This is a genomic window from Vibrio sp. HENC-03 (assembly GCF_000305755.2).
GTDB classification, from domain to species: Bacteria; Pseudomonadota; Gammaproteobacteria; order Enterobacterales; family Vibrionaceae; genus Vibrio; species Vibrio owensii.
Map to the genome: position 1 here is coordinate 1 of NZ_JH976079.1, position 57,671 is coordinate 57,671.

Annotated in this window: 41 protein-coding genes and 2 pseudogenes (1 of these 43 running past the window's edge); 38 read left to right on the forward strand and 5 right to left on the reverse strand. The window is 44.0% G+C overall.

Translation table 11 applies throughout. The features are described from left to right. From VCHENC03_RS27750 to VCHENC03_RS18320, 4 genes and pseudogenes are all read left to right on the forward strand, one after another. Positions 1-1,033 (forward strand): annotated as a pseudogene (locus tag VCHENC03_RS27750) (tandem large repeat); the annotation flags it as partial. A gap of 760 nt (positions 1,034-1,793) precedes the next feature. After that, the gene (locus VCHENC03_RS18330) at positions 1,794-3,512 is read left to right on the forward strand and encodes a hypothetical protein (protein ID WP_009705229.1); all 1,719 of its coding nucleotides are present in this window, start codon (positions 1,794-1,796) and stop codon (positions 3,510-3,512) included. Between the two features lies 1 nt (position 3,513). Further along, positions 3,514-4,749, forward strand: a complete 1,236-nt coding sequence (locus VCHENC03_RS18325; RefSeq protein WP_009705230.1) for a TolB family protein — start codon at positions 3,514-3,516, stop codon at positions 4,747-4,749. Beyond that, on the forward strand, positions 4,742-9,433 hold the full coding sequence (locus VCHENC03_RS18320) for an OmpA family protein (protein WP_009705231.1): 4,692 nt from the start codon (positions 4,742-4,744) through the stop codon (positions 9,431-9,433). The genes VCHENC03_RS18325 and VCHENC03_RS18320 overlap by 8 nt, the downstream gene beginning before the upstream one ends. 133 nt (positions 9,434-9,566) lie before the next feature. Here the strand turns inward: VCHENC03_RS18320 and VCHENC03_RS18315 are convergent, their stop codons facing one another. Next, a complete protein-coding gene (locus tag VCHENC03_RS18315; RefSeq protein WP_009705232.1) occupies positions 9,567-11,195 on the reverse strand; it encodes a sigma-54-dependent Fis family transcriptional regulator in 1,629 nt (542 codons plus the stop codon). Beyond that, positions 11,182-13,860, reverse strand: coding sequence for a type VI secretion system ATPase TssH (gene tssH, locus VCHENC03_RS18310; RefSeq protein ID WP_009705233.1), 2,679 nt, complete (start codon positions 13,858-13,860; stop codon positions 11,182-11,184). Before tssH ends, VCHENC03_RS18315 begins: the two co-directional genes overlap by 14 nt. Positions 13,861-14,315: 455 nt before the next feature. Between tssH and VCHENC03_RS18305 the strand changes: the two genes are divergently transcribed. The 13 genes from VCHENC03_RS18305 (at position 14,316) to tssG (ending at position 29,813) form a co-directional block, all read left to right on the forward strand. Next, complete coding sequence (locus VCHENC03_RS18305) at positions 14,316-14,834, forward strand: Hcp family type VI secretion system effector (RefSeq protein WP_009705234.1); 519 nt, start codon at positions 14,316-14,318, stop codon at positions 14,832-14,834. Between the two features lie 72 nt (positions 14,835-14,906). Next, positions 14,907-16,985 carry a type VI secretion system Vgr family protein gene (tssI, locus tag VCHENC03_RS18300; protein WP_009705235.1) on the forward strand — a complete coding sequence of 693 codons (2,079 nt, stop codon included), beginning with the start codon at positions 14,907-14,909 and terminating at the stop codon, positions 16,983-16,985. Beyond that, the gene (locus tag VCHENC03_RS18295) at positions 16,985-17,470 is read left to right on the forward strand and encodes a hypothetical protein (RefSeq protein ID WP_009705236.1); all 486 of its coding nucleotides are present in this window, start codon (positions 16,985-16,987) and stop codon (positions 17,468-17,470) included. The genes tssI and VCHENC03_RS18295 overlap by 1 nt, the downstream gene beginning before the upstream one ends. A 57-nt stretch (positions 17,471-17,527) precedes the next feature. Next, positions 17,528-18,847, forward strand: coding sequence for a hypothetical protein (locus VCHENC03_RS18290; protein ID WP_009705237.1), 1,320 nt, complete (start codon positions 17,528-17,530; stop codon positions 18,845-18,847). Continuing rightward, positions 18,828-19,820 carry a DUF2169 family type VI secretion system accessory protein gene (locus VCHENC03_RS18285; protein ID WP_009705238.1) on the forward strand — a complete coding sequence of 331 codons (993 nt, stop codon included), beginning with the start codon at positions 18,828-18,830 and terminating at the stop codon, positions 19,818-19,820. The genes VCHENC03_RS18290 and VCHENC03_RS18285 overlap by 20 nt, the downstream gene beginning before the upstream one ends. Continuing rightward, positions 19,813-20,757, forward strand: coding sequence for a hypothetical protein (locus VCHENC03_RS18280; protein WP_009705239.1), 945 nt, complete (start codon positions 19,813-19,815; stop codon positions 20,755-20,757). Before VCHENC03_RS18285 ends, VCHENC03_RS18280 begins: the two co-directional genes overlap by 8 nt. Positions 20,758-20,992: 235 nt before the next feature. After that, entirely contained in the window at positions 20,993-22,996 is a 2,004-nt protein-coding gene (locus tag VCHENC03_RS18275; protein WP_009705240.1) for a serine/threonine protein kinase, read from the forward strand. Beyond that, entirely contained in the window at positions 22,996-24,570 is a 1,575-nt protein-coding gene (gene tssA / locus VCHENC03_RS18270; protein WP_009705241.1) for a type VI secretion system protein TssA, read from the forward strand. Before VCHENC03_RS18275 ends, tssA begins: the two co-directional genes overlap by 1 nt. A gap of 26 nt (positions 24,571-24,596) precedes the next feature. After that, positions 24,597-25,103, forward strand: coding sequence for a type VI secretion system contractile sheath small subunit (gene tssB / locus VCHENC03_RS18265; RefSeq protein WP_005437995.1), 507 nt, complete (start codon positions 24,597-24,599; stop codon positions 25,101-25,103). Positions 25,104-25,111: 8 nt separating this feature from the next. Next, complete coding sequence (tssC, locus tag VCHENC03_RS18260; RefSeq protein WP_005437988.1) at positions 25,112-26,587, forward strand: type VI secretion system contractile sheath large subunit; 1,476 nt, start codon at positions 25,112-25,114, stop codon at positions 26,585-26,587. A 61-nt stretch (positions 26,588-26,648) separates the two neighbouring features. Next, positions 26,649-27,059 carry a type VI secretion system baseplate subunit TssE gene (tssE, locus tag VCHENC03_RS18255; RefSeq protein WP_009705242.1) on the forward strand — a complete coding sequence of 137 codons (411 nt, stop codon included), beginning with the start codon at positions 26,649-26,651 and terminating at the stop codon, positions 27,057-27,059. 10 nt (positions 27,060-27,069) lie between these two features. Further along, positions 27,070-28,818, forward strand: coding sequence for a type VI secretion system baseplate subunit TssF (gene tssF, locus VCHENC03_RS18250; RefSeq protein WP_009705243.1), 1,749 nt, complete (start codon positions 27,070-27,072; stop codon positions 28,816-28,818). After that, positions 28,815-29,813, forward strand: a complete 999-nt coding sequence (gene tssG / locus VCHENC03_RS18245; protein ID WP_009705244.1) for a type VI secretion system baseplate subunit TssG — start codon at positions 28,815-28,817, stop codon at positions 29,811-29,813. Before tssF ends, tssG begins: the two co-directional genes overlap by 4 nt. A gap of 136 nt (positions 29,814-29,949) precedes the next feature. Here tssG and VCHENC03_RS18240 read toward each other — a convergent pair whose 3' ends face one another. From VCHENC03_RS18240 to VCHENC03_RS18230, 3 genes are read right to left on the reverse strand one after another with little or no spacing between them, the layout of a single operon-like run. Next, positions 29,950-30,402 (reverse strand): Lrp/AsnC family transcriptional regulator, encoded by a 453-nt coding sequence (locus VCHENC03_RS18240; RefSeq protein WP_009705245.1) that lies wholly within the window; start codon positions 30,400-30,402, stop codon positions 29,950-29,952. Positions 30,403-30,434: 32 nt separating this feature from the next. Further along, on the reverse strand, positions 30,435-33,824 hold the full coding sequence (tssM, locus tag VCHENC03_RS18235) for a type VI secretion system membrane subunit TssM (protein WP_009705246.1): 3,390 nt from the start codon (positions 33,822-33,824) through the stop codon (positions 30,435-30,437). A gap of 27 nt (positions 33,825-33,851) precedes the next feature. Continuing rightward, positions 33,852-35,156 carry a type VI secretion system ImpA family N-terminal domain-containing protein gene (locus VCHENC03_RS18230; protein WP_009705247.1) on the reverse strand — a complete coding sequence of 435 codons (1,305 nt, stop codon included), beginning with the start codon at positions 35,154-35,156 and terminating at the stop codon, positions 33,852-33,854. 619 nt (positions 35,157-35,775) lie between these two features. Here VCHENC03_RS18230 and VCHENC03_RS18225 point away from each other — a divergent pair. The 21 genes and pseudogenes from VCHENC03_RS18225 to VCHENC03_RS18145 form a co-directional block, all read left to right on the forward strand. Next, entirely contained in the window at positions 35,776-36,375 is a 600-nt protein-coding gene (locus VCHENC03_RS18225) for a hypothetical protein (RefSeq protein ID WP_009705248.1), read from the forward strand. A gap of 9 nt (positions 36,376-36,384) precedes the next feature. Beyond that, complete coding sequence (locus tag VCHENC03_RS18220; RefSeq protein WP_032802365.1) at positions 36,385-37,917, forward strand: type VI secretion system-associated FHA domain protein; 1,533 nt, start codon at positions 36,385-36,387, stop codon at positions 37,915-37,917. Beyond that, complete coding sequence (gene tssJ, locus VCHENC03_RS18215) at positions 37,910-38,410, forward strand: type VI secretion system lipoprotein TssJ (RefSeq protein ID WP_020195819.1); 501 nt, start codon at positions 37,910-37,912, stop codon at positions 38,408-38,410. Before VCHENC03_RS18220 ends, tssJ begins: the two co-directional genes overlap by 8 nt. A gap of 11 nt (positions 38,411-38,421) precedes the next feature. Continuing rightward, positions 38,422-39,747, forward strand: coding sequence for a type VI secretion system baseplate subunit TssK (gene tssK, locus VCHENC03_RS18210; protein ID WP_009705250.1), 1,326 nt, complete (start codon positions 38,422-38,424; stop codon positions 39,745-39,747). Continuing rightward, positions 39,744-40,535: a type IVB secretion system protein IcmH/DotU gene (icmH, locus tag VCHENC03_RS18205; protein ID WP_005449458.1), complete on the forward strand. Its 792-nt coding sequence runs from the start codon at positions 39,744-39,746 to the stop codon at positions 40,533-40,535. Before tssK ends, icmH begins: the two co-directional genes overlap by 4 nt. A 149-nt stretch (positions 40,536-40,684) precedes the next feature. After that, positions 40,685-42,202 (forward strand): PAAR-like domain-containing protein, encoded by a 1,518-nt coding sequence (locus tag VCHENC03_RS18200; protein ID WP_083481814.1) that lies wholly within the window; start codon positions 40,685-40,687, stop codon positions 42,200-42,202. Next, a complete protein-coding gene (locus VCHENC03_RS18195) occupies positions 42,202-42,984 on the forward strand; it encodes an AHH domain-containing protein (protein WP_009696480.1) in 783 nt (260 codons plus the stop codon). The genes VCHENC03_RS18200 and VCHENC03_RS18195 overlap by 1 nt, the downstream gene beginning before the upstream one ends. Then, positions 42,974-43,501 carry a hypothetical protein gene (locus VCHENC03_RS0125500; RefSeq protein WP_032802366.1) on the forward strand — a complete coding sequence of 176 codons (528 nt, stop codon included), beginning with the start codon at positions 42,974-42,976 and terminating at the stop codon, positions 43,499-43,501. Before VCHENC03_RS18195 ends, VCHENC03_RS0125500 begins: the two co-directional genes overlap by 11 nt. Beyond that, positions 43,498-43,851, forward strand: a complete 354-nt coding sequence (locus tag VCHENC03_RS0125505) for a hypothetical protein (protein WP_032802367.1) — start codon at positions 43,498-43,500, stop codon at positions 43,849-43,851. Before VCHENC03_RS0125500 ends, VCHENC03_RS0125505 begins: the two co-directional genes overlap by 4 nt. A 78-nt stretch (positions 43,852-43,929) precedes the next feature. Next, positions 43,930-44,496: a hypothetical protein gene (locus tag VCHENC03_RS18190; RefSeq protein ID WP_157621066.1), complete on the forward strand. Its 567-nt coding sequence runs from the start codon at positions 43,930-43,932 to the stop codon at positions 44,494-44,496. A gap of 21 nt (positions 44,497-44,517) precedes the next feature. Then, a pseudogene (locus VCHENC03_RS0125510) lies at positions 44,518-44,998 on the forward strand (hypothetical protein). Between the two features lie 170 nt (positions 44,999-45,168). Continuing rightward, complete coding sequence (locus tag VCHENC03_RS0125515; protein ID WP_032802368.1) at positions 45,169-45,744, forward strand: imm11 family protein; 576 nt, start codon at positions 45,169-45,171, stop codon at positions 45,742-45,744. Positions 45,745-45,752: 8 nt separating this feature from the next. Continuing rightward, entirely contained in the window at positions 45,753-46,244 is a 492-nt protein-coding gene (locus VCHENC03_RS18185) for a hypothetical protein (RefSeq protein WP_009705255.1), read from the forward strand. Between the two features lie 99 nt (positions 46,245-46,343). Further along, positions 46,344-46,754 (forward strand): hypothetical protein, encoded by a 411-nt coding sequence (locus VCHENC03_RS18180; RefSeq protein ID WP_009705256.1) that lies wholly within the window; start codon positions 46,344-46,346, stop codon positions 46,752-46,754. A gap of 236 nt (positions 46,755-46,990) precedes the next feature. Beyond that, positions 46,991-49,147, forward strand: coding sequence for a TonB-dependent receptor plug domain-containing protein (locus VCHENC03_RS18175; RefSeq protein ID WP_083481815.1), 2,157 nt, complete (start codon positions 46,991-46,993; stop codon positions 49,145-49,147). Next, positions 49,141-49,680 carry a YfiR family protein gene (locus VCHENC03_RS18170; RefSeq protein ID WP_032802370.1) on the forward strand — a complete coding sequence of 180 codons (540 nt, stop codon included), beginning with the start codon at positions 49,141-49,143 and terminating at the stop codon, positions 49,678-49,680. The genes VCHENC03_RS18175 and VCHENC03_RS18170 overlap by 7 nt, the downstream gene beginning before the upstream one ends. Beyond that, on the forward strand, positions 49,677-51,602 hold the full coding sequence (locus VCHENC03_RS18165; protein WP_009705259.1) for a diguanylate cyclase domain-containing protein: 1,926 nt from the start codon (positions 49,677-49,679) through the stop codon (positions 51,600-51,602). The genes VCHENC03_RS18170 and VCHENC03_RS18165 overlap by 4 nt, the downstream gene beginning before the upstream one ends. Positions 51,603-51,905: 303 nt before the next feature. After that, positions 51,906-55,556 (forward strand): ATP-binding protein, encoded by a 3,651-nt coding sequence (locus tag VCHENC03_RS18160; RefSeq protein ID WP_009705260.1) that lies wholly within the window; start codon positions 51,906-51,908, stop codon positions 55,554-55,556. Further along, positions 55,549-56,703 carry an EAL domain-containing response regulator gene (locus VCHENC03_RS18155; protein ID WP_009705261.1) on the forward strand — a complete coding sequence of 385 codons (1,155 nt, stop codon included), beginning with the start codon at positions 55,549-55,551 and terminating at the stop codon, positions 56,701-56,703. Before VCHENC03_RS18160 ends, VCHENC03_RS18155 begins: the two co-directional genes overlap by 8 nt. A gap of 4 nt (positions 56,704-56,707) precedes the next feature. Further along, entirely contained in the window at positions 56,708-57,307 is a 600-nt protein-coding gene (locus VCHENC03_RS18150) for a response regulator transcription factor (RefSeq protein WP_032802371.1), read from the forward strand. Positions 57,308-57,318: 11 nt separating this feature from the next. Further along, positions 57,319-57,671, forward strand: the 5' portion of a protein-coding gene (locus VCHENC03_RS18145) for a GGDEF domain-containing protein (protein ID WP_009705263.1). Its footprint extends 1,009 nt past the window's final position; 353 of the gene's 1,362 nt are visible here — the first part of the coding sequence; it begins with the start codon at positions 57,319-57,321; its stop codon lies beyond the right edge, outside the window.

Below are 57,671 nucleotides of genomic sequence, written 5' to 3' on the forward strand. Positions count from 1 at the left end.
AACGTTGCAAGGCTTTAGTGATGCAACGGGCAATGCTGGTGAGGCATTCACTTCTAGCAAAGAGCTAGTGATGACCCCAACCTTAACCGTTGAAAATATCGGTGATGTTAACGAAACGGGTGCTGCAAGCGTTGCCATCAGTGGGGATAGTACTCGTTTTGAGAGCACGGATAGCTTGACTATCAAGGCTACGGACAGCGAAGGGACCGAGGCGAGCGCAAACGTAAACCCAAATGCTGGCGGTGCTTGGAGTTCAACACTCGATGTCTCGGGTCTTAAAGACGGTACCATTACAGTAACCGTAAATGGTACTAACGACTTGGGTGCACCAGCAAAAGAAGTGGGTACGATATTTACGTTGACGCAAACCAAGCCAACGGTGGACGACGGTCAAACGTCGATTAACCCAACGTACGCAGCGGCGGGTGAGATCGTGACCGTTACCGCCACGTTCGACAAAGGCGTCACCACACCGACGGGTTCAACTCTGGGTACAGCGGCGATCAACTGGACAGCACAAGCAGGTACTCAAACCCAATGGGTGGGTACAGCAGAAGTCGCGTCGGTTGCGGATTCGGTGAAGAGTGTGGCGTTAACGTTACAAGGCTTTAGTGATGCAACGGGCAATGCCGGTGAGTCATTCACTTCTAGCAAAGTGTTAGCTATGACTCCTACTATCTCTTTTGAAACAGTAAACGATGTTACGGGTGCAACTACAGTAACTATCAATGGAACAAGTACTCGCTTTAAAGAGGGTGAAGTAATAGAAATCAGAGCTGTTGATGCTGATGATAAGCCAACTACTGGTAATGCATCTGTGCTCAGTGATGGAACATGGACCGTTGATCTTGATTTGTCTTCTTTGAAAGAGGGCACAATTACCGTCTATGCAAATGGCACCAATTCGCTATCTGCAAGTGCTACTGAGGTCAACACGACTTTTAATTATTCGAGCACTATCGTTAAAGTGCGTTCCGTCTCTGATTATCTATATAGAGATAAGGAAGATATAGCCTTGAAAAAGGTTGCGTAATACAAAGCGAGCATTTAGCTCGCTTTCTTTTTACTTGGTGTTAAGTGATCTAAGTCAAATGATTAGCTTTTTCTAATAATTGCGACAGATGATTTGATGGTCTTTATACAAGGTCAAATATCTAGAATGACTATATCTATTTTGTTTTTAGATGGTATTGGTGTGATTGTGGTGGTTAATTCCAGAATGTGGTGGTGAATATGCCACGTTGAGAATATGTCGCAATATTATATAGTTACATCCATCGCTATACCCCAAGTATAGGGTTCTGCATAAGGTAGGGTACTACCTGACAGTTGTGTAATCGTAATGAAGTGACACCAGCCTAGCATCACTTCAAAGCGGTTACGCGTTTTTGTGGGTGTGACACGCACTCACCTTTTTTATTCATACTTCCTCAGTAGCAATTCTATTATTTATTGTTACTGAGGAAGGTCATTGCTTTAGAGCCTTTCTTCGCCCCCCTTATTGTCTGTATCGAAACTGTTAACTTCTGCCCAAAAATAAAAAAATTCCTTTTATTTTAATCCTTCTTTTTGATTTCAATGTCTAGTTGTTTTGTCTTTATCTGTAGTTAAAGTGACTTATTTGCTAGCTAATGTGTCTTTTGGTTGGCTTTCAGCTTATTTGTCGATTTTTCTATGTGATTGAATGTTATAAGTTAAATTAGTAGCATTAGCGCACCAAATCGTACTTGTAAGCCTTATCAGCTTAAATGTCACCGCAACCATATTTACGATGTTGGTTGTGGAGAATTCAAATGCATTTAGTTTGCAAATTTATACCTAGCTCGAAGCTATCCTCCAGCGAGCTATCTTATGTTCTTACACCAGACGAGTGTATAGGGCAGCTTTCGCGTTTGCGAAATTCAGATGACATCCTTAGAAACCTCCCTAAAGAGTTTGCGCAAAAGATTTCTCTTTCTTCTAAAAAAACGACCAGCGGATTGCTAGCAGCGATCAGAGCCGAACTTGGGAAAGGCAGTTGGGTCTCATTGTCTTCCTTTGCTCGTAGGTCGCCACTAACAGACTCTCAGTTGCAAAGTTTTCCTAGACTTAAAACACTCGTTGACTCTGTATCTGCTTCGAATGAAAGCAAAGTTTTTAAAGCGGGTTACAAGCAGGTTACTGACGATGTTGCTCTAGTTCGCAGTTACACGCATGTACCTTCTGAGCCAAGCCCAGATCAAAAAATTGTTGTCGAGTTTGCAGGACAGTGGTCTAGTAATGCGGCATGTTTGATGTTGGGTAAAACGGACGCTCAAAAAGAAAAAGTCACAATAGGAAAGGCTGATACAGAAAACAAACACCGCAGCCTCGCGACATTTAAAGATCTCGAAGCTGAGGGCAAAACGCTCTATATCAAAATCCCTTGTTCAGACCAGCCTCAGCCAATCTTGCTTAAACTCGCCGAAGACCTGCAACCCGTTGATAAAGAGACGCAGATGGATGAGTGGGATAACGTGTTGGTGCCGTTAGTTCCAGTTCATAAGAGTGATTCAGGGTATGTATCTATCGATCGCGGTTACATTTATGTCGTTTGGCAATCAGAAGTTTGGCGAGAAATCCAAGTTCAAAACGACGGACGCTTTTCTGATGTCGATCTATCACTCTACCAAAGCACGAAGTCCTCGCCTCAAAGATCGGTCGATATCAGCTTATATGATGAAGACTCCGAAGCATTTCTGTCAGGGGAAGCGTTTCAGCTGTACCAAGACGGTAAAAAAGTCTATGAGGGTGTGTTGGACGAATATGCTTGCGCCCGTGTTTTTGGTCTTACTGCAGAAGAAGTTGAGGTAGTGGTCGCTGGTTGGCCTAACGAAGGCGAAACATACACAGAATTACTTCAAACCGAATTGAGTCCATTTAAGGCTGGAAGTAAAACAAAGAGAGAGCCACTTGGTGTTCCTTTGCCTCATATTTGGCTTCCATACAAAATAAACGGTAGCGCACAAAGTGATGTTGCTCTCTATTATTCTCGGACTCAACTCAATACTCAGCAACTCAATGAATTAAAGAGCGGGAATAATGAAAAAGCGGTTGAAGTAGACCTCTGTGATTATTCTTCTGCTCACAACTTTGATGCGAGCTCCGAACCTGTGATTTCACTGCCGAATCTAGATACTCAAGTGCCAAGCAAATCAGATTACAATATTGTCAGTCAAAAAGAGCAGGGTGTTACTGCCGTTGTTGTTAACTCCCCAAGTGAAGGCATTGTAATCACGTATAAAAGTAACCCTCAGTGCGATCAACCGGATGATTATTTCCAACTGACGTGTGTTGATGAAACATGGAACCAAAAGATTTTTTTGCGCGAGGCTGAGTTTGTGGATCAGTACTGTAAAGAAATTGTATTTAGTGGTTGGTTACCAGAAGTTAAAAGGGTCAATCTAACCCGTCATTGTCGGTCTCATAACTCAGATAAAACGGTCTTAATGTCAGTAATTTATCAAGACATTGAACTCACGGAACTATTATAAAATGAAACGAACAACGTTAAGTATCACGCTTCTTTCGACAGTTATGTTATTAACAGGCTGTGGTGAAGAAAGTAATCAAACTTCGAATACTGCAACAACACAATCCGTAGAAAAAGAACCCGCTCAAAAGGCTTGTTACAATGTTGGTGAAACAACGTCATTCGAACGCAAAGATGTGACAGGACCACGCTGCCAATGGCAAAGTGAGCATAACTTTATTGTTTACTCTGAAGATCTGTCTAAGCCTGAATACCCAGGTACGCTTCCTGTCAAACCAGGTTATGCCGTACGCCGAGCAAAAGAGTGGCCTCGTGAAGACTTATCTGATGCAAGCTCCTATGACAAACCTCGAATTCAGTTTTGGTGGAATAATGTTAAGTTTAACGACCCACTCGTAAATGATTACGAAAACGGCTACAAAATTTGGAGCGTGAAAATTGATGGGACAGATTTACGCTTAGTCACAGATGATATACCAAGTACAGCTTCACCACAGAACTATGTGACGAGTCGTTCACCCAATAATCGTTATGTGGCTTATGCCTATAGCTTTGGTGGGCCTTTGATAAAGGCAATCTTTGACTTAGAAACGCAACAGACCATTCAGCTGGGTAGCGCGAGTACTAAGCCATATTTGGTCTGGGCGGACGATTCTAGCTACATCTATTTCTCAGACGGTTTTAAGCGCTTTAAATACACACTCGCGACGGGAACCAAAGAAGAGGTAGATGTACCGTTGTCTGAAGATACGGTCATTGTAGATGGCAAGTTAATCAATGCTGCGGGCTTGGGGGTTGGGGTTTATGACGCCAAGACACTCAAACGCTTATACACGATTTTACCTGAAAAAGAGTTTGAAGACTCCATCGATATTGAGAAGCGCATCTACCGCCAAATTGCTATCAGCCCCAATGGTAAATATGTATGGGGCATAAACTCGTATCGTAAGGTGCTGATCAATGTTGAGGATCAAACTTGGCTTGCGTTTTCTAAGGAAGGCGATGAAAAGAACGTTTATGCGAAAGTTGTAAATATCAGTAACAACGGTAATGAAACACAGAGAGGAGCAGCAAAAATAACTATAAGACGTTATGGGGCAGATCACCGTTATGAAATGAATGGAAATGGCGCTCAGTCATGGAAGGTGATTCATTCTGGCAGAGTTGCTAAAACCCCAGTGCTTTATAATGCCGATGCTGACGGCGGGCGTTTTCTGGAGGTAGAAAACGATGAGTAATGACCTTAAGTATTTACCAACAGATGTCTATTTGTTTGGTGTCGATTTTCCTAATGTTGGGGATGCACAGAACCCTCGATATAAAGCACTCAACATCGAAAACGACCTGACTTCATTGGAAGAGTTGAAAAATATCCGCCCTATGTCACGGCTTCCTATTGCCATAAATTTAGGAGAGGAAAGCGCAGCCCTTTGGGCGACAGACGATTTAGGCCGTTTACATGTACTGGGTGATTCTACTCAGAAAAATCAAAAAACCAATATCAATCAGGTTTTGGTACTACGCTCGCCAGTACATGAGTTAGCACAGAAGACGTACAAGCTGTCCTTTCCTGAGTGGTCAATGCTTACAGAGTTAGCGATTGGTGCACAGAGTAAGGCTCGGCCAATCAAAAAGGCGTGTGCAGACCTTGTCTCTATCTTAGAAAAGCTAAAGGGGTATGACGGTGAGCAAACGCTGAACTCGCTAGAAAAAAAAGTGGAATATGCTGTCGCAGAAGTAAAACGCTCACAACTCGCGCCTAAATATGAAGCGGGCACTCAAGCACTAACGGATGAGCAAGTTACGTATAACAAATGGTATGACTCTGTTCCCGAGGATGAGTTCATTCGTGGCTTTATTGTACCCACGTTCTCATTTCTCGCAGTAGTATTTTCAACACAAGAGTATGCTGATGCAATTGTTAAAGTTACTCGTTTTGATGAGGAGAGCGGACAGCACCTCAACCTGCAAGACGAAGAAATCATAACGCAAGCACAACTTGACCGAAACAGTGATTCGCATCGTCCAATAGCTTTGTTTCCGTTGGCGTCGGAGGTTTTTACTGATGGCATGTACACCATTGAAGTGGTTTTTGATGTTGACCTCATCGATGAGATACCTGAGTTTGCACAGAATGCCACTAATGTAACCAAAGAGTATGATGAATTTGGTGATGCTACTAGAGTCAGATACGAGCTACGAGAATACATCACGCTTAGCCAAACGACACCGTTTGGTAAGATCGCGGTTGTTGCGGGCGACATGATCTCACTTGAAGAGTCTTTGATATACCAATTTCCTACGCAGTTTAAAGCTCTACAAGCCTTCCGAATGGGGGAGCTTGAAAACCTAGAGAATAGCGGAACGACTGCCAGTATGAGTGCTGCACTGTGGGAGATTGGCACAAAAGTTACACCAAGTTTGGTTAATGCTGGCATTAATATTCATCAAAACCCATCAAGTAAACATGATGTGATTGGGAGTTTAGCAAACACGTTTTGGGGGCAAGTAGACAAGGGCGCATTACCTCCAGCCATGATTTCGGCATTGGAGTTTTCATTTGGGGTATCGGCTACCGCAGCAGCTTACCAAACTCTTCAAGATTTACGCCAAGCGGCATCGGAATCCGAGCGTGCAGCACAAGTGGGCTTAAAAGCGCTTCTCAAAGAGAAAGGGTTTGATAAAAGTAAGTTCTTTATCAAGGTTATTGAACCTGCGAGAAATGGTAATGCCCACGTTGTGGCGGGGAGTGCTGCTAGAACGTGGTTGACAGGTAACGGCAGTGTCAAAAGCTTTTTGTCGCCCTTTGCTGGTGCCGGGCTCAATGCAATTAACACCTTCTATGAGATAAAAGAGATCACTGACAAAAGCGAGCAATTACGCTTAGCAGAAGAGAAAGCTAAACTCAGGAAAAGTTATTTTGAGCAGGTATCACGCGATTATCTGAACTGGGTACCAGTCTGGAAAGAAAGTCTGAAGAGCGGGGAATTACTACTTAAGCAAATCATAGATAAGTTAGGCGACAATGTAACGTTTACTGACAGCATTCCGAATGACGTTGCTGAAGACAGTGCAATGTTTGTTAAAGACCATAAAGGTGCCGGTTTACGCTTGGTTTTTCCTTTTGATAACAATCAGGTTCAAGCCCCTCACTTGTCATATTTGGCTGCTGTCGATAAAGAATTATCTAAGATTCCAAATGCCGTTGTTGAAATCGAAGGGCATGCCTGTCAAAACGGTGATTCAGAATATAACCAAAACCTTTCGCAACAGCGAGCGCAGCATGTTGCTGAGTTCTTTTCTTCAGTCAGTGACATTCGATTTTTTGGCGAACGTCGACCGATAGTCGAGGTACCAAACAACGAAATCAAACGCGAAAACGCTCAACTTAATATTAACCGACGTGTTGAGGTTCGAATCTACCTACAAGAGTTTGCGGCGAGAATTCCACCGAGTCGACTCGGCTTTAAGGCTATGGAGCAAGCGCGTTTAGCTCAGTTAAATGCGAACTTGGGAGAAGAAGCAATTGCAAAAGAGCTCAAGCTAGCTATCTTCGAGATGATCGTTGGTATGGCTTGCTATGTTCCGATAATAGGACAGGCAGCAAGAGGCTTTTTCGTTGTCAAAGAAGGCGGGAAAATGCTGATGAGTGGCGCCCAGTTGCTAGACTCTGCGCTCTTCGATTATTACTTGTCTTCCTACAACGAAGTTAGAAAAAGCATATCTGCGATTGAACAACTTAGCCATGAAACCACAGAGATTATTGATTCATTGGCTGAAATTAATATTCAATTGACCGAGATGTATTTTACGTCTTCAGATGCGTTAGTTGAGCACCTAGGAAAAGCAACGGGTGCAAAGGAGTTGATTAAGCGCTATCAACGCCGTGCACTTGCTATTAATGGTTTGGTGCTTTTGATTCAAAGAGCTTGTGCTGAGGGCGAACAAGAGTTCACAAAGCAGTGGCAAGTTTTAGCCATCGATGAATACATTCAGCGATACATCGAAACCGACAGCTGGATATTAAACACAGAGTTAAAAGAAAACTTGTGTAACTTGTGGCTCCAAGAACTCATGCGTCGTGAGGGACACAAGCAATTAGTTGAAAGTTACGGTGAAGAAATAGCTGAACAAATCATTACTCGTAACAAAGCCAACTATATTGTTCCAAAAAGAAAAGACGTTTCTGGGGCGTTTAATGTCGCGTTTCCAGTGCAAGACAAGCTCTATAATCGTGATCAACAACGAGGCTTAGTGGAGTTTGCGACACAGTTTAATGTTGAGTCTAAAAAATTATCAGAAGAGGACCTAGGGTTCGTTAGGTTATTAGTCTCTGAGCCTCATGACAAGTCTAAATGGGTCACCTTTGATGAGTGGGAGAAGGCACGATTAAAAGCAAATAAAAAGGTGCGATTATCGCCTTTCCACCGTTTGAAGTGGCAAATGGTGTTAGGCAAACAAAGTCTAAAACAGATGACGTCAAATGTGTTTCAGTGTGAGATGTCTTATCAGCGCACAGACGGTTTACTTAATACCAGTGGGCCTAAGTTTAATTTGATGTTCAAACCGATGAAACACGAGGAATTTAGTGTAGACCCCAAAGGTGAGTTGGCCGAATTTTTTGAGGCGGAAAAAGCAGATAGCAAAGTCCTTATTGGTTGTGAGTTTGAGCCGTATTTTTACTTTGGTGATGATGTCTTCGCTGGAGTGAAGCCTTTGATCGCCAAGCATGATTTAGTCGATTATAGCGGCTACTTATCTAAAGTTGCTCTCGGTCCGATTTTTGGGCAGGTGATAAAAATTGACTCCCAACAAGATGTACTCAAAGAATATGTAAACAGCGGTGGCTTCAAAAATATGACCTATGAGTTCACTCTCTCTGGAAGCAACTATAAGCTACCAGTACGAGTGGACAAGACAGTCGGACGATTTATTACGTCACCTAGACAGATTCCTGTAGGGGTTGATACAAACCATAACTATACACTCTCTGCTAAATCGGGCTTTTTGGCGAACGGAAATAGTGTGTCAGAGAAAGATTTGTTAACGCTAGATTTTGTCTTACATAGTAAAGTTCATAAAGGCCCAACAAAGCCTGTTATCGATGACATTAAGCACAGTGCGATTGCGGTCAATTACGGGAATAAACGACAGTTTATGAACGAGGACAGTATGTTCACTACTGCAGATGAGCTAAAAGGCTTTGATTGGACTTCGAATAAGTCATTCGCTATGGAAGTTATGCTCATTGGTGGCAAGCACAGAAAAGAGTCGTATCAGGGCCAAAATCTTGAATGGCAGAGTGTTCCAGTTTCACTAAAGCTCTCAACCACTTTTGATAATGAAGCCGTATTTGGATCTGAAACTACCGCTGGTCCTGAGTATCTAAGTAACCTTACTTATATTGGGATACTTAAGAAGGACAGTTCTAAATGGACGCTAGATGACAGCGATGTGGTTAACAAAAATATAGACGCAGATTTTGTCTCTGAGGCTCTATCCAACATAGATATGGATGAAGATTTCGATGGTAAGGTGGTCTATGCGTCTCGTTTCGAGTTCGCATTTAAAGCGCTGAACGGGCAAGAAATCAAGGGGCTTCGACCATTTGGACCCGTTGTCTCGACATCTGGTCGATTCCAAGAAGCAGTTCTAAAGGTGTCCTCTCTAGTACAACGTAATACAGCGGAAAAAACGCCGTTTAAACTTGGAAGCTTTGAGATGTCGTTGGGCAGGCAGTACAAAAATGTAGATGAGTTATCTTATTTTTCTGATTGTGAAGACCCAAGCTATAAAGTTGATAAAGATATGTACGTCAACTGGGCAAAACTGAAACCAGAAGAGCGTACAGAACGTTTAGTAACTTGGATTAGAGACCCATACTTGGCAACCATCATTGAAGCGTCGATTCTCAATAAATAAAAAAACCGCCTTCGGGCGGTTTTTCTTTTCTTATCAATGGAAATTGAAGTAAGATTTTCTCGCTTCTCGCTTCTCGCTTCTCGCTTCTCGCTTCTCGCTTCTCGCTTCTCGCTTCTCGCTTCTCGCTTCTCGCTTAACCAGCTGCAGAAATATCGTATTTCTTCATCTTGTGGTTGAGCGTACTCATTGGCAGCGCCAATTGCTCGGCAGCTTTCTTGGTGTGCCAATTGCAGGCATTTAAGCAATCGATGATCACTGTGCGCTCGTATTGGCTGACAACGTCCTTAAGGCCCATTGAAGCGTCTTCCAAATCCGCTTGTGCTGGCTCGTAAGCAGGTTGTTCTGGGGTAGGTGATGCTGCTTTCAATTCGACACTTGGCGTATCTTCTGGGATTTGTTCACCAAACTCAATGTGAGTAATGGTTTCAAAATCGGACAGCAGGACTGAGCGTTCGATGATGTTTTTGAGCTCACGCACGTTACCTGGGTATGCGTACGCAAGAAGCTGTTTACGGACGTTGGCACTTAACCCTGGCGCTTGCGGTAAACCTAGCGTGTTGGTGGTGTGTTGCACGAAGTGCTCTGCGAGAGGGAGGATGTCCGACTTGCGTGCTCTTAAAGGTGGCAATGTAATCGGGAAGACATTCAAACGATAGAACAAATCGGCACGGAATCCGCCATCTTTGATTTGCTGCATAAGATTACAGTGAGTAGCGGCGATAACGCGCACGTCCACTTCAATCTCTTTACTGGTGCCGATTGGGCGGACTTTACGCTCTTGTAGCACACGCAGCAATTTAGCCTGCAGTAGCATTGGCATATCACCAATCTCATCCAAGAAAAGTGTGCCGCCGTTAGCTGCTTCAAACAGGCCGACTTTGTCTTTGTCTGCGCCCGTAAATGAACCTTTCTTATGCCCAAAAAGCTCAGACTCCAATAACTGCTCTGGAATAGCCGCACAGTTTTGAACGATCAAAGGTTGTTCTGCTCGGTTAGAGTTTTCGTGAATATATTTCGCGATCACCTCTTTACCGGCACCAGTTTCACCACGCAACAGAACGTCGACAGGAAGAGATAACACCTTATCAAGACGATTCAAGACATTGAGCATTTCTTCGCTCTCTGCAATCGGGCCCTGATAGGTTTTTTGGGTACGCTTTTTCAGCTGAGTGTTCTCGCGCACTAGGGCTTGATTATCGGCACTGAGGCTTTTAATCACTTGCCCATATTGCTCCAACCAAACTGCTTGGCGAATATTACTTGCGGCCATGCGACAAAACTCAGTCAATGCAGCCTCATTGTCGATCACACTTAAGTCGAGCAAGACCAAGAGCCCAATGGTCTTACTTTCGCTATCAATCAAAGGCCAAGCCAGTAAGTTCTCGCTTTTTAGCCCTAGCGTCTGCTCAGTTTGATAGATGCTGTCACAGTCATAGCCGTTGTACTTATACAATTCGTTAATCAATACCACTTCACCATTGCGAATGGCAAAGTTAAATGGGTCGTTCTCACTAGCGGAATCAATCTGCAATGCCTCCCAAGGGTGGGAAACAATCGTTTTATCGTTATGGTGAGCGGTACTTGGAATCAACGCCTGACCAGTCTGATCCAAAACATAAATGATGCCGTGCTTTGCGAGGGTCATTTGTCTCGCAGCGGTCAACACAGCATCCAAAGTTTGAGTCAGCTGGCTGCGATCAGCCAAAGACTGACTGATCGCAAGTAGGGCGTTGCTAAGTTCGCTATGGTTAGCTGAACGCATAGGTTAGTGTTCCTTGCTCATCGACAGACACTTCGATTTGCGTATGTGAATCATCCTTGTCATGCACTAATAGCTGAGTCGAGAGCTGAGGCAGTAACTGACGGTTGATTACCGCGTCGATGTTACGCGCGCCCGTTTCAGCAAGGCGACAGTTACCTAGTACGAACTCAACCAAACTTTCTTCGTAGCTCAGAGACAGCTTGTGATGGCTCTGTAGACGCTGAGAAACTTTGTTCAACTTGTGGTGAATGATTTCTGTCATTGCTTCATCAGAAAGCGGAACAAATGGCAGTACCGACATACGTGCCAATAGCGCCGGTTTGAAGTGTTGGTTCAAAGTAGGGCGGATAGCTTCTGCGATGATATTTGCATCGATGTCTTTGGATTGATGAACTAAAGATTCGATCTCGTGCGTAGCAAGGTTACTGGTCATGATGATCAGCGTGTTCTTGAAATCGATGGTTCGGCCTTCGCCATCGTTCAGCGTACCTTTGTCGAACACTTGGTAGAACAGGTTCAACACTTCTGGGTCGGCTTTTTCTACTTCATCAAGAAGTACAACAGAGTATGGACGCTGACGTACCGCTTCTGTCAGCATGCCGCCTTCACCGTAACCTACGTAACCCGGAGGTGAACCAATTAGGCGAGATACCGTGTGCTTCTCTTGGAATTCAGACATGTTGATGGTCGTCATAAAGCGCTCACCACCAAACATTTGATCAGCGATCGCACGAGCCGTTTCGGTTTTACCCACACCACTTGGGCCAACCAGTAGGAATACGCCCGTCGGTGCGTCTGGGTTGCCTAGGCCTGCTTTTGCTGTTTGGATGCCTTCAGACAGTGCATCAATAGCGTATTCTTGGCCTTTGATGCTTTGTGTTAGGCTTTCTTTCAGTTTTAGTGTGGTTTCTGCTTCGTCTTGAAGCATCTTACCCATTGGAATACCAGTCCAGTCCGAGATCACGTGGCTGACTTCATCTGGACCCACTTCAAAGTGAACCAGTGGGTTGCCATTGCGGATTGCGTCTAACTGTTCTTGGCAGGCTGAAATTGCAATGCGAACGGTTTCTTCATCCATTTCTGCATATGGAGAAACGTCTTGCTCTTGTTCTGAATCTTCGTCTGCAACAAGCTCTTCTTCATTTGTTTCGCCAAAGACCAGCTCATGCAAGCGAGAGCGTAGAGCGATCATCTCTTGGATCTGCTCTTTTTCTTTGTGCCATTGCACTTCTTGTTCTACTAGCTCTTCTTTCGTTGTTTCCATTGCCAGTTTTAGGTCTGGAATATTAGCAAGGCTGTGCTTGTCGCCAGTTTGCTGCAGAGCATCACGCTCAAGTGCTTCTAGCTCGCGCTGTTGAGCTGCAAGTTCTTGCTGTAGAGTCTCAACAGAAGCAGGAATGGCATTAAGGCTGATGTTCACTCGTGCACACGCTGTATCTAGCACATCGATCGCTTTGTCAGGCAGTTGACGGCCAGAGATATAACGAGCAGAAAGTGCTGCAGCAGCAGTGATGGCGTCATCACGCACGTAAACATTGTGTGACTTCTCGTATGCAGGGCGAAGACCACGAATGATCAATGCTGCTTGTTCAGGAGACGGCTCGTCAAGTTTTACCAATTGGAAACGACGCGCAAGGGCAGGATCTTTCTCGAAGTACTTCTTGTATTCCGACCATGTTGTCGCAGCGATGGTTTTCACTTCGCCACGTGCTAGGGCAGGTTTTAACAAGTTTGCTGCGTCGCTGCCGCCTGCTTGGTTACCGCCACCAACAAGGGTGTGTGCTTCATCGATGAATAGGATGATTGGCGTTGGCGAGTTTTTCACTTCATCCAATACCGCGTTTAGGCGTTTTTCGAATTCACCTTTTACGCTTGCGCCTGCTTGCAGAAGACCCATGTCCAAGCCGTAAAGCTCAACACCTTTGAGGTTGTCTGGTACGTCACCTTGTACAATCTTAAGTGCCAAGCCTTCTACTACTGCGGTTTTACCAACGCCTGGTTCACCAACAGCAATAGGGTTGTTTTTACGGCGACGAGCAAGAATGTCTACGATTTGGCGGATTTCTTGGTCACGGCAGAAAACAGGATCGATTTCGCCTTTGCGTGCTTTACCAGTGAAGTCTGTCGTGAACTTGCTCAGTGCTGAACCATCTTCACGAGCTTGTGTTTTCTCAGAAGTCGCGACTTGCGCCTCAATAGAGTGGCTGGTTAGCTCTGCAAAGTTACGCTTAAGGCTGTCAGGGTTTACCGCTTCAAGGATAGAGGCGTAACCATGTTGGCCGTAACGTAGTGGGTTGCTTACAAGAGTAAGGAGTAGGGCGCCAGAGCGGATTTGTGTTTCGGATAGATCTAAAGAAGAAACCAGCCAGCTTTCTTGTAACCATTCGATTAATAAAGCAGAAAAAACAGGTTTGCTGCCATTTCCTTTGGCGTTGGTGTCGAGTGTGGATCGAACCGATTGTCTTAATAAGTTCTCAGAACAATCAAAATGACTTAATAAGACGTCAAAATCACTATTTGGCCTTTCTAATAGACTCAGTAAATAATGCTCAATTTGAACTTCGTTTGCTTTTTCAGAGACTGCAAGTGCAGCGGCGTCTTCTAATGCCACTTTTGCAATCGGGTGTAGACGCTGAATTAATGAAGAAAGGTTTATATTTATCATAGCCATTTTATTCTTTAGAGGAAAAGAGGTAGCGGATATTATACTAAAAGTGACTGTGCGGTTTTTTTATCAAGATATTTTGACTATCGTTTGTTGGTGATTTTAATGATGATATTAGTGTGAATATTTACCACTGATAAATATTCATTGTTATTCTGAATTAATTATTGGTTAATATGCCTAAATTGCCAGTGTTATTAACTTTATTCTGCCTTAAATATATGGTTATTTTCACTTTTTATAATCGAAACAATTTATTATTATTTGAATCCAACTTTTTGGTTTTTCATCCAATAAATTGTACTTAATAAATTGATAAATAAAGCTGATTTTTCTCTAAGTTGTTGTATTTAAAGGTTTATAAAAGTTGGCACGGAGTTTGATTATACCAAGTAGTCGCGGTGATAAGCGATTTGGTGATTTAAACAAAACAGATTTTAGAAAAGGAAATAACGATGCCAACTCCAGCATATATGTCTATCCAAGGTGAAACTCAAGGTCACATCACTAAAGATACTTACTCTGCAGATTCTGTAGGTAACACTTGGCAAGAAGCTCACGTCGATGAGTTCCTAGTACAAGAGCTAGACCACGTACTAACAGTGCCACGTGACCCACAAAGCGGTCAGCCAACAGGTCAACGTGTACACCGCCCACTTGTTGTAACTAAAGTTCAAGACCGTTCTTCTCCACTACTATTCAACGCACTAGTATCTGGTGAAAAACTTCCTGAGTGTGTGATTCGTTTCTACCGTACTTCAGTTCAAGGTAAGCAAGAGCACTACTACTCAATCAAACTGATTGATGCGCTACTTGTAGATATCCAAACTCGCATGAACCACTGTCAAGATGCTGCAACTGCAGACCGCGTGACAGAAGAAGTTCTTAAGCTGACTTACCGTGCAATCGAAGTAACTCACGAAAACTGTGGTACAGCTGGTAACGACGACTGGCGTGCTCCACGCGAAGCATAATTGCTTTTTGCGTAAAGATTCAGGGCCAACAATTGTTGGCCCTAATTCGATTATTTGTATCAGGTAAAAGATATGGTGAATGACGTAGAATTTAAATTTGAAGTGCCAGGGTGTGGGCACGAGTTTCGAGTAGAAAGCTTTCAAGTGAATGAAGAGCTTTCGAAGCCTTTTCACATCAGTCTCTCATTACTTTCACTTGATCCAGATATCTCTTTTGATGCTCTCATTCGTAAAGCGGGCACGCTGACTCTTTATGGGCAGGGTGTAGGTGCTGCGCGCGTATTCAACGGCGTAGTAAACGAAGTTCGTTACCTAGGTACGGGGCGTCGTTTTTCTCGCTATCAATTAGTTTTGGTTCCTCAAGCTTGGTTTTTATCTCAGCGCCAAGATTGTCGCATTTTCCAACAAAAGTCAGCGCAAGACATCATCACTGAAGTGTTAGATGATGGAGCGGTCACTGATTACCGATTTGAAGTCTCTGGTACTTACCCTCCAAAAGAGTACGTTCTGCAATATCGCGAATCTGACTTGCACTTCGTTCAACGAATGATGGCAGAGCACGGTATGTGGTATTACTTTGACCATACCGATTCAAACCACACCATGGTGATTGTTGATAGTAACGATGCCATCGCGCCTTTGGTGAGCTCGCCAATCAATGCATCATACATCGGACCGATTGTGTTTCACGCTGATGGCGGCGGTGTTGCTGATCGCGAGCACATCTCTGATCTAGAGCTTGTTAACCGCGTTCGAACTGGTCAGGTTACGTACACAGATTACAACTACGAGCAACCAAAGATCCCGCAAGAGATGACGCACGCGGGTGACCTTGACCAAGATTTGAAGCAGTTCGATTACCCAGGTCGTTATGTTGATCCTGCAATGGGGCAGGTAAGAGCGACGGAATGGATGTCTGAGCACATTGTGGACAACCAACAAGTGGAAGCAAGCAGTGACGTAATGCGTTTGGCGTCTGGTTACAGCTTCAATATCGGCGAGCATCCTCGTTCAGAAATTAACCGTGATTACATCATGCTTTCCGTCATGCACACTGGGCAAGATCCACAAGTGCATGAAGACGAAACGAGTGGGATGCCGACTACCTACTACAACCAGTTTTCTTGTATTCCACGCGATGTAGTATTCAAAGCACCAAAAATGGCAGCGCCACTAGTTGATGGCCCGCAAACCGCTGTTGTGGTTGGCCCTGCAGGCGAAGAGATCTACACCGATAAGCTTGGACGAATCAAAGTTCAGTTCCATTGGGATCGCTATGGCGATAATGATGAACATGCCAGTTGTTGGATTCGCGTTAGCCAATCTATGGCGGCTCCAACTTGGGGTGCGGTTTATTTGCCACGTATTGGCCATGAAGTTGTAGTGACCTTCCTTGAAGGGGACCCAGACCGTCCGCTAGTGACTGGCGCGGTTTATAACGGCCTGCATTTCCCTCCTTACTCGTTGCCAGAAAACAAAACGCGTACCACGTTCCGTACTCAGACGCACAAAGGCACTGGTTATAACGAGCTGAGCTTTGAGGACGAAGCGAACCAAGAAGAAGTCTACATTCATGCTCAAAAAGACATGTCGACGAAAGTACTCAACAACCGTTACCGAGATATCGGTCAGGATGAGTTCTTAAAGGTAGCGCGTCATCAAACTAACGAAGTACACGGTGATCACAAAGAAACCATTGATGGTCACAAGACAACACAAGTAAACAGCACCTTTACGGAAACCGTAGAGCAAGACGTCACTGTCACTTACAACGCTAACGAAACTCAGTATGTGAAAAACAATTCTGATTTAGAGATTGGTGATAACCGCACGACCAAGATTGGCAAGAATGATGATCTGGATGTGGGTGAAAACAGCAACTTAACCGTTGGTGCATCGAAGAGCTCAGACATTGGCGCGGACGATAACCAAACCGTTGGCGGCAACTTAACAGTATCGGTGAAAGGGAATACGTCATACAAAGCCGATGGCGCAACGCAAATCATCAGTGGTGACAAGATTGTCCTGAAAACCGGTGGTTCTTCGTTAGTGATGAATAGCGACGGTTCAATCAAACTCTCTGGTTCTTCAATCACCATTGAAGGTAGCGATAAAGTCGTCGTGAAAGGTGGTAACGTAGCGATTAACTAATGATGGAAAAACAACCTCTTATTACAGAAACCATCACGAAGCAGCAAGCCGATACACCGGCTTGCTTTTCGCGTTTTGGAACCATAGTCGCCATAAACGAATCAACGGGCAGTGTCCGCGTTGATTTTGATGGCAACCCATTTAACCAACCACTTACCGCAAGGTTAGGGCGTGGTTTTCGCCGCTCTGAACTGCAAATGGCTATCGATAATCGATTAAGTTGTCGAATTGAATTTTTGAACGACGACTTAAGCTTGCCTCTTGTGACGGACATTTTCTTCTCCATTCTGGATGACTCTGAGGAGTTTGTACTGCGAGCGAAGAAGATGGTCATCGAGACAGAGCAAGAACTGATCGTCAGAAGTGGTGATACAGAAACTCGCTACAGCGGGCGTGATGGCCGAATTACCACTAAAGCGAAATACGTCACTTCTCAAGCAGAGAAAGCACAAAAAATTCAAGGCGGAACGATCGCAATTAACTAGTTAGCTCGTTTTAACTAACTGATATTGCGTTATCGTACGCTAACAATGGATAAGTAGATGCGACAAAGAATCGGTGTCGAGCACCTAAAGACACCCATAACTAATCAAGAAGTCGAAGGCGCGTTAGCAAAAGCTGAGCGTGCTGTGAACGATCTTTCCCAATTGCCTTCAACATGGCTGAGCTTCTGCAATGAAAAGCTGTCTATTGCTTCTGAGAGTACCGGCTTTTTAATCAAGCAGCGTGTACAACTTCATAAACGAGGCTATCCGAGTCGTGATCTGGATTACCTCAAACTGATTGAGCACCAAATAGAAGAGCTCAAACAAGTGTATCTGTCGTTTTATCGATTAGCTCCGGGGTTAATTCATCAGCTAAGAAGCCAAGAGCCAGAAATCTACGCTTGGCTGATGCTACAGAAAGAGCTTGGCTCTGAACTCGATAATCTCTTATGTGGTTTGAGCTTACTCGAAGAATTAGACGCACACACCGCCAAGGTCATTGTTACGCAATCTCCAGTTGAACACATGGATAGCGTGATGTCGGAGCTCATTGAGGGCAAAGCGAAATCCAGTCCGTTTTACTTTGAATGCTTACGTCTCCGCCAAGCTTTGAGTGTTGCGCTGATTAAACGTTGGCACAAAGCCGAAATCATACGTCCTAATATCGCGCTACCTCTACTGGCATTGCAAGATGTGGAAGAGGGGATTGAATGGATTAATGACAATGCGAACTCTGAACAATATCTGTTTGAACGTTTGATCACTAAGCGCGACAGAGGCACCTGGTTCCGTCAGTGTTTTGGTATTGAGCCGAGTGGTTTGCCTTCCGCCCAAGTCTTGACCTTCGCGAAGCTATTAGAACTCAAAGAGTTTGAAGCGTTTGATATCTCTTCTTCATTAGCCCCCGTTGATTTTGCCCTGAGTGGTGATTGGAAGTTAGTCCCAAAAATCATCGAACACTTGGAAACTCTGGAAGAAGATGACGGTGAAACTTGGATTCAAGCTTTGTATGTGGTTTACGGAAAGCTTCTTCCCCTGACTCCGCAAGACGTTGGTGTCGAATATGAGTGGGAAGAGATCGTCGACCTACTCAATGAATGGGTGGAAGATGAAAAACACGTCCAAAACCTACCAAGCCGCTTAGGTTATGCATTGAGCTTCGAATCTACTTTAGCTGCGATGCAAGATGCCAACGTTGATGTGCTGTTCCGCGATTGGTTATGGCGCCAAATCTGCATTCAATCCAGAGCTTACGTACTTTGGGATATGGCGATGCCGATTCATCAGCAAGACTGGAACTTCAACAATTTAAAGGCCGCACCTTCTGCGAGCGAACGATTCAACTTAAGGAATAGCAATGCAGTTATGGGATATTGAAGCGCACCCTGAGCTATCACTTAAAGGTCGTTTTCAACGTGACGAAAACGGCGATGAAGTGTGGGTTGTTGTCGCTAAACGCACTTGGCAATTCGATGGTGTGGTTTGGCATGAATTAGGTGAAAGCGAAATCTTCGATGATCCCCAATATTTGGGCGAAGAAGGTTTCTCTGCGATGAAAGTTGACCACGAGTTTGCGTATACAAAAGACAACACAGATGTGCTTGTTTACGGCAAAGCGCGCAGTTACGCGAAAAAGCCAGTGACATACCAAGAGTGTCGCGTGTTGATTGATGGCCACATTGATAAAACCCTCGCGATTCATGGTGAACGTGTTTGGGTTGAACATGGTGGCAGTATCACGCTCAGTAAGCCTATTCCTTTTATCGAAAAAGACATAGATTACACCTGTGCAATTGGTGGGGATCTACGTAACCGAGTTGGTGGTGGGGTTGCCAATTCCAACAAAGAACTGCTCGAACAGAAAGTGCCTTCGGTTTTCTACCCGAGAGAAGAGTGGAGTTCTACGTCGAAAAATCTTCGCGTAGCGGGCTTTGGTCCTGTTCCTCCTTTCTTTGAATCGCGCCAAAAACTGGCGGGGACATTTGATGAAGATTGGATTGAAAATCGCAAGCCAATGTTACCGCTCGACTTTGATAAGCGTTTCTTCCAAAGCGCGCCTGTTGACCAACAATGCAAAGGCTTTCTTCATGGTGGTGAGCGCTTGATGATGAGTGGTTTCTGCCATGATGACACGCTTTCATTCCGGATTCCTAAAGAGAAATATCGCGCAATTGCGACGTTCAAAGACAACAGCTACCAAGCCGATATGGCTATGTACACCTTGTTCGTGGATGCTGAAAAGAAAACTATATCAATCAGTTACACCGCGGCTTTTCCTTGTCAGGGTATAGAGCATTTGTTGGTGTCGACATCGATCACTAAGTTGGAAGAGGTAAGTGAGCATGCATAATTCAACAGGCCGTTACGTGCTGGGGATGGAAGTGATGACACCTACTGGCATGAATCTGGATATCGCAACCAGTGTCGCAAACGCTGATTTAGCCAGATTTGATCAAGTGGTTGGTAAAGACGGCATTGAGCGTTTCACGTTTGCCAAAATCGAGTACACAAAAGAGAGCGCGTTATTTGAAAAAACGTGCGAATTAACTGCAAATTTACTGGATTCTTTGCTTGTGCAGTTACCTCGTTCTTTGAAGCCGATTCCATTACTTATTGCTGTGCCAACGACAATTTCATTAGTGAAGATGCAAGAATGGCTTGGTGAAAGTGACTATTCTGACTTTCTTTCTGTGGTCGAAGCAGTGCATGCCAGTGGGCCTAGCTTCGTGCTACAGGCTATGAAGTCTTTGGATAAATACGATGCGATGATGTGTATTAGCGTCGATTCTATGGTGGATACGATGCAAGCGCTCATCGATGATGCCATGGTTATGAGTACCAATAATCCGTGGGGCATTATTCCGAGTGAGGGAGGGGCTGGTTTAATTCTCTGCCGAAGAAATACGGTAGAAACATTGAAACTTAAGCCTCAAGCGCAGCTTGGTTATATTGACACGGAATTAAATACGTCAGACCGAAGAGGCATGTTTCGCCTTGTTCAGCGTGCGAGTAAAAAGCTCGATTCATTTGGTGAAGTGTATTCCGATATGACGAATCTCCGTATGCACACTGAAGATTACGGCTTCGCATTGGGGGCCAAAGCGGAACGTTTCACGAATCCAGAACAGCCACAGCTTATCAATGAGTTATGGGGCACGATGGGCAGTAGTTCTTCACTCGCTTTGATTGGATTTACGGTTAAAAATCATCATTTTAACCAACCTGCATCGCTATTAATGTTTGATTTTAATGGTGACAAAGGGTTACTTCAATTACTGGCGTGCTAGTACCAAACAACACGCAAAACCTTATTAAAATGCTCTCATAATCTCGGCAAGGTATTTAATCGATGAAAACAACATAACTTATGTAGTGAAAGCGTAAGTCAAAGAGTCTAATAACTTAGTAATTATAACTAAAGTAATAGCGTTACTGTTCGTTTTAAATACCAGCCTTGAAACAAGGATGTTTCAGCAAATATTATTTCGGCCTAATAATATTTGTTCGATAAAAGAGTGCAAAGTGTCTGATAAGCAGGGAGCAGCCAAAGGATATATTGATCAATTGGTTGTCAAAGCCATTGAGAAAAAGAAACAGAACGAGCAAAGGTTGGCGCAGAAAAATAAGCCAAAGCTTGAGTACGTGCTTTTTTCACAATTTGATGTTCTAGACACGCTGCCATCGAAAAATGGTAGAACTACGGTTTACCATCTCGCCAAAAAAGGCCAACCAGAAAAACAAATCTGCTGTAAAGTCGTCAACGAAGATGCGCCAGACATTGCCAATAAGATGTTGGTCAATGAAGCAAGTAGATTAGAACTTTCTCAACATCCTAGCGTTGCGGATTTCATTAAAATCGGTAACGAATTTGAACGCCCATACTTAATGTACGAGTGGATTCAAGGTGAATCACTGGCAGAAAAGATGGAGCGTCACTCCTCTAAAGGTTTCCGTCACGACCATATTGCTTGGTTAGTGTACCAACTTGCTGGTGCGCTGGAATTTATGCACACCCGAGGTATCTGCCATCTTGATATCAAACCATCAAATGTTTTGGTTAGCGAAGGCGACTACGTCAAGCTCATCGATTTTGGTGCGGCTCGCTATATTGGTGAGACGGAGTCTCACGCTGAGGCAAGTTTAAGTTACGCTTCACCTCTATATCTTGAGACAGGTACAACCGAGCCACAAGACGATGTTTATTCACTTGCATTACTGACGGGCCATTTATTTATTGGTTCGATCTTTGGTGACGCTTGGCACAAGCAATTAAAAGATCGCAAGCGTCCAGCATTAATTCCAAACCATATTTGGAAACTGCTCAAGCAAGTGATTAATAACCCAAGAGGGCATGGCTACACCGCAATTTCTTTTGCTCAGCAACTTGCACGCATTGACACTCAATCTATTGATTCACAGTCGAATGCGCCAATTTTCAGCAGCTTACGTAATGCCGACTTATTGCTGACGCATTGTAAACCACAAGACAAAGCCGGCTACGGTCGCTTTAAAGTGCTCGAAGCCAGCTTGGTATTGAGCGTGATGGCAATTACAGGCCATTACTTATATGAACAAAACCAGCCTGAGTGGAAAACGATTGTGAAGTCGGAACCGACAATTTCACAAAACGAAACTCCTTTGGCGAGTACGATCAAACCAGCACAAACCGCTTCCTTCTTGGCTCAGCCACCTTGGGCGATTGAGCAGGCGCTCAATGATATGGAAAAAGACGTCATGTCGACAGCGCCATATCGTGAAGCTTACCAAGTGCAGCAAATGAAACTGTCTAAGCTGTACAAAAATAATCAGGCGCAATTGACTTCTTATCAAGCTCTAGCGGATGACTTACCGAAGACGCTAGTAGATTTGCGTAAAGAGTTGGTGACGTTAAGAGAAAAATTGGTCGATGATGGTGCTTTATTCCCATACGCAGACAAAACCTTAACCAAAGTGATGGCAGGCTTGAATGTCGCGTCGGTTGATTCGATGAAAATCTCTGCGGTTGCGGGAAGCAAAGACGAGCAGATTGCTAATTTAATCCTTGATGGTGAAGCTAAGTTGGCTGACGAAGAGATGAAAGCAGCTTGGTTGTTAAATCAATCGGAAGCTTACTTCTACAGCCAAGTGTTGCCAAACAAGGTGATGGCAAACATCAACGACTCTATCGAGCAGCACGCAAAAGATCACTACTACACCAAAGCCATTGAAGAGGCGAAGGCCGCTAAGACTTATTTTGGTAACACGCCGGCGCTGAACAAAAAGGTCAAGGATCTGATTGTTGCTCGTAGCGAATACATTCTATTTAGCACCGTGACTGAACAGTCGGTGTTTGATAAGCAAAAATTGCACGATTCACTGGCTGACCTTGAGCGAAACGCGCCGAAGAAGTTTAGTGAAATTACCGATCTGCTTGAGAGCATGGCTACGGATTCTATCGATAAAAGCCATCAACTTTCTCGCCCAGCACGTGGTGCAATCGCCGTTGAGCGCGCTCTGAGAGATTATCTAGCAGAGGGGAGAGGCTAATGTCTGTTATCGATATCGAACGCTTATTGGCCCCTATCTCTGATGCAACGCCAGTGGGTGAAGATGCTCGCTACGAGTTTTGCTACGAGATGATGGAATCTGAAGTAAAGAAATTCGGTTCCCTGTTTGGTGAAACGGTCGATTGGGGCGTCGTAAAAACGCATGCGACTGAAGTGCTAGAGCACCACAGCAAAGACTTAAAAGCCATTTGTTACCTTGTTCGCGCCCTAACGGAAGAGTTTGGTCTTCTAGGTTTTGAGCAGGGTCTAAAGCTGCTTAGTGAGGCGTTAAATCGCTTTGGCGTTGAACTTTATCCTTCGCGAAAGCGCGGCAGAGATGGCGCGGTCGAATGGCTGAACCATCAGTTTAAATTGGTAAGCGGTAAGTTAGCAGAGAGTGCTCAGTCATGGGAGTTGGTTTCAAGCTGTATTTCGACCATTGAAGAGGTTCAGCGACAATTCGACGATGTTTACCAAGACTCAGAAGCGGATTTCTTTGAGATTCGCACTCAGCTCAATGTCTTATCTCAACAAGCTGCGGCGGATGACCAAATCGATGACGCATCGGTCACTGTTGAACAGGCGATATCTACGCCCACTACGCAGCCTGCCGCATTAGAAACGCCGGCACAGAGCGAAGTGCAAACCGCTCCAGCGAAGACGGTTACGCCGACTCCTAAAGCTGCACCAGTTAAGAAAGCGGTAGCAAAAGAAGTGGACGTCGATACGGATTTCTCTTCGCCGACAGCTTCTAAGCGCACCTTGAAGAAGGTTGCAGAAGTCATGCTTCATGCAAATCCAAGTGATCCGCTGGCTTACCGAATTTATCGTCATCTGACTTGGGATGATATTGATGGTCTCCCAGACCACCAAAACAATCAAACGCCATTGAGCTTGGCGGTGTCTTCCGATCAACAAGCGGAATACCGAGATAAAGCCAATCAAGAAAGCGACATCGACACCATTAAACGTTTGGAGCGCACACTAACGGATGCGCCGTTTTGGCTGACAGGTCATTACTTCGTGTATTCGATGCTCATTAATTTGGGCTTCGACGATGCAGCGACGGCTGTGAAACAAGAAGTGCAGCGTTTTGTTGATTCGCTAGAGGGCATCGAGCACCTCTCATTTAAGAATTCTTTACCATTTGCAGATGAAGCGACCTTGAGCTGGTTATCGACTCAGGATGCAACTTCTTCGACGTCTCAATCCGTTGTTCAAACGGTTGTGATTTCGCAAGAAGACTCGCTGCCGATGGAGGATATCACTCTAGAAAACCTAGGGGAATATGCCGCAGAACTTGCCCGCAAACTCGAGCTGGATAGCTCGGGACGTGGTCAGTTTATGCTGTATTTACAATTGATAGCAGCTTACCAGTCTGTTGGATTATACCCGTTGTGTCTGCCTTATCTTGAGAAGGGTTGGGAAGTACAAAAAGCGTTTAATCTCGCGAGCTGGGAACCCCACTTATCGTCACAGTTAGAAGACCTGATTCGAAAAACACTCCATCAGTTATTCAGAAGTAAGGATCTTTTGCCTGAGAAGTATGAAGAGTGGAAAGCAATTTATGACTAATTAAAGAGTTAAATAAGGAACTAATTATGTCACGTGACGGCTCGGTGGCTCCTAAAGAGCGAATTAATATCCGTTATGTTCCAGCAACTGGTGATACGCAAGACGACGTAGAGCTGCCGCTGAGCATGATGGTAGTTGGCGACTTTACTGCACGTGCAGATGAGACGCCAATCGAAGAACGTACTCCAATCAATATCGATAAAGACAACTTTAACGAAGTGCTAGAAGGCATGTCTCCAAACGTTAAAGTTAATGTTGAAAACCGTCTTTCTGAAGAAGAAGGTGGTCAAATCGGCGTTGATCTAACGTTCCAAAACATGAAGGACTTCTCTCCTGAAGCAATCGCGAAAAGCGTACCTGAGCTAAACAGCTTGCTTGAACTTCGCGAAGCCTTGGTTGCACTGAAAGGTCCTCTAGGAAACGTTCCTGCGTTCCGTAAGAAGATCGCATCGGTTCTTCAAGACGAAGAAGCGAGAAAGAAACTGTTGGATGAACTAAGCATTGGCGCCGACCAAGAAGCGAAAGAAGAGTAAGGGATATCATGTCTGCAGAAGCACAAGCGCCAGAACAAGAAGCAGCCTTAGTTGAATCAGGCTCACTTCTGGATAGCATTCTTAATGAAACTCGTTTAAAGCCAAGTGATGAAGGTTTTGACGTTGCAAAACGCGGCGTAGAAGCATTCATCAGTGAGCTACTAAGCAGCTCGAACACAGAGAAAGTAGACCAATCTTTGGTTGATCTGATGATCTCTGAAATCGACCAAAAACTGTCGAACCAAGTTGATGCGATTCTTCACAGCGAAGAAGTTCAAGCGGTTGAATCAACGTGGCGCGGTCTTAAGTATCTTGTTGATCACACTGACTTCCGTGAGAACATTCAAATTGAATTGATCTCAGCGAAGAAAGATGAAGTTCTTGATGACTTCGAAGACGCACCAGAAGTGGTGAAGTCTGGTCTTTACAAGCAGATCTACACACGTGAATACGGCCAATTCGGTGGTAAACCTGTTGGTGCAGTAATCTGTGATTTTGATATGTCAGCATCAACGCCTGACATCAAACTGATGGAATACATGGCGAACGTGGGCGCAATGTCTCACGCACCGTTCATCACGTCTGCATCGGCTAAATTCTTTGGCCTAGACAGCTACGAAGAGCTACCAAACCTAAAAGACCTTAAGTCTGTATTCGAAGGTCCACAGTACGCGAAATGGCGTGGTCTGCGTGAGCACGAAGATGCGCGTTACCTAGGTCTATGTACGTCTCGCTTTATGCTACGTACACCTTACTCTGTAGAAGATAACCCAATTAAGGCGTTTGACTACGATGAGAAAGTAACAGACAGCCACGACAACTACCTATGGGGCAACTCAGCGTACGCGATGGCGTCTAAGATCAGTGAGTCATTTGCTAAATATCGTTGGTGTCCGAACATCATTGGTCCTCAAAGTGGTGGTGCGGTTCAAGACCTACCGGTTTACAACTTTGAAGCAATGGGTCAAATCGAAACTAAGATCCCAACTGAGATCCTTGTTTCTGACCGTCGTGAGTACGAACTAGCGGAAGAGGGCTTCATTGCTCTAACCATGCGTAAAGGTTCTGACAACGCGGCGTTCTTCTCTGCAAACTCTGTTCAAAAACCAAAAGTGTTTGCGAACACGCCTGAAGGCAAACAAGCAGAGATGAACTACAAGCTAGGTACTCAGCTTCCTTACATGTTCATCATCAACCGTCTGGCGCACTACATCAAAGTGCTACAGCGTGAGCAAATCGGTTCTTGGAAAGAGCGTTCAGACCTAGAAATCGAACTGAACAAGTGGATCCGTCAATACGTTTCTGACCAGGAGAACCCGCCAGCGGAAGTTCGTGGTCGTCGTCCACTTCGCGCTGCGAAGGTAGAGGTATCAGACGTAGAAGGCGATCCAGGTTGGTACAAAGTATCGATGTCTGTACGTCCTCACTTCAAGTACATGGGCGCAAGCTTCGACTTGTCTCTAGTTGGTAAACTAGACCAATAACCCATTATTGAAACCATCAAGCAGCCAGTGAAGACTGGCTGCTTTTTTCGTAGGACCGAACATGGAAAAAGGTTATCGTCTTCTAGAACGGATTGAATTGGGTGAGCCAAAAAACTGCTACGAGAAAGTGGTGTCTCACAAGCACCTGATTGAGTCTATTCATTCGCACCTTGCCGACTTATTGAACACACATTCTGGCAACGCCATGATTGATGATGACTACGGCCTGCCAGATTTCAACGATGTGCTTTCCAATAACACAAACCTCGTTCGCCACATTCAAAAAAACATCACATCAACCATAGAACGCTTTGAACCGCGACTGCTTAATGTCGAGGTTCATTACCGTGAAGATCACCATAACCCATTACAACTCGGCTTTGGTATTCGCGGCGAAGTTTCCCATAACGGCGGTAAAGTCCCAATGTCGATCGATGTCTACATGGGAACCGACGGCCAATTTAACGTTTAGTAGGTGCCACTTGAGTAACAGTAAATACTTTCAAGATGAACTCACGTATTTGCGCGAGTCGGGTAGTGAGTTTGCCAAATATCACCCGAAGTTAACTCACTTTCTGTCGGAAGGAACCTTCGACCCAGACGTCGAGCGACTGCTTGAAGGTTTTGCTTTTCTGACCGGACGTATCCGTGAAAAGATTGACGACGAACTGCCAGAGTTGACGCAGTCTTTAATGACTCTGCTGTGGCCGCATTACATGCGTTCAATTCCGTCTTTGTGCATCAGTGAGCTGAAACCACATACGGGAAGTGTTACTGAGAAAACCGTGGTGAAACGTGGCGCGGAGATGGCGAGTGAACAAGTTGAAGGCACACAGTGTTTGTTCCGCACTTGCTACGATGTGAATCTGTACCCAATCACGATCACTAATATCGAACAAACCAACAGCCGCACCAGTTCAGCGATTGATGTGACGTTATCGACGGAACATGGTCTTGAGCTTTCTCGTATCGGTTTAGATACGTTGCGCTTGCACTTGCATGGCGAGATTCACATTACTCGCACCGTCTTCTTATGGTTGTTCCGCTACCTAGATTACGTCGAGCTAGATGTTGGTGGGGGCTACAAACACCGTCTAGGGCCAGAATACGTTAAGCCAGTAGGGCATGAAGAAGACGAAGCACTGCTGCCTTACAGCAAAAACTCCTTCGCAGGTTACCGCTTGCTACAAGAGTTCTTCTCTTTGCCAGATAAGTTCATGTTCTTCGACATCAAGGGCTTAGAGTGGTTAAAAGGCATTCCGCAACGCAGCACGGTCAAAATCAAATTCCACTTTAAGCGTGCTTTACCTTCTGAAGTGGTTTTGAAAGATAAGCACTTAAGATTGCATTGTACGCCAGCCGTTAACTTGTTCGAGAAAGACGGTGATCCAATTCGCTTAGAACATCGCCGTAATGAATATAAAGTTCGCCCTCAAAGCAATACGCAAGAACACTATGAAGTGTATGGGATTGAGCAAGTGGAGAGTTGGAGCAAAGACGAGCGTCGCCGTAAACCATTAATCGAATTCGAATCGTTTGAGCACCAAATTAACCAGCGTGATAAGCGAGAGTTCTACAAATCAAAAGTCGGCGAGCGAGTAAGCGGAAGAGGGTTAGAGCGCTATATCTCGTTCCATACGCATAATGGTGATATTGCGGATTTAGGTACAGAAACCGTACTGATGAAACTGCAATGCAGCAACGCCGATCTGGCTGAACGCCTTTCAGTGGGCGACATTACTTATGCGACCCACAAATCGCCGACGTATGCGACATTTAAAAACATCACCAAACCGACACAATCGGTGAGCCCACAGGTGAACGGCGAGCTTCAGTGGCAGCTGATCGCCAATATGTCACTCAACTACTTGTCTTTAGCGAACATCGATGTGCTGAAAGTGCTGCTCTCGACATACGACTTCCACTCTCGTGTCGATAGACAAGCTCACCGAGCGTCGATTCACCGACTCGATGGTATTGTTTCGTCTGAGATGAAACCCATTGACCGCGTGTTCCGTGGCGTATCTGTACGTGGTAACCAATTCAAGTTGGTGACCAACTCTAAGTTCTTCGTAAATGAAGGCGATATGTTCCTGATGGCAACCGTACTGAACGAATTCATCCGTTTGTATTCGAGTGTGAACTCCTTTACTGAACTGGAAGTGTTTGATGAAGCCACTGGCGAAGTGTACAACTGGGCAAGCCTGATCGGACAGCAGACGATTCTATGATTAATACACTTTCTGATAAGTCGAATGAGTTTAGCTTCTACCAAGCGGTGCTTTTGCTAGAGAAACACTACCAACTAGAGCCAAATTCCAATTTTGTCGCAGTAGGTGAGAACAAATACTTCCATCAGGAACGCATTGAGTTCAGTGTATCGCCAAATCTGTGCTTTCCGAAGAGTGATATGGACTTTATCACTCATATGGAAAGAAACGGGCAGCAGTATTCTCGTGTTGAGACTAACTTCCTTGGTTTGCATGGTTCAAGTTCGCCATTGCCAGCCTCTTATACTGAGAAGCTTGCAGGGCGAGATCCTGATGATAACCCGGTAAAAGACTTCTTCGACTTTTTCCATAACCGCTACACCAGTTTGTTGTATCGAGTTTGGAAGAAGTATCGCTATCACGTGCAATACCAAAGTGGCGCGAGCGACGCGTTCTCGGGAAGGATACTGCATTTGGCAGGTCTGTCTGGTGTGATGCAAGATTGTGATGTCGCGGAGTTGGACCGAGCGAAGATTCTGTCTTACGTTAACCAGTTATCGACACGTACACGCTCTCCTAAGCTGATATCCGGTATTGTTTCGCATTACTTTTCACTGCCGAACGTTCGAATCGAAGAGTGGGTTTACAGGCGCGTAGAAATCGCTGAAAGCCAGCGTAACAAGCTCAATCGCGCTAACTGTGTGTTGGGGCAAAGCTTGCACTTGGGACAAAGCATTGCGGATTTGAACGGCAAGTTTAACTTGTGCATCGACAACATTGATTTTGAGACGTTTAAACAGTTCTCCTACGATGGTGAATTGCACAAGACGTTGGTGGGGTTGATGCGTTTTATTCTGCGTGACCCGATGTCTTGGGACCTAAAGCTGACGGTTAACCTTGATTCTATTCCAGATAACCAATTGGGTAATGGGGAAGGGAACCATTTAGGTCAAACGTTTTGGCTAGGTAGCCCTAGCGAAGCAGACGCTAAAATACGGGTGATTGGCAGTATCTAATGCTTTGCGATGATTCCGAAATGGATGAATAAGAAACGGATGCGTAAGAAACGCTAGGTACAAAGAACACAAAAAAAGCCGCGATGTATTCGCGGCTTTTTAGTCTGAAAAGAATGTTCGGCGGGAACCAAATAACTTATCGACTGATAGGTTGGTGGAGTACTACCGTTGTGTCGAGTTTTTGAATTCCGCTGAAAGATTCAATTTCATTACATAGGTGGTGAATAGACTGAAGGTCCGGAGCTTCGATAAGAGCAATAATGTCGAAGCTACCACCCACAACGCTCGTCAGTCGTACCTCTGGAATCTCTTTAAGGGCACTCGTTACTTCGTTTTTCTTGCCCTTTTCACAAGAGATCAGCAGATAGCTGGCTGCTTTGCGACCCTCATTTTCGACTCGGATCTGGGCAGTGTAGCCCTTGATGATCCCAGTCTTTTCCAACCTATTGATTCTTTCTGCGACAGCAGTACGAGACAAACCGATGTTTCTAGATAGATTCGCAATTGACTCTCGTCCGTTTGATAACAGACTGGAAAGGATTTTGCGGTCTAACTTGTCTAAGCCTTGTAAAGTCATGTTTGAAATCATGTGTTCTGCCTATTCTGGTTTTTATATAGTTATTAAATCGACTCTGGGAGTGTAAAGTTATACAGCTCGGCCAGAGTGAATGGGTTTTTCTGTGTCAAAGGAGTGATACGAAGGCTCAAGTCCCTCCCAGACACTTTTATGTCACTGACGAAGCTACCGTTATGAGTGTTTGTCAGGGTCGAATCACCTAGCAATCTGTATATCGCCCACTGACCACTCTTATTAAGAACGTGCTGCTTGCCCTCGTCTGTCACATCTTGGATCGTGATACTAATGTTGAAGTCACCGTTCTGCGGCGGCCACTCCATCTCACGAATTCGGCTCGGACCGTGATAGTAGTTGATATCAGTGTCTGAAATTTTCAGACTGGCTCTGATAGCACTGGAATCAAGGTCTAATACTTTCGCACTGAACGGGATGTAAACTCGGTTTGTGCTCTTATTGATCAACGTATCGCGGATAACGTTGTAATTGCGCAATTGCACCAATAGGGCAGGTGAAAGTGGCATTGTTTCGCCATCCACCTGTTTCGGTGTCCACAAGTTTGTATCGTAGAACGGTGCGAAGTTCTTCTGAATAAACGTGTCTAACAAACCACCTGATGCAAACAACAATTCGAAGTCTTCAATCGAGATTTCTTCTGTCGCGTTTAGATCAAATGGGTATTTACCAAGTCCTAGCTCTTTAAACTTGGTGTAAATCTCGCTGTACCATTGGGTTTGAATGCCTTTTGCTGATTCCGCAATCATCACTGACCAGCTTTGCTGAACCACATCAAGTAACCAACTGCGTACCGGCTCTGGTGACTTTTGAGCAATCTGCTTAAGTTTGATAAGCGGGTCCGCTTCTGTGCTGTTCATGCGGTGTTGAGCAGCGGCCAACGCGGCCATTTGTGGATCAGGCGCATCCGCGATGTCTTTCATGTAAGTACGAACACGGCTCAAGGCTGTAATGGTTTCATCCCATGGAGTAGGGGAGTTTGGCGTTTCACTAACTTGAAGTTGGTTCAACAAGTGGAAAGCTTGCTCAACGCGCTTCATCAGTAAGTAATCTGGTTGTACGGCTTCTTCTACTGCTTCTGATGCCGAGTCTGCCGCTTCCGCGAGTTTCGGGTTCACTTTAGCGATTAACGCGTTCTTTTCGCCAACAGGAGAGAACTGCGTGTTTGCGTAAACTTGCTTCAGCACGGTAGTCATTGGCGAAGATGGGCCTGAAATAAGGTCGATAGCGTTCGTCAGGTCACCCACATTGCTGTAGTTCTGAACTTTTAACTCACTCAGTGCGTTACGCCAGTAGTTGATGTAGTCGTCGGTGTATTTCTTACGAACCTGAGTCTTAAATGCATCCTGCTCTTGCTTGGTTGGAATCACATGGTTTGATAAACCTAAAACCCAGTTATCACTGATCACTTGCTGTGACATCAAATCAACACGAGGGCGATAGAAGGTACTAAAACCTGTTGAGGTGTAAACCTTATCTATCACAAGTCGATTGTCGTCTAGCGGTTCGTTAAACACGTTGTTGAACTCAAAACCAACGGCACGTTGAAGATCGAGCGTGCCAAGGTCAATGGCATCCGCCTGGTTCAAAATGCCTGCGTAGACTAGATCTACATTGGAGTTAGCCAGTAATGAGCGACGAGTCGCGCGCACAATGTCCATGTTGATATCAACCGGTGCAAATTGAGTGCGGAAGTAGGCATCTAAGTAACGCATTGCTTGGCTAACAACATCTGGCTTATCGCTCAAATCGTTGAGAGTTTGAAGTGTTTGGCGACGTAAGAACTGAATGTCACGTTTTGATGGGTCATTCAGCATCAAGTAGCCTTTAAGTAATGGCAACGTCGCAGCAATATCATGTTGATTGTGAGTTAACTCGAGACGGTAACCTCTCTCTACAACGGGCATAAGCTGTTGTGCGACTTCTTTGAGCAGAGCTTCGTAAGCCAATCTTGTGCTTTGGTCCAGGCGACTGATGTTCAGCGGCAAGACTTCTTCGTCTAGGGCGCGAGAGCCTTCTAGCCATGCGCTGTATGAAGGTTGAATTGCACGTGTTGCGCTAACCAATAACTGGTTAAAGCTTGCTTCTTGCTCTACCTGACCTTTGTCATCTATGCCAAGCAGTTGATTGATGACACGCAAGTTGCTGTCTAGTGTCGTAACAAAGAAGTAGGCACCGCCTGCCAGCAAGATAACAGACGCCAACATAGCCAAATGGCTTTGACGTTGGATCAAACGCAGGTACGTTTTGTTCTCACCGGCAAAATCGCTCTCTGGCAAAATCTGAGAATCAATCAGGAAGCGAGAGAAGTAGGGCGTTTCTGTCAGTTGTGTGTGCTCTGAAGCAATGATCGGCAAATTAAAGTAATTGCTGCAGCTTTTTGCTAACAGGTTGTACTTGCGACCACCTTGTAAGCTAGAGCAGAAGAAGATCTCACGGATATCAAGAGAATAAACGCCGCTGTTCGCGTCACAAAGGCGTTCAAGTACATAACTGATTTCCGCTTGGCAAAGTTCAAATTGTTTAGGAAACGCAAGGATTGCTTGTTTCTCGTCGATATCGGTTGAGTTTGCTGATGCGTCTAATGCATTGCTTTCAAGTACTTTGACTAGATTGCGGTAACCGTCGCGGTAATACTCTGTAATGACACCTTTTGCTTCTTTCAAAGGGATAGACAAGAACTCTACACGCGTTTTAAGCGAGCTAAAATGCACGTATTCTTTGAAGCCATCCAGCTTGTCGAGTTTCGACATCATCAGGTAAACAGGCAATGCTGAAGAGGTTTTTTCACTGATGGAGCTCAAACGCTGCAATAAGGCCGTGATGGTGTAATCTTTTTGCTCTGGTTCAGAAACAATCATGAACTCAAAGTCGGTAAAGAACAGACAACCTGAAAATGGCTTTCTCGGACGGTGACGAATCACTTCATCGACAAAGGTATTCCACAGTGAGGCATCGCTGCTTGAAACCTCTTGGAACACGAGACGTTGATCTGGCTTGACGTAAACCGCGCTGTCCGATTCATACCATTCAAAGAAATCGTTTTTTGCAGTGCGAGAACGATCCATTGGTTTAATTGCGCTTGAATTAAACAAGAATTGACGTCGCCCAGACGCTTTATTACCAATCATAAGATAGATTGGCTTCTTGCCTGAATTAGACAGAAGAGGGCGAATAACCATCGAAAGGGCTTCTTCTTCTGTTTCTAGACGCTGAGCTTTTGAGTTGTTCTTTTTCTTAAGCCATAGTGAAAACTGGAATATAAGATAAAAGGTGGCAATGACTCCGAGACCAACCCATAGATAAAGCTTATCTGCATCTTCGAGTAAGAATAAATATACTGCTGCAAATATCGCGGCTAAAACCAGAGCCACTATGGTAGAAACCACGATCGGGTTTCTCAGTATTTTTTGTTTGAACATAAGCCTATAACTTCTTTACTTGTATTGTTATTTATTGTCGTTTGACGCAGTTTTTAGCTGATTAATTTTATATAGGTAGGTGTTCAGTAAAAGGAGGGAGCGCTCAAGTTCCTTTTGCTGCGTGTTCTTTTCTGCGTACTCAATTCGACCTAGAAGTGGAAATAGCGAATTACTGTATTCATACGCTTTCTTCGAGTCTTTATCTGAATTCTGTTTAGCGACATTGGCAAATACCGTCCTAGCATAGGCAAACCGTTTGTATATGACATCGAATTCATTTTCGAAACGAGAACGTTGGTCTAAAAAATTCTCACGAAGTTGCTGAGCAGATGACGAGTCTGGGTAGATTTCTGTCAACTCATAAGTCAGTTCATCAATGGTGTTTACTTTACTTACCTTCACTGGATCGAGTGTCCAGTCGGTCATCAATGTATCAAGGCGGTCTACTGTCGCTGAACGTAAAGCAAGTCGGTGATCTTTGTTTTCAACGCTAAACGAGCTAACGATATCAGTCAGTTCTGTCAGTGAAGCGTGTTCGATATCATCTTTCAGTGTTTCGTATTGATGCTGTTTGTAAATAAAGTGAGAAGCCAATGCAGCTGTTAACAAACCAACCACAGACAAGAGTACCCATCGGCTCGATTTCTGTGGCTCGGGTTGTGGCGTTGCTGGTGGTTGTTTGGCGTCAACTTTCGGTGGAGGGGCGATTTCAACTTTAATCCCTGTTGATGGCGCTTGCACTTCTGGTTTTGGTTGCTTCGCCTCTAATGCCATGACTTCTTTGGCTTTTGCCTCCTTAATCTCTTCAATCCACTGATTCAAGATACGACGGATACGACCAAAAGATGGGGCTTTAATTCCGTAGTGAAGGCGCAACTCTTCCTCGATGCGTAAGCACAGTTGATGTGCCGCTTCGATAAGAGGAAGCTCCTCTGGTAATGCACGTTGCTTTTTAATCCGTTTCTCAGTGTATTCAACCATCCATTCGATAGCGCTGATACGGGCATTCGCTTTAGCATGCTCTGGGTAAGCGGTGTACCAGTACACCACGCATAAGTCGAGCAACGAGTTCAAACCTTCAACTAGGCCTTTTAAACCGTCATTATAGGTTGCTGCAACCGTAAAATAGCAGCTGCAACGAAAGTCTTTGCCTTGAGTGCTTAGAATCTTTTTCGACAGCGTTTGAACTGTCTTCCAAGAAACTCTGCCTGTTACTTTGTTAAGGTTATTTATTTGACGTTTTATTTCGTCAAAATCGTCTAAGCCATTAGGGTTTGAGCCGCTTGGATTACTTTCATCGATCGGCCTTCTAGTGAAGTCGCTGAAAAACATATTTTCCAATTCCAACTGATTATATGGAAAGTAGCAGTTGGCAAATGATTATAAATGCACTGCTATCATCTTTTTTTTGAGGGATTTTATAGGCAAAAGAAAGAAATTGAATAATAAATAATATCTAAATCAATATAATTTAACTTAGTGTGACATTCGTTCACAAAAATTGTTGGTTATGTTGATTTGTTTGGCATTAGTTTAGGTGATGTGTATTCCAGTAATTGAGACAAAAAGTAAGATTAATAGATTTTTAATATTAAGCGTGGTTATGACAAAAGTTCAAAACTTGAAGTAATGTCAGATTATTAAAATTAAGACAACCTTGATTAGAGGATACTTTAATAGTGAAAACTTATCAAAGTCTTTAACATTTGTTTGTTTAAGTGATGGTTGTGTTTCTAATTAAGAACTGGCTAATTTAGTTACTTAAGCTAGATTCATTATATTTACATAATAACCCTCACCGTTTTTATGAATATATCGCTAGTGATATTGCGTTTATTTATAGGTGATTTGCCTTATTTGATGGGGCTATTTTTTACCATATTGAAAAAGCAAAGAGACTTGATATCTTTCGCCCCTGAATATAATTACAAGGCTTTCAAAGAGGGACGAAATGCTAAAACCAAGTCAAGTTGGGCTAATCTCAGCCATGTGTCTATTTTCTACTTTTGCTTTAGCGAAGGGGGAGCGATATGGCGGCTCAGTCAACATGCTGACAATCGAAAGTATTGACTATGATGAAGGTTCTAGCGGTGATGTAGACACGTTGCGATACGGTCTAGTTCATACACGTCCTATCGATGAAAACAACAATCGCTGGCGTTGGTGGTTGGGTCTTAATTACCTTGCTGAAGATGTCGACGCACCTTCAAACGGTGTTTATCAAGAAGTCACAAACTACGAGCTTCGTGTTGTTCCGCAATATGCCCTGAGCTCTTGGAGCATCTTTACTCCTTACGTCGGTGCTGGACTTTCGTTCGGCTATTCGCAGTATTCAAACCGTTGGAAAGTAGACCAAGACGGTTACCGTTACGAAAGCATTGAAGACATTGACCAGTTTGAACTTGGTGCGGTTGTTACTCTTGGTACCGCAATAAAACTTGGTAGCAACCCAGATGCCCATATCCAGATCATTCCTCAAGCTTCCTACATTCTTCCAGTAGTCAATGATGGAATTGGTGGAGTAGAGCTGTCCGTTTCCCTACTATTTTAAGGTTTAGCAATGCAAACACATCAGCTAGTCCTATTCATTTCAAAGTGCCCGGAGGAATACACGGGCGCTAAGCATATTGAAATGCCCGAAGGTGGTGGCTCAGTAGGGCGTGCGCCAAGTTGTACACTGCCTTTAACTGACCATAATCGTTTTATCTCTGGAACCCACTGCCTTATTAGTGTTTATGGTGACACATATTACATCAGTGATGTGTCAACCAATGGCACTATGGTAAACGGCAATAAGATCCTTAAAAACCAACCAGTTTCGATTGTTGATGGTGACGTAGTGTCCCTTGGCCAGTACGAAATTGGTGTTTCTTTAGAGCACGTTTCTGCGGCTCAAGATATTGCTGCCGATATTGCTCCAGAACGTGTCTCAAATGATCCGCTAGTTAATTTGGGTGAGGCTGTCGTTGAGGAAGACGAAAAAGTCGGCGCGTTAGAAGATCTGTTCATGGAAACGAAACAGGACGATGTGGACAGCGATGACCCTATTGCACATCTTAAGTTTTCGATGCAGCGTGAAGATGACCATCTTATCCGTGATGTCGAAAAGCCTGAGGCCGCACAAACTAAGCCAATCGAAAACACAAGACAAGTTGTCGATGATAGCTTCAGTATCCACTCTGAATTCGATATTCCGAACCTAATTCCAGAAGATTGGTTGGCTGGAACCGCCACGAGTAATGCATCTGTTGAACCAGAAACACAGCCTCGTCGAGAAAACAGTTTTATCCCTGAAGATTTTGTGAATTCAGAGAGATCAGATAACTCTGAAGCGTTTGTCTCTCAACCTGAGAAAGTGCAACCTCAAGTACACCAATCTCGTCCACAACAATTTGAACAACCGACTCCACCACCAGTCCAACAATCGGCGCAAAGAACAGAACCAGTTGGTCAGAAATGGGAGGAGGTAACACAAGCCTTTATTCCTTCGACGCAATCTGCTCAGCAAGAATCAAAAGTTACGGAAACCAAAGTGGGTTTCGTCAGCAATGAATCTATCGCTACTGAGGAAGGCACACTTTCTTCCGACATTAGCAAAGCTTTCTATGAAGGTTTGGGGATCAGTAATCCCGAATTGATCAGCAATGAAGCACTCCTGTTTAAACAAATGGGAACCTGTCTTCGTTTGTGTATCGACAACTTGCAAAAAGACCTTCATGAAGTGGAGTCACTTAAAGGTGAGCAGGGCTTAAGCGAAGCAGATTCTAACCTAGCGGAATTGATGCTGACTCTAAACAGCCAGAATCTACTGTCTCCTAATGAGTTGGTCGAACAGATGTTAGATGAAATCAACGACCACCAAATTATTTTTAATAAAGCACTAAATGAGTTGCTGATCGAGCAATCTGAAACGAATGACCCTGTCACGTTTGCAAACGACGTCGCAAGTAAATCTATGTTCATTACCAAATCAAAATTGTGGGGTGAATATCTGGAGTTCTATGCGAATAACCGTCGCCAAATGAATGAGACATCGTTGAAAGGTTTGATCAAGAAAAACTACACCAAAGCGATTAAGGGAAGCCATGCGTAGTATTGCGATGTTGCTCGGATGTGCTTTGCTATCCGGCTGTTCCATGTGGGACCAATTTAAAGAATCAACCGGTATTACACCTGAAACGTCCTCAATCGAGTTGGTGATCGAGGCTTCTTCGGTTCTTAACGTTCGTGAAGGCGGGCAATCCTCTCCGGTGATTTTGCGCGTGCATGAACTGACATCACCAGTATTGTTTCGAAGCTTAGATTTCTTTGCCTTGTTTGAGAATGATAAAGCGTCACTGGGCGATGAATACATCAAACGTTATGAATACCAAATGCAACCGGGTGAAAAAATCCATGAGTTCTTGGAGCTTGACCCTGCGACCCGTGCCGTTGGGTTCTCGGTAGCGTTTCGCGATATTGACGGCTCTTCTTGGCGTAAAGTCGAAGTGATTGAAGAGAAGAGCGAGTACTACATCAAACTCAAGTTAGAAGGCAGTGAGTTAATTTCTGACAACACTCGCGGCATTGAACAAGTTTACTTTTAAGGAATAAAAGCATGTCTTTATACAATCCAGTTGTTTGGCAAGATGGAATGTTCATGAAGCCGCAGCACTTTCAGCAACTCGATCGTTCACAAAGTAAACTGTCGAGCATGCTGAGCGCCAATGCATCGCCTCTACATTGGGGAATTAAGCGTTTAGAGATCAACTCACAACTGCTGGCGTTGGGTAAAATTGGTATTACTCGTGCTGAAGGCATTCTTCAAGACAGAACTCCTTTTGATCTGCCACTGCTCGCTGAACTGCCAGAAGTAAAAGACGTTGATCCTTCGATTGCAGATAAAGTGGTTTACCTTTGCTGTCCGTTACCTTCTGAACGTTCAGAGCTATTCGGCACCAAGAAAGACGGCGCACGTTACACGATGGAATCGCAAGAAGCGGTCGACGCTTGCTATGATTCGGAAGACATGGCAAACATCGTAGTCGGTAAGCTTAACTTTTGTTTGATGTACGACCACGAAGACAAGAGTGCATACACATCGATCCCAATTCTAAAGATCTCAGAAGTGAAGCCAGATGGCAGTGTCATCTTAGATGAGAGCTTTATCCCGACTTGTATTGATATCCATGCTTCAACCGTACTGAACAAGTTCGCAACCGAGTTTGCTTCTATGCTGAAACACCGCGCAGAGTCTATCGTTCAGCGCTTAGGTGTCGTTGACCAACAAGGTGTATCTTCAGTTTCTGATTTCATGCTGCTCCAAGCTCTAAACCGATACGAGCCATTATTCTGGCACTTTGCAAGCGCTGAAGGGGTTCATCCTGAATCGTTTTACCGCATTCTTCTTCAAGCAGAAGGAGAGCTTTCAACTTTGTGTTCGGCATCTCGTCGACCAGTTGAGTTTACCAAGTACAATCACGGCGATTTGACCAGCTGTCTATCGCGCACACTTGATAGTGCGAAGATGACATTAAGTGTGATGTCTGAGCAGCGTGCAATGCCACTCACGTTGAGAGACCAAAACTACGGCATTAGAACGGCAGCGATTCCAGACAGCAAGATTATTGATACAACAACCTTTATTCTTGCGGTTAAAGCCGATGTTACTTTGGATGTGCTTCACACCCAGTTTGTTAGCCAAACGAAGATCGGTTCTATCGATAACATTCGTGACTTGATTAACCTTCAACTGCCGGGTATCGAGATCAAACCAATGCCAGTTGTACCTCGAGCATTGCCTTACCATGCGGGTTACACCTATTTCGAACTGGATAAGACAGGCGAAGAGTGGGCGGCACTGAAAAACACTGCTGCGATAGCGGTTCACGTAGCCGGCGACTTTGCTAACTTGTCGTTGCAACTATGGGCTGTTCGTCTATGAGTTATGCAGAAACCGACGTCACCGTAGTCTTATTCCAACCAGAGCCTGGCAAACCGATGGAGGTGATGCCAGCGCCTGACTTATCTCGTAACATCGCGGTACAAGACTTAAACATCGAAAACATGGGCATCAATCCTTTGGTCGATCAGTTCTCATGGTTGATCGCCAGTTTGTCTTGTATGTCTTCAATTCCTTGGCTCGATGACCCAATGCCGTTTCGTGAACAAGTGGCTCGCGAGATAAGAAAAGGTGAACGTAAGCTCAATGAAATGGAATTGGATCGCGCATCCATCTTGGTCATCCGATACTGTTTGTGCGCTGCGATTGATGAATCGGTTTGCCGACAAGAGTGGGGCGCTAATAGCCATTGGAGCCAGAACAGTTTGTTGTCAGAGTTCCACAACGAAACATCCGGCGGCGATAAGTTCTTCGTTATTCTCGAGCGCTTAAAAGCAGACCCACGCAAGTATCGTCACGTTATCGAGTTTCTGTATTTACTACTTCAACTTGGCTTTCAGGGCAAATACGGCCGTGAAGAACGCGGTAACGAAAAGCTCGCAGAAATCGGCAATACCATTTATCGCTTAGTACGTGATGAGCGTTTGGCAGAGCAAGAGAAAGTCTCTCTCGTTAACCTTAAGGCCAAATACCTCAAAAAACCGTTAAAAAGGGTGATTTCACCCAAACTGATTTTAGGCATCAGTGCGATTACCTTCGCAATCATGTATGCCGCGACTTACATCGTTATAGATTTAAAGTTCCAGCAATTGCTTGAAGTGTATCGATAAACAGAAGATCTCGAAATGAGATCTTCTGCCAGTTTTAAGCTTTATCGTGAATGTCACTAGCGGTTTAGTGAAATTCACTAGTCATTTAGAGAGATTGCAATATGCGATCTCTTTTATTATTCAATCAACAAAATTCAAATGGATTGGTTATGGGCGTAACAGTTGGTGCAAATGGACTTTCGATAGTTCATAAAGGCTCAGGTGGTGAAGCGAATGCAACGCTCCCAGATGTTTGTTTAACGAAGGTCGGCAAGCCGATCGTTCCTATCCCTTATGGCAACAATGCTAAATCAGCAGATCTTGCTGGTGGCACTACGACTATCTCTATGGATGGTGGCAACAGTGTCGCAATCAAAGGCAGTACATTCTCAAAAAGTACCGGTGACGCGGGCGGCGATAAAAAAGGCGTCGCATCCGGCACGATAGAAGCCGAAGCAAAATTCATTTCAGCCTCACCAACGGTTAAGTTTGAAGGCAAGGGCGTATGTCGCCTGTCTGATCAAATGACCATGAACAAAGCCAACACTATGTGTTTGGGAGGCGCACAAAACCCATCGGTTTCTGTTACGGAAGATCAGGAAGGGACGTATACGGTTGACTTATACCTCTCATACTCAGACGGTGAACCCGTTCAAGGCGCAACTTACACGCTTAAAGATCAATCTGGCGCCGTATTTGAAGGAACACTAGACAACAACGGTAAAGCATCGGTTGGTGGCGTTGCTCCGGGTGAGTTTGCCATAGAATACGGCGAGGACAGCCGAGACTTTATGCCGAATGTCCCAACGAAGACCAACCCAAACTTTAATCCAAGTGCGAACGCCCAACTGATCATTGAAGAAACAAAGAAAGGTGAAGTTGGCTTCTGGGAAAATGCTTGGACGCGAATGTCTGGTGCCGCCAGTTGGATTTGGGGCGTGATTCTTGGTGATTTCAACGATGATGCTTCCGTTGAGCAGATCATCGCCAATACGGCGCTGACGATGATTCCTGTTGTAGACCAAGCCGCTGACGTGCGCGATTTATCTGCGAACATTATGACTTTGTTGACTGAGGAAGAGCGCGATAAGCCCGAAAACTGGTTAGCACTTTCACTTACCCTTGTCGGTTGCGTTCCTACATTTGGTAGTGCGGTCAAAGGTACGTGTAAAGTTGCGCTAAAAGGCGGTAAAGGAACATCAAAAGATACTTTACTAGCTGTTTTAAGGGGGATGGGTAAAGGGGACCCAGAAAAATTCTTGCGTACGTTAGATTGGGTGGATTACGCGAAACAAACCAGCCAGATTGTTAGTGATGTTCTAAAACCTTGTATTGAAGTGGCAACTGAGTTGGCTTCATACGCAAACAGAATGGGCGCAGATGAGCTTGGTGCGTATTTCTTGAAGTTAGCTGATGAGGTAAAAATCATCGATAAGATGGTACCGGACAAACTAAAAGAAGCGATGGGCGAGTTTGATGATCTTTTTGCTCGAATCTTAGGTAAGGGCGAGAAAACGTACCCAGCAAAAGTAAAACACAATACAGGTGAGTCTGCTCAGTCAGGAAAGAACTCCGCAAAGGCGAATGAGGACAAAAACAAAGCAGACTATGTATGCAAGTTGTGCGGCAAAAATAAGAAAAGCAAACTCCACCCTTGTAAGGCAAGGCTAGGCTCTAGGAAAAAATAATGACAGTGCTAATGGCAAAGCTTTTATCTGTAAAGCTATACGAGAAAGAAAACAAAAATCAGATAATTAAGAACATTAAGATTGGTAGTCAAGGTGTCTTGGGGCGAAAAGACTATTGGTCTATTGCTAATAAGACCTTGAAGCCAAGTATCAAGTACCCAGATAGACATCCGTGGCACTCCAAAGCATTATCAAGTCACATCACAGGGCATCACATTATATCAGTGGCAAGTCTAAAAACACTAAAAAGCGACTATAAAACACTATTGCGTCTCAGTAAGTACAATGTAAATCATCCGAGGAATATTGTTGGTTTACCGACGTCTCCTCAAGTCGCTTGCCAATTGAATGTACCTCTTCATTATAGTAGTCATACTAGTGATGCGATACCGACTATTGAAGACTCGCCTTCTTATCATGTAATATCATCAATGCTGATAAAAAAAATGATCTCACTTTTGTTAAGTAAGGGGATATGTCCAGGTGATTCGTTAGAAGAGCAAAAGAAAGTATTACTGAATATCGATTACATATCAGCTATAAAATTGAAATATATAACCAACTTTAAGATCGTTTTACATAAAACGGGAGTTGATTATTTGAGAGGAAATATTGGTTGTGGTGGTGTAGAAAAAGAAAGTCTAAAGAAAGAGGGGAGAGAGTGTGAAACAAGATCACACGGTTACCCATTTAATAAAAATGACTTAATGACAAGTGACCATTCTAGGTTGTTAACTATCTACGAAATAGAAAATTCAAGGGTTGTATATAATGCCAATTAGTGAAGAATATTATGTGTTATCAAATGACTACTCAAAGGTAAATTTTGTAGTGAACATGGAAGATGAACGTGGATTTAGTTTGTTAATGGATAAAGCTATATCTACAACCATGCATGTTAACTTTGAATGTATTAGCTTAAAGAGTTTCAGCGCTATCGATGCTCCATTTGATGTTTCTGTCAACACTGAGATATTATTTGACCTGGATTTTCTTGCGGTATTATCAGAATTAATGCTATACAAAAACTCACTTGTTCCTGCTAAGATTAAAGAGAAAGAGTTTGTTTATCTTCATTGTTATAATATTATCGATATAGAGGATGAAGTTAAGGGGTTTAACTTTGATCTCTTATCAGAAATACCCATCGAGGAAAGGTTAGTATTCAAGCCCTCTTATGGAGCTATCGTTGTTTTTTTTCATAAATCAATTATAGAGAAAATCAATTCTGTTAAGAGTTTTTCATATGCAAAGTATCAAAAGGCTTCCGATTGGTCAGTTGAATGGGAAATGTCATGAATTATACAGAGCTTAAAATTGATGACTTAGTTAGTTTGGATAATTATAAAATCCGACTTGTTAAAGTTGAACCGGATATATATATATCCCAAACATACGGATTAAGTATTTTTATAAATGATTATGTTAAAAGGAAAATACGTCATGTTGATGCTCTTAATTTAACTGAGAGTGTTATATCAATCCGTTATTTTAAACCAGATGATTTTTTGTCTGGTTATTATAAATTAGAACCAATATCACGAGATGAAAGTTCATTTTTTGTAAATGAAGAAGGGCATGTTTTTATTTCTAAAGACTTATATGAAGATCTATTTACAAACAAATTTGATGTTTTGATCGATTTTTAGTTTCTAACATAACTGATCGTATTTGTACTGGTTGTCAACCTTGTTTACGTTATGAAATTTGGAGCTTTCCACGTTTAAATGCAAATAGCATACCTAAATGAGGACTTTAACGAGGGTGAATCATTATTTACTTCCGTTGATAGTCGGTCGTCTTTCTATGATGATAATGATTTCACTCCCACTTCTTGTAAAAGTGAGATTGTGTGGAAAGATGATGATATCTATGAAATTGAAGCATTAGATTTAATCAAAGGTGGCGCTTTTAATGTCACTAAGCCTATTGCTGAACTAATTATGAGTTTCGACCCATACGGTGTTGAAGTTTATCCCGCAAAATTAACCTGTTCCGGAGACGGAGTGTTAACTGAGCGCTACATAATAGCAGTAGATAACTTAGTAGATGTCGTTGATTATGATAAAAGCATAAAAGTGACTGACGTAACTACCCGTTTTTACTTATCTGATGAAAAGATTAAGGAACTTCCAGGTAGCAAGAGGCACGTTTTTAAACCTGTCGGAATGACAAAAACGTTCTTCTCAATCGAGTTGTTTGAAGCGCTTGTCCGTTTAGATGAGGAGGGTAAAATAAGTACTAGTATCGTTGCCTTTTCATTTGATACATCCGAAGAGACGCCCCGAGTCTAGTGTAAGTAGGTAAATAGAATAATGACTAACTACACAGTTTTATCTAAACAATCTTTGACTGGCTCCCCATTCCAGCAAAGCCCTAAGCCAATAGTGCCAGATTTGCTTTTGGAAATGACCTTTTCTCCAAAGCTATTTATCATCAGTGATATTGCGTCAAAAGTAGAGAAACTGGTCGTACATGAAGTAGAGTGGCTAGACGCTCGTGTCGATTGTTCTCCAAGCCAACCAACAGATGAAAAAATTAAAGTTTACGAAGATTATCGTATGCCTTACATCCATCAAACTTATAAATTGACGGATAAAGAAAAACAATGCGGCAAGTTAAACTGGTTAGACATCGAGTCAACAGAGTTTGATTTCTCTAAATTAGAGAATATCCCCTTAGAAGAACGATTAATATTTAAACTAGAAGAAGACTTTGGCTTAGTTTTCATTCACCAAAATGTGACCTACCTTCTTAAAAAAGGACGTCAAAGACGTTTGGGTAAGAGATGTATAATTAGCGCCGAAAGGCGCTTTTTTATTTGTCACAAGACGGAGTCTAAAGGTAGGAAAATGAATCATTTTAATGGCTAAGATAATACTCCTAGAACTATAGAAGTAAAAGCATTTTGCTATAGTGGTCGTCGATTAAAAACAATCAAAGAACAAAAATAAAGTAGGGTATATATGTATTTTTCATTGATCTCCGAAAACTACTTCTCTTCGAGTGTTAACTTTGTTTCTGTAGATAACAGAGAGTCGTTGTACAGTACAAACCATTATCATCCAACTTCATCGATAAACCCTGTTGTGTGGGTGGATAGTGAAGGAGGAAGTATAAAAAACGTTGGACCGATAGTTGATTGTGGTGATTTATCTGTAAGTCGTCCATTTGCTGAAATCTTAATGAGTTTCGACCCTTTTGGTATTGAATATTATCCTTCGAAGCTGAAGTTGGAGGGTAGAGAAGTACAGAATCGATACATTTTAGCTATCAATAATATTATAGATGTACTAGATGAAGAGCGTTCAGATATTGAAATCTCTCCAAGAAGCGGCGAACTGATAGTCCACGAATTATTTATTTCTGAAGAAAAGTTAAAGCAAATTCCGTTATCTAATAGAGTAGCATTTCGAGTAAAAGGTGCTGAAACGGCGATGTTTTTTTGTGAAGAATTGTTTGATGTGATTGACTTTAAGGCAGAATTTGACTCTTTGAGAAAAGCTAAGATTAGCACTGATGACCTTGCTCCAAAGTTTTGAGGCTTAAAATGAAAGAACAATATCATTTACTAACTAAACAAGACCTAGGTAACTTCCCATTCCAGCAAACCCCTAAACCAATAGTACCCGTAGAGCCTGACTTACTGCTTGAAATGACCTTTTCTCCGAAGCTATTTATCATCAGTGATATTGCATCAGAAGTAGAGAAACTGGTTGTACACGGAGTAGAGTGGTTAGACGCTCGCGTCGATTGTTCTCCAAGCCAACCAACAGATGAACAAATTAAAGTTTACGAAGATTATCGTATGCCTTACATCCATCAAACTTATAAATTGACGGACAAAGAAAAACAATACGGCAAGTTAAACTGGTTAGACATCGAGTCAACAGAGTTTGATTTCTCTAAATTAGAAAATATCCCGTTAGAAGAACGATTAATATTTAAACTAGAAGAAGACTTTGGCTTAGTTTTCATTCACCAAAGTGTGATCGACCTTCTTAAAAAAGACGTCAGAGACGTTTGGATAAGAGATGTATAATAAGCGCCGAAAGGCGCTTTTTCTTTTATTCAATCGGATACAACTCTAACAAATAAACGATGAGAACGTGGCTAATGAATCCACAGTGGTTAGGAAATAATGAATAGAACAACGAAATTAACTTTGCTGTTGGTGGCGGCAACATCGGTCGTCGGCTGTCAAACAATGCCGAATCAAACACTGATTTCTACGGCAACTCAAGAAACTATTGAATATGCGAAAGCCGAACTTGATGGGCAGCGTTTCTACAAACTTAATGAATATGACCAAGCGATTGAGGTTTCGGATAACGGGGTCATTGTATTCAAGTCTTACTTACCTCGTAGCGGCGGTTACGAATGGGTACCTATAGTCATTCAGGACAGCAGTTTTTATGTGTCATGCGACTATTTCCGAGAGTTTGTGGATGCAGGAATGGTAGTGCAGGCGCAGTTTGTCGGTAAAGGTGGGCGTATTGAATACTATGATAAAAAACGCTGTGAAGAATACGGCGAGCCCGTTTGGAATTAAAACGTTTCTATTTAAGCGCCTTTAGGCGCTTTTTCACTCTCTGCACCCAACACCCACTATCTGGCATATCAATTAATCGTCTCGACAAAAATAACTCAGCGTAATTGGCGTTGGTTTAAAATGAACCACATTAGGGCAAATGGTACACTGTACTCATATAGATACACTGTAATTTAACGTTTGAACCTCTTCCCCCAAATACCATTTTTTGCGTTCAAACGTTGAGAAATACCCCTATGCGTTTGTCGTTAAACCTCGTGATTGCATCCACGTTTGGAGCTGTTGCTCCTGCCTCTGCTAACTATGATCTAGATTCTTTACTCGAAATGCCATTGTGCTCCTTGGCTGAAACCAAGGTTGTTTCGGCCACTCGAACCTCGCAATCCCTTGCAGATACGCCCGCGTCTGTATATGTCATTACCGCAAAAGAGATTAAACGCTCTGGTGCGCGTTCTGTGGCTGATGCGTTATCTTTGGCACCCGGACTGCATGTCGCGAAATACTCCAATTACGATTGGGGTGTCACCGTGCGTGGCAACAACGAAACCTTGAACAATAAAATGTTGGTCATGGTTGATGGTCGTAGTGTGTTTAACCCGATGTCTTCTGGTGTGGATTGGGATTTAATCCCCGTCAGTATGGATAACATTGCTCAGATCGAAATTGTACTCGGTCCAGTTGGCACAGTATGGGGCGGCAACGCCGTAACCGGTGTTATTAACGTCATCACAAAAGAAGCAGACGGTGCGGCAAAAGGGAAGGTGTCAGCCAGTTTCGGAAACTACGATTACAGTGAATATCAGCTCCATCATGCGGGCTCTGCTGGTGAATACGCAAACTACAGTCTTTACGGCGAGTTCGTTGATCACATGCCATGGACCAGCGATGAAGCGCGTGTACAGCCGTTCCAGCATTTCAATGTGTATACCGAGCGACTCGGTGGTCGTTTGGATTATCAGAAACATGAACATACATTGAGTGTTCAGGCTGGTGGCATTCGTTCCCGTGAAGATTACAACTGGGGTAACTTCCAACCGCATTTCATCATGCCAGGTGCAGAGCCTATGCGTTCTTTTGAAACCGAAATGACGATGCAAGAGTACTTCGTTGGGGGCCATCATATTTTTGATCGCGCCAATGGCGACAGTTGGGAAAACGAAGTTTGGTTTACCTACAGCTCTAACGACAGTACTCATGCTAATGCCCAGTTTTTCAGAACCGATCTTGATTCACATTACACTTTCTCTGATTTATGGGGTACCGAGTTAACCCTTGGTGGCAACGTACGCCTGATTGATGAGCAATTTGGCACCTTTTCAAAGCGTGATGAGGTGACAATGCCTTATTTACGTGTAGCGGAAGACCCTGATTTTCTGAACCAGTCTTATGGCGTGTACATGAACTGGAATATTCCCGTCATGGATAAGACCAAGTTAACGCTGGGCAACCGTTGGCAATACAATAACCTGACTCATGATATCGATCCGCAACCGCAAGTTCGCTTGAGTTATGAGCTTGCAAGCAACCAAAGAATTTGGGCAGGTTGGGGTAAAGCAATAGTGACGCCGTCACGCCTTGAGTTGAGTACTTATCTGCGTGAAAACCAATACATGCAGAATGTAATGTTCAGCGATAACAACTATTACGATTACTACTACAGTACGTTGCTTAAAGGCAATGAAGATTTGGATGTCGAGTCTGTATCTACGTATGAACTTGGTTATCGTTTTTGGGATGAGCATCGTTTGCAATTCAGCATCGGTGGCTTTTACACCCGACACGAAAACATTCGCGTTTATAAAACTGAATCTGCGACTCAAAACATTATCGCGGAGGGCTCATCTCCGGGGACTATTGGCACTGTGGTGGAACAATATACATCGAAGCTGATTGACCCTATATGGAGCGAAAGCTTTGGTGGAGAGGTCGCAGTCAAATGGCAACCCCGCGATGATCTCCAAATCAACGCAAACTACAGCTATAAGCGAATTGTTGGTCATTGTGAAGGTGCCATCTGCTCGAATAATGATGCTGTAAAACGAATGATTGAAAATGAGCCAAACCACTTTGTGAATGCACAAGTAATGTGGGACATCACACCGCAATGGTGGGTAAGTGTCAGTGGCCAATATGTTTCTGAATCGAAACTGCATGAAGATTATGAGTCAGCATTGAATCCAGTGTCTGTTGCCAATAAAGACTACAACTGGCCTGAAGTCGTTTCCTTTGATGCATCTCTAAGCTGGCAGTACAACGATTGTATGCCAGAGATTACCGCGTCGGTCGAGAACTTGGGGGCTGACCAAAGCAAAGAGTTTCCTAACAATTACAACTCTTTTGCTAATGGCACACAGTATTGGTTGACGCTAGATTGGGATTACGCCAGATGGTGAGACGATTCGAGAAGAGTTCGGCCTTTAAATGGGGCATAACCTTATGGGCACTATTGAGTGCGACGTTCGCGTTCGGTCAATATGACGATGCCGATTTGAAAGCGGTCTACTTGTACCGATTTGCTTTACTCGCCGATTGGGGGTCAACAGGCAAGTCTATTGCACCTGTAGAATATTGCGTGTCTGAGGGTGATTCCGTCGCTGAGCATTTAAAACGCATTGTTGCTCGCAAGCCTCAGCTCTCTCGTTACTATGACCTGTCGAGCGATGTAAAGCCGAGTACTTGCCATATTCTTTATATTCCACAAGCGAAGCCTTCCCAGATTGAAGCGCTGAGAGAAACTTATCCTCATTCGTTGTTAATCAGCAATGGTGAACAGTTTGTTTTGATGGGAGGAATGGTTGCATTTGTGAAAGTGAATAACCGCATCCGCCCTATGGTATCGCGCGGCCATGTGGCACCCACTCAAGTACAGCTTCGTGCACAGCTGCTCAGTATTTCGATTCTAGTCGAAGATGAGGTGGTGCCATGATTCGCTCTCGTCTCGCTCGATTGCCACTGCGTCACAAAATGATGCTTCCAACTTGGCTTATGATTACCCTCATTGTGATAGGTCTTGGCACGCTTGCTATTCAATACCTAGTCCTAGCTCAAGAGAGTGCGTTAGAGCGTCGCACCAATATTCTTGGTCAGGGGGTTGCGAATACACTTCAAGCAGCTTTGATGTTTGACGATTCATACACCGCGAAAGAGCAACTGATTAACCTGAGTTTTGATCCCGATGTGATCTCGGCGCTGGTGGTGAATCAACATGATAAAACCATCGCATCGATTGAAGATCTACCAAAAGGCTGTGAATGGCAAAGCCGTACCCTGAAGTGCTCGCACCTTAATGTCGTGATGCGTCATTATGATGTGGTCTTAGGTGATGAAAAGCTTGGCGCGCTAGAGATTTGGGTATCGTTAGAAAACTTGCTCATCAATGAGCGCAAGATGTGGTTATCGCTTGGCGTTATCGTGCTGCTGCTATCTATGTGTGCATGGGCTTTGGCGAAGCTGCTGCATTCGCTTATCTCTTTGCCGCTTTTGTCTCTGCATCGCTCTGTAGAGCATATGAGTAAAGTCGGGGTGATTCGTAAAGCACTGCCTGTTTACCATCAGGATGAAGTAGGGAAGCTGACAGAGTGCTTTAATGAAATGACCATGAGCTTGGCAGAGCGTGAGTCTCAGGTCGCGCAGGTTTTAAAACGGGTCGAGGACAAAAACCGTTATATACACAGTGCGCTCGATGCAATGCAACGTTGCGTTCTGGTGGTTTCTTCTAGTCATAGGGTGACGTACTTTAACCCGATCGCGTCTAAAGAGTTACGAGGCATGGAGGTTAACTCTGAAATCAGACGCTTGCTCGTGAGTCGCTTTGAACCTCTGTCAAAAATTGAGCGAGTGATGTTTGCGATCGATACACATACGACGGTAAAAGGCGTTGAAGTTCGCAGTTTGGATAAGACCAAACGTTATCTCATCTCTTGTAATCCAATGGACACGGAAAAGAGCAGTCTGATTCAGTTGCAAGACATCACGGAGCAAACGCTTTCCGAGCAACGCCGTAAATTACTGGATCTGATGTTCGATCAAAACCAAGACGCAATCTTGGTGCTTAATCGAGCATTAGGCATTCAAACTCAAAATCACGCCGCGACACAATGGTTTGGTGAAGTGGATGCATTAAAAACGTTAGAGCTTTTATCTCCTTTTGAAGTCACAAAGGCCGTCAAACTGCGATTACTCAAAACTGGGCACTACAAGACGCATGTAGAGCTCAAAAACCAACAAGGGCGGGTGATGCCTTGTGAGTTGAAAGTACGTGTATTGAAGAGTGAAACGGGCAGAGCTGAAGCCTTTGTGGTTTCCTTTACCGATCTCACCATTGATATTGAATTGAAGCGTTTGAACTACCAAGCGAATCATGACCCGCTCACTGGGCTTGCGAACCGCTCTAAAGCAATGCGCCGTCTGCAAGAAAAGCACGATGTTGGTGCTTCTCAGCATATCTTGTTTGTCGACTTAGATGGATTTAAAGCCGTCAATGACAAATACGGTCACGCGATAGGCGATCAACTGCTCAAAGTCGTTGCTCAACGCTTGATGAACTGCGTCGCTCGCAGAGATTTAGTTTCGCGTTTAGCTGGTGACGAGTTTTTGATTGCTGTAAGGGATGCGACAAGTTGTGAGCCTATTGCACAACGCATCATAGAAAGTTTATCCAAGCCATTTCAGTTTGGTGACGTAACGTGTGACATCTCTGCCAGCATCGGTGTGAGTTATTGGTCGAGAGAAGACGGTTCGACATTGGACGAGAAAATCAATGAAGCCGATATGGCGATGTATCTAGCCAAGAATAACGGGAAAAATCAGTTTCATTGTCTTAATGAAATAGCATGTCTGGTTGAATAATCATCAAGGCCACACTTAACTAGTGTGGCCATTTTTTCATCACAAGCTGGTGTCTAATTATACTTTTTTGTTTATTGTGACGCACGTTATGCTGTTTATTTGTTGTGCAAACAGTTTCGTGTTGATGATGAGATGGTCTACGCAAATGTGTTGTAGTCCAAGGTGGATAATTTTGTAAGAATGTCCTGACGAAATTGAATAAAGTCTTTTAATAACAGTGATATAAAAACATTTCTCAAACTGTCGAAGTTTGACATTTAAGCTGTGCAAATTAGTCTGACCTCCCAAGTTGTGGAAGTCGTTATGTTCAGCATTCTAAGAAAAACCGTTGTATTTTTTGCCGCATTCATCGGAATTGCGTCTTCAAACTATTCTCTCGCTGCGGAAGAACCAACTGATGCCGTTGTGGTTGGCGTGATCGCACAAATGTCCGATGACCCTAACGCCGGCATCAAGGTGAACGCCTTCTATGGTATTAACCTAGAGTACCTCACGAACATTGCGAAGGTTCTCAATCTCAAGCTTGTTCTGCGCTCTTATGACAACATTCCCGATATCCTCAATGATATTGAAAGTGGCAAGATTGACGGGGCCGTTGGTTTTAGTAAAACCCCTGAGCGTGAAGCCCGATTCATTTTCTCTGAGCCTTTCTTCTCTAGCACCGTCGCTGTTTGGTATCGCGAAAACAGTTACTACAAACGCGACCCTCGAGAACTGCAATGGGTATGCGTGGTAGGAACCGTATATTGTGAGTTCCTGAAAGACATGGGAGCAACCAAAGTTCGCGAAGTTCAAACACGCGCTAAAGCATTTGAAGAGGTGAGAACTGGCCGTGCAAATGCGCTGATCTCAACCTATGTCGCGATCAACCAATATCTAGATCAGAACGACATTGTGAATGGCTCGGTTGATATCCCAAGTTGGTTAAACGAGGAGGATGTGAGCTTTATTACCTCTAAGGAAAACCAAGCGCTTGTCGATAGAATCGACCGCATTCTAAGTTGGGAGCGCAATGGTAAAAACATTCGCTCTGTTGCATCGAAAAATCCTTATCACGTCAACGACAAGTTGCTGGTGGAATATCGCCGTGATCTCAAGAACAAAGAGACCATCACTTACAGCAGTAGCGAAGAGGCGTTCCCGTTTCTGTTCAGAAATGCGCACACTGGGCGTCTAGATGGTTTCCTACCGGATTTTATTGACCTCATTCAATCTAGGACGGGACTAAAGTTTGAATACTTAAAACCTAGCAGCAGCTTAAACAGTGGTTTAACTGCATTTAGCGCCGACATTGTTCCTGTCGCCTATGTAGATCATGCGCGTTCTTCAGACTGGCTTATCACCAAACCTTTTATGCACAACAACTTTGTCGCGATTGAAGCGCTCGATGTCGACAGTCATCCGCCTCACGATGCGAAATCGGGCATATTAATGAGCCTAAAGAAGCAGGGGTTGGTGAATCTAGATTCGTGGAAAGAAGAGCGCTTCACTCGCTATGACGATTTAAAGCAATTGCTGAGCGATTTGAAATCAGGGGAGATCGATGTCGCCTATGTCCCGGACGACATCGTTCATAGCATGATTGCGCAAGATAACATCGATGGGCTGCTTATCAGTGAAAAAGACGTCCTTACGCTTTCTATTGCTTTTGCCGTAGCAAACCACAACACCAAGTTAAAGAAGATCCTCGATAGCATCATCGACACGATCGATGCCAAAGAGATAGACAAACTCAACCGTACATATCGTAACTTCAACTTGGTCTATGGATACGACGAAGAGCATATCTTTACCATCGTGCTGTTTGTCGCGGTGGTGTTCGTCATCTTGCTTGCCATTGTTTACTTCGTTCTGGCTCATCTTAAGTTAAAAGTGAATCTGGCGGAGCTCAACGCGACCAACGAAGAAAAAGAAAAACAGTGGCTGATGGAGATAATCCAAGAGATCAACAGCATTGTCTTTATTCACGGTGAAGACAATCAGATCCAGATGAGCAACTGTTCTTTGTACCGCAATAATCGCTGCAAAGGCTGTACGATTCAAAGCCGAAAAGGGGCAAAACCGCTGGTGGACAACGTACGCGAATTGCGCCAAGTGATTGCAGGAAAACGTATCTCGGATACGACGGCATCTAATGCTTGTAAGCTCGGTATTCAACATGTTTATCGAGAGCGTAAATCCATTCTTTCACCGAGCAGCAAGAAGAAGTTCGTTCTAACCGTTTTACAAGACATCACCGAGCAGAAAGAGCGAGAGTTTGCGCTCATTGATGCCCAAGAAAAGGCACAAACAGCGGTTCGAGCGCGAGAAAACTTTTTGGCGACGATGAGCCACGAACTGAGAACTCCATTATCTGCGGCACACGGTTTGCTGGACTTGTTGACCCGTCAGACTAATCGCGAGTCTAGTAAAGAACTCATCACCCAAGCGATGCGTTCTCTTAATCACTTGAACCTACTGGTGGATGAGGTTCTTGATTACTCCAAGCTTGAAGCGGGTCAATTAAAGGTCACGCCGACCAAAACCAATGTGGTGACCACACTCAGTGATGTTGTGCGTAGCTTCGAGCCAAAGGCCGTAAGCAAAGGTTTGGATTACCGTGTGACTTTCAAACCGTTTGTGAACCCTTGGTTGAAAGTTGATGCCGTGCGTTTGGTTCAGATCACCACAAACTTACTGTCTAACGCGGTGAAATTTACCACCGATGGTGAAATCAGCGTCAGCGTTGCGATGAATGAAGGGCAGTTGATCCTGAAGATTGCAGACACAGGCATAGGCATGACGGAGACACAGCTTGATGGCATTCTTCAACCGTTCGTGCAAGCCGATGACACGATCACACGTAAGTACGGTGGTACTGGGCTGGGTTTGAGCATTGTTGACCGTCTTGTGGAATGCATGGGCGGGGATCTCTGCATCGATTCCCAATTCGGATTAGGCACGACAATGGTGGTGAAGCTACCCGTGATTTTCTGCGAAGCCGAACCGCAAGTGGCCATTCGTTATACCTTCTCACCAACCTTACCTGCGAATGTGCGTGATTGGTGTCTAGTTTGGGGAATGGAGTCTACGGATGTAGCGCCATGCTTGGCGGGTAAGTTTTCATCTCAAGGCAAATTCCAAGGTCTCAATTTGGTGTGTGGGGAGAACCGCGAATGTGAGCTTTCTCCTTCAGACGCTAAGTACCCCGACACACTTTTGGCGCTGTTAACACAAGATTGTTCATTGAAGCCCAAGCAAACTAAAAAACTCAGTGATGTTTATTGGAAGCACGGTTCGGTTTTGGTTGCAGAAGATAACCCGATTAACCAAAGCGTAATTACGATGCAACTGCGAGAGCTTGGCATCGAGCCTGTGATCGTCAGTAACGGACTAGAAGCTTGGCAATATGTAAACCGAGACGATCAAGTGATCTTAGTGCTGACCGATTTCCATATGCCAGAGATGGATGGCTTTGAGCTAGTGAAGAAGCTTAAAGCAACACCAGAGCACGCTTCGATCCCTGTAATTGGCGTGACAGCAGAGGATTCTCGCTTAGCCAATGAGCGAGCCAAAAACATCGGGATTGATGACATCTTATACAAGCCGTATGACTTAGAAAAACTCAAGTCGAAGCTGCTGCCTTATCTTGGTCAAGAAAAAGAGGCGAAATGGCCTGAGTGGATCGAGAAGTTCAGAAAGCAAGATGCGCATGAGATTGCGAATGTGTTTAAGAGTTCGATGACACAAGACGTTTCCAACTTAAAACAAGCTGAAAGCAAGTTAGAGAAAAAACGCATTATCCACGGCATTAAAGGAGCGCTCGGTGCCATTGGCGTTAGCATTTTAGCCGAACTGTGTGTCGAAGCAGAGCAGGCGAGCGACGCCGACTTTGAATCACATGTCACTGGCCTGATCGACCGAATCGAACAAGAAATCAACCTCGCAGAACATTGGATAAAAGCTCATGAATAAACCACTTAACGCGATGGTGATTGATGACCATCCACTGCAAATTACGCTGTTAAAGCAAATGTTGCTGCGTCACGACGTAGACGTCGCTTCATTCGATGACGTCGATAAAGCCATCGCACACGCAAAGTCGACGAATATCGACATTATCTTTTGTGATCTGCAAATGCCAAACAAAGATGGCATCGACATGATGGAAATGCTTAACCAGATTGGTTATCGCGGCAAAGTCGTGCTGGTCAGTGCGATGGAACTGACAATCGTCACGGCTGTACGCGCCATGTGTGAGACGTTCAGTTTTGAAGTTCTGGATAAGTTACTTAAACCTTACGATGAAAGCCAAGTAGTCGAAATGCTAAGAAGGTCGGGGCTTGAGCCGGCTAAAAATACACATTTCCAACAAGATATCTGCGTTCAGGACCAAGAGTTTTTGTTCGCATTGGCTGAGGGTAAAGTCAAAAACTATTACCAACCTTTAGCAGATGCCAACTCCGGCGAGATTATCGGTTATGAGGCGCTTGCTCGTTGGTTTCATCCGATTTACGGCGTGCTCGCTCCGCATAATTTCCTTTCGATCGTGGAACGTTGTCACTTATCAGCAGAGTTATTTGATGCAGTGTTTAGCAACGCGTTATACGACATGAATAATCGCGGGCTCAAGCAACATGTGTCGTTAAATGTCGATCATGACAACCTAGAAGATACGGAATTTGCGAACCAATTTATCGCTCGTTGTCAGGAGCATGGCATCAGCCCAGATAGATTTACGATAGAGATTACAGAGCGAGACACTTTTCAAACCAGTCCAGCGCTCTATAAGAACCTACTTAAATTTCGAATGAATGGAGTGACGATCAGTATTGATGATTTCGGTACCGGATCATCCTCGTTAGAAAAGCTTGCTCAACTGCCTTTCAACGAGCTGAAAATCGACCGTTCATTCGTTCAAGGGTTAGTTCATGACCCGAAAAAGAAAAACATAGTGTTAGCGATATGCGCACTAGCAAAAAGCTTAAACATTAGCGTCGTCGCAGAGGGGGTGGAAGACGAGGTGACGCTAGAGGCCATGCGCCAATATACCGTTGATGTGTGCCAAGGCTATTACATCGATAAACCTATGCCATTAGAAGCAATAACGATATTGAATTAAAAGAATGATGAATAAAATGAACTGCTTGATCTTTGATGATCACCCACTGGTTTGCATTGCTATTAAATCCTTGGTCGAAAGCCTAGGCATTGCAAATGAAGTTATGACGGCAACAAGCTCAAAAGACGCACTAAAAACACTGAAAGAATCGGATATCGGTCTGCTCATTTTGGATGTGAATCTCGCGGACTGTGATGGGTACGATTTTTATAAGCGTATTAAATCTCACGGTTTCAGTGGCAAGGTCATCTTCTTCTCTGCTGAGACCAGCCACATGTATAGTCAAATGGCGTTTCGCTCGGGCGCTGATGGTTATGTATGTAAGTCCGAAAACCATGAAATTTTGAAAGATGCGATAGAAGCCGTAGCGAAAGGGTACTCGTTCTTCAAATTCAAACAAACGGTAGAAGAACATCGAAATGTGCCAACGTTATCCAGCCGCGAAAGCGCCGTCATGAAGTTACTACTGCAAGGGAAGAGTAACCGAGATATCGCGGATGTCCTGTCTATCAGCGACAAGACCGTTAGCACCTACAAGAGACGCGTTCTGGATAAGTTCAACGTAAAAAACATCGTTGAACTGGCAAAAGTTGTGAGCACTTAACAGGAGAAAGGATGAATTTAAAAAACATCTATTTGTCTTTTTTCTTTGCTACGCTTTTGTTTACAACCTCAATGACCATGATTGGCGCAATGCTGATCTCTCATGAGGTGAAACAATTTAAGATCTACACTCAGGGAATTTCTAAGACCAAGCAGAAGGTAACCTTGCTTGGTCTGCTCATGGAATCTGAATTAGCTCGTTACGAGGGGAAAACGGCAAAGGAAATTGGAGAGCTTACGGAGTTTAGCTTCCAAGATGCAGTTTATGCGCTTGAAGCGGGAAGTGAACTAGATTATGTGGAATCTGTCGCGCGTAAAGTCTTACATGAAGCCGAAGGCTACCTATCAAACGTTTATGAACGAAT

Excerpts from the sequence above, each read along its gene's own strand:
- VCHENC03_RS18290 (WP_009705237.1), top strand. The coding sequence starts at position 17,528 with ATGCGACAAAGAATCGGTGTCGAGCACCTAAAGACACCCATAACTAAT.
- tssM (WP_009705246.1), bottom strand. The coding sequence starts at position 33,824 with ATGTTCAAACAAAAAATACTGAGAAACCCGATCGTGGTTTCTACCATA.
- VCHENC03_RS18225 (WP_009705248.1), top strand. The coding sequence starts at position 35,776 with ATGCTAAAACCAAGTCAAGTTGGGCTAATCTCAGCCATGTGTCTATTT.
- VCHENC03_RS18190 (WP_157621066.1), top strand. The coding sequence starts at position 43,930 with ATGCAAATAGCATACCTAAATGAGGACTTTAACGAGGGTGAATCATTA.
- VCHENC03_RS18180 (WP_009705256.1), top strand. The coding sequence starts at position 46,344 with ATGAATAGAACAACGAAATTAACTTTGCTGTTGGTGGCGGCAACATCG.
- tssC (WP_005437988.1), top strand. The coding sequence starts at position 25,112 with ATGTCTGCAGAAGCACAAGCGCCAGAACAAGAAGCAGCCTTAGTTGAA.
- VCHENC03_RS18170 (WP_032802370.1), top strand. The coding sequence starts at position 49,141 with ATGGTGAGACGATTCGAGAAGAGTTCGGCCTTTAAATGGGGCATAACC.
- tssK (WP_009705250.1), top strand. The coding sequence starts at position 38,422 with ATGTCTTTATACAATCCAGTTGTTTGGCAAGATGGAATGTTCATGAAG.
- VCHENC03_RS18200 (WP_083481814.1), top strand. The coding sequence starts at position 40,685 with ATGGGCGTAACAGTTGGTGCAAATGGACTTTCGATAGTTCATAAAGGC.
- icmH (WP_005449458.1), top strand. The coding sequence starts at position 39,744 with ATGAGTTATGCAGAAACCGACGTCACCGTAGTCTTATTCCAACCAGAG.
- tssE (WP_009705242.1), top strand. The coding sequence starts at position 26,649 with ATGGAAAAAGGTTATCGTCTTCTAGAACGGATTGAATTGGGTGAGCCA.
- VCHENC03_RS18195 (WP_009696480.1), top strand. The coding sequence starts at position 42,202 with ATGACAGTGCTAATGGCAAAGCTTTTATCTGTAAAGCTATACGAGAAA.
- VCHENC03_RS18220 (WP_032802365.1), top strand. The coding sequence starts at position 36,385 with ATGCAAACACATCAGCTAGTCCTATTCATTTCAAAGTGCCCGGAGGAA.
- VCHENC03_RS0125515 (WP_032802368.1), top strand. The coding sequence starts at position 45,169 with ATGTATTTTTCATTGATCTCCGAAAACTACTTCTCTTCGAGTGTTAAC.
- VCHENC03_RS18325 (WP_009705230.1), top strand. The coding sequence starts at position 3,514 with ATGAAACGAACAACGTTAAGTATCACGCTTCTTTCGACAGTTATGTTA.
- VCHENC03_RS0125500 (WP_032802366.1), top strand. The coding sequence starts at position 42,974 with ATGCCAATTAGTGAAGAATATTATGTGTTATCAAATGACTACTCAAAG.
- VCHENC03_RS18330 (WP_009705229.1), top strand. The coding sequence starts at position 1,794 with ATGCATTTAGTTTGCAAATTTATACCTAGCTCGAAGCTATCCTCCAGC.
- tssI (WP_009705235.1), top strand. The coding sequence starts at position 14,907 with ATGGTGAATGACGTAGAATTTAAATTTGAAGTGCCAGGGTGTGGGCAC.
- VCHENC03_RS18280 (WP_009705239.1), top strand. The coding sequence starts at position 19,813 with ATGCATAATTCAACAGGCCGTTACGTGCTGGGGATGGAAGTGATGACA.
- tssG (WP_009705244.1), top strand. The coding sequence starts at position 28,815 with ATGATTAATACACTTTCTGATAAGTCGAATGAGTTTAGCTTCTACCAA.
- VCHENC03_RS18230 (WP_009705247.1), bottom strand. The coding sequence starts at position 35,156 with ATGTTTTTCAGCGACTTCACTAGAAGGCCGATCGATGAAAGTAATCCA.
- VCHENC03_RS18155 (WP_009705261.1), top strand. The coding sequence starts at position 55,549 with ATGAATAAACCACTTAACGCGATGGTGATTGATGACCATCCACTGCAA.
- VCHENC03_RS18285 (WP_009705238.1), top strand. The coding sequence starts at position 18,828 with ATGCAGTTATGGGATATTGAAGCGCACCCTGAGCTATCACTTAAAGGT.
- VCHENC03_RS18165 (WP_009705259.1), top strand. The coding sequence starts at position 49,677 with ATGATTCGCTCTCGTCTCGCTCGATTGCCACTGCGTCACAAAATGATG.
- VCHENC03_RS18305 (WP_009705234.1), top strand. The coding sequence starts at position 14,316 with ATGCCAACTCCAGCATATATGTCTATCCAAGGTGAAACTCAAGGTCAC.
- VCHENC03_RS18160 (WP_009705260.1), top strand. The coding sequence starts at position 51,906 with ATGTTCAGCATTCTAAGAAAAACCGTTGTATTTTTTGCCGCATTCATC.
- VCHENC03_RS18320 (WP_009705231.1), top strand. The coding sequence starts at position 4,742 with ATGAGTAATGACCTTAAGTATTTACCAACAGATGTCTATTTGTTTGGT.
- tssA (WP_009705241.1), top strand. The coding sequence starts at position 22,996 with ATGTCTGTTATCGATATCGAACGCTTATTGGCCCCTATCTCTGATGCA.
- VCHENC03_RS18185 (WP_009705255.1), top strand. The coding sequence starts at position 45,753 with ATGAAAGAACAATATCATTTACTAACTAAACAAGACCTAGGTAACTTC.
- tssH (WP_009705233.1), bottom strand. The coding sequence starts at position 13,860 with ATGATAAATATAAACCTTTCTTCATTAATTCAGCGTCTACACCCGATT.
- VCHENC03_RS18175 (WP_083481815.1), top strand. The coding sequence starts at position 46,991 with ATGCGTTTGTCGTTAAACCTCGTGATTGCATCCACGTTTGGAGCTGTT.
- tssJ (WP_020195819.1), top strand. The coding sequence starts at position 37,910 with ATGCGTAGTATTGCGATGTTGCTCGGATGTGCTTTGCTATCCGGCTGT.
- VCHENC03_RS18295 (WP_009705236.1), top strand. The coding sequence starts at position 16,985 with ATGATGGAAAAACAACCTCTTATTACAGAAACCATCACGAAGCAGCAA.
- VCHENC03_RS18315 (WP_009705232.1), bottom strand. The coding sequence starts at position 11,195 with ATGCGTTCAGCTAACCATAGCGAACTTAGCAACGCCCTACTTGCGATC.
- VCHENC03_RS18150 (WP_032802371.1), top strand. The coding sequence starts at position 56,708 with ATGATGAATAAAATGAACTGCTTGATCTTTGATGATCACCCACTGGTT.
- VCHENC03_RS0125505 (WP_032802367.1), top strand. The coding sequence starts at position 43,498 with ATGAATTATACAGAGCTTAAAATTGATGACTTAGTTAGTTTGGATAAT.
- VCHENC03_RS18240 (WP_009705245.1), bottom strand. The coding sequence starts at position 30,402 with ATGATTTCAAACATGACTTTACAAGGCTTAGACAAGTTAGACCGCAAA.
- tssB (WP_005437995.1), top strand. The coding sequence starts at position 24,597 with ATGTCACGTGACGGCTCGGTGGCTCCTAAAGAGCGAATTAATATCCGT.